This window comes from Candidatus Magnetaquicoccus inordinatus (genome assembly GCF_004217665.1).
Taxonomy (GTDB): domain Bacteria; phylum Pseudomonadota; class Magnetococcia; order Magnetococcales; family Magnetaquicoccaceae; genus Magnetaquicoccus; species Magnetaquicoccus inordinatus.
In genome coordinates this window covers 1-52,596 of sequence record NZ_RXIU01000005.1, presented here as the reverse complement: position 1 = coordinate 52,596, position 52,596 = coordinate 1, and the positions used below count along the sequence as shown (strand labels likewise).

Annotated in this window: 40 protein-coding genes and 3 tRNA genes; 27 read left to right on the top strand and 16 right to left on the bottom strand. The window is 53.6% G+C overall.

Annotation, left to right across the window (positions count from 1 at the left end; genetic code table 11):
• Window positions 1–547 precede the first annotated feature (547 nt).
• The 3 genes from EJP87_RS01055 to EJP87_RS01045 all read left to right on the top strand — a co-directional run bounded on the left by EJP87_RS01055 (window position 548) and on the right by EJP87_RS01045 (window position 3,805).
• The gene (locus EJP87_RS01055) at window positions 548–1,273 is read left to right on the top strand and encodes a sensor histidine kinase (RefSeq protein ID WP_130470010.1); all 726 of its coding nucleotides are present in this window, start codon (window positions 548–550) and stop codon (window positions 1,271–1,273) included.
• Window positions 1,273–2,550: an ATP-binding protein gene (locus EJP87_RS01050; RefSeq protein ID WP_130470009.1), complete on the top strand. Its 1,278-nt coding sequence runs from the start codon at window positions 1,273–1,275 to the stop codon at window positions 2,548–2,550. Before EJP87_RS01055 ends, EJP87_RS01050 begins: the two co-directional genes overlap by 1 nt.
• Window positions 2,551–2,716: 166 nt before the next feature.
• The gene (locus EJP87_RS01045) at window positions 2,717–3,805 is read left to right on the top strand and encodes a 2Fe-2S iron-sulfur cluster-binding protein (RefSeq protein WP_130470008.1); all 1,089 of its coding nucleotides are present in this window, start codon (window positions 2,717–2,719) and stop codon (window positions 3,803–3,805) included.
• A gap of 68 nt (window positions 3,806–3,873) precedes the next feature.
• On the opposite strand, the gene EJP87_RS01040 is transcribed toward EJP87_RS01045, so the two are convergent.
• Together EJP87_RS01040 and EJP87_RS01035 are read right to left on the bottom strand one after the other, a co-directional pair.
• Window positions 3,874–4,473, bottom strand: a complete 600-nt coding sequence (locus tag EJP87_RS01040; protein ID WP_130470007.1) for an HNH endonuclease family protein — start codon at window positions 4,471–4,473, stop codon at window positions 3,874–3,876.
• Window positions 4,470–5,789, bottom strand: coding sequence for an AAA family ATPase (locus EJP87_RS01035; protein WP_130470006.1), 1,320 nt, complete (start codon window positions 5,787–5,789; stop codon window positions 4,470–4,472). The genes EJP87_RS01040 and EJP87_RS01035 overlap by 4 nt, the downstream gene beginning before the upstream one ends.
• Window positions 5,790–6,054: 265 nt before the next feature.
• On the opposite strand from EJP87_RS01035, the gene EJP87_RS01030 reads away from it, so the two are divergent.
• Genes EJP87_RS01030 through EJP87_RS01010 form a run of 5 tightly spaced genes read left to right on the top strand, consistent with a single transcriptional unit; the run spans window position 6,055 to window position 14,302 of the window.
• Window positions 6,055–7,656, top strand: coding sequence for a DUF2138 family protein (locus tag EJP87_RS01030; RefSeq protein ID WP_130470005.1), 1,602 nt, complete (start codon window positions 6,055–6,057; stop codon window positions 7,654–7,656).
• Window positions 7,641–8,279 (top strand): DUF1175 family protein, encoded by a 639-nt coding sequence (locus EJP87_RS01025; RefSeq protein WP_130470004.1) that lies wholly within the window; start codon window positions 7,641–7,643, stop codon window positions 8,277–8,279. The genes EJP87_RS01030 and EJP87_RS01025 overlap by 16 nt, the downstream gene beginning before the upstream one ends.
• On the top strand, window positions 8,213–12,844 hold the full coding sequence (locus EJP87_RS01020) for an MG2 domain-containing protein (RefSeq protein WP_193771031.1): 4,632 nt from the start codon (window positions 8,213–8,215) through the stop codon (window positions 12,842–12,844). Before EJP87_RS01025 ends, EJP87_RS01020 begins: the two co-directional genes overlap by 67 nt.
• Before the next feature lie 4 nt (window positions 12,845–12,848).
• Entirely contained in the window at window positions 12,849–13,238 is a 390-nt protein-coding gene (locus tag EJP87_RS01015) for a DUF2300 domain-containing protein (protein WP_130470002.1), read from the top strand.
• Window positions 13,235–14,302, top strand: a complete 1,068-nt coding sequence (locus EJP87_RS01010) for a DUF2135 domain-containing protein (RefSeq protein WP_130470001.1) — start codon at window positions 13,235–13,237, stop codon at window positions 14,300–14,302. The genes EJP87_RS01015 and EJP87_RS01010 overlap by 4 nt, the downstream gene beginning before the upstream one ends.
• Window positions 14,303–14,347: 45 nt before the next feature.
• On the opposite strand, the gene EJP87_RS01005 is transcribed toward EJP87_RS01010, so the two are convergent.
• From EJP87_RS01005 to EJP87_RS00995, 3 genes are all read right to left on the bottom strand, one after another.
• Window positions 14,348–15,097, bottom strand: a complete 750-nt coding sequence (locus EJP87_RS01005) for a YaaA family protein (protein ID WP_130470000.1) — start codon at window positions 15,095–15,097, stop codon at window positions 14,348–14,350.
• 63 nt (window positions 15,098–15,160) lie between these two features.
• Window positions 15,161–15,595, bottom strand: a complete 435-nt coding sequence (gene trxC, locus EJP87_RS01000; protein ID WP_130469999.1) for a thioredoxin TrxC — start codon at window positions 15,593–15,595, stop codon at window positions 15,161–15,163.
• An 88-nt stretch (window positions 15,596–15,683) separates the two neighbouring features.
• A complete protein-coding gene (locus EJP87_RS00995; protein ID WP_130469998.1) occupies window positions 15,684–16,082 on the bottom strand; it encodes a response regulator in 399 nt (132 codons plus the stop codon).
• 419 nt (window positions 16,083–16,501) lie between these two features.
• Between EJP87_RS00995 and msrA the strand changes: the two genes are divergently transcribed.
• The 6 genes from msrA (at window position 16,502) to EJP87_RS00965 (ending at window position 23,731) form a co-directional block, all read left to right on the top strand.
• Window positions 16,502–17,050, top strand: coding sequence for a peptide-methionine (S)-S-oxide reductase MsrA (msrA, locus tag EJP87_RS00990; protein WP_130469997.1), 549 nt, complete (start codon window positions 16,502–16,504; stop codon window positions 17,048–17,050).
• 201 nt (window positions 17,051–17,251) lie between these two features.
• On the top strand, window positions 17,252–17,536 hold the full coding sequence (locus tag EJP87_RS00985; RefSeq protein ID WP_193771030.1) for a hypothetical protein: 285 nt from the start codon (window positions 17,252–17,254) through the stop codon (window positions 17,534–17,536).
• A 322-nt stretch (window positions 17,537–17,858) separates the two neighbouring features.
• Entirely contained in the window at window positions 17,859–18,338 is a 480-nt protein-coding gene (locus EJP87_RS00980) for a hypothetical protein (RefSeq protein ID WP_130469996.1), read from the top strand.
• A gap of 28 nt (window positions 18,339–18,366) precedes the next feature.
• The gene (locus EJP87_RS00975; protein ID WP_130469995.1) at window positions 18,367–19,281 is read left to right on the top strand and encodes a M48 family metallopeptidase; all 915 of its coding nucleotides are present in this window, start codon (window positions 18,367–18,369) and stop codon (window positions 19,279–19,281) included.
• Window positions 19,278–22,841, top strand: a complete 3,564-nt coding sequence (locus EJP87_RS00970; protein WP_130469994.1) for a PAS domain S-box protein — start codon at window positions 19,278–19,280, stop codon at window positions 22,839–22,841. Before EJP87_RS00975 ends, EJP87_RS00970 begins: the two co-directional genes overlap by 4 nt.
• Window positions 22,838–23,731, top strand: coding sequence for a response regulator (locus tag EJP87_RS00965; RefSeq protein ID WP_130469993.1), 894 nt, complete (start codon window positions 22,838–22,840; stop codon window positions 23,729–23,731). Before EJP87_RS00970 ends, EJP87_RS00965 begins: the two co-directional genes overlap by 4 nt.
• A 24-nt stretch (window positions 23,732–23,755) precedes the next feature.
• On the opposite strand, the gene EJP87_RS00960 is transcribed toward EJP87_RS00965, so the two are convergent.
• Genes EJP87_RS00960 through EJP87_RS00930 form a run of 7 tightly spaced genes read right to left on the bottom strand, consistent with a single transcriptional unit; the run spans window position 23,756 to window position 37,763 of the window.
• Window positions 23,756–27,727, bottom strand: coding sequence for a PAS domain S-box protein (locus EJP87_RS00960; protein WP_130469992.1), 3,972 nt, complete (start codon window positions 27,725–27,727; stop codon window positions 23,756–23,758).
• Window positions 27,724–28,647 carry a cytochrome-c peroxidase gene (locus tag EJP87_RS00955; RefSeq protein ID WP_227657391.1) on the bottom strand — a complete coding sequence of 308 codons (924 nt, stop codon included), beginning with the start codon at window positions 28,645–28,647 and terminating at the stop codon, window positions 27,724–27,726. The genes EJP87_RS00960 and EJP87_RS00955 overlap by 4 nt, the downstream gene beginning before the upstream one ends.
• Before the next feature lie 37 nt (window positions 28,648–28,684).
• Window positions 28,685–29,782 (bottom strand): response regulator, encoded by a 1,098-nt coding sequence (locus EJP87_RS00950; protein ID WP_130469990.1) that lies wholly within the window; start codon window positions 29,780–29,782, stop codon window positions 28,685–28,687.
• 17 nt (window positions 29,783–29,799) lie between these two features.
• Window positions 29,800–33,261, bottom strand: coding sequence for a PAS domain S-box protein (locus tag EJP87_RS00945; RefSeq protein ID WP_130469989.1), 3,462 nt, complete (start codon window positions 33,259–33,261; stop codon window positions 29,800–29,802).
• Window positions 33,262–33,268: 7 nt separating this feature from the next.
• Window positions 33,269–34,411, bottom strand: coding sequence for an FIST signal transduction protein (locus tag EJP87_RS00940; protein WP_130469988.1), 1,143 nt, complete (start codon window positions 34,409–34,411; stop codon window positions 33,269–33,271).
• Window positions 34,408–36,684, bottom strand: a complete 2,277-nt coding sequence (locus EJP87_RS00935) for a sensor histidine kinase (RefSeq protein ID WP_130469987.1) — start codon at window positions 36,682–36,684, stop codon at window positions 34,408–34,410. The genes EJP87_RS00940 and EJP87_RS00935 overlap by 4 nt, the downstream gene beginning before the upstream one ends.
• 5 nt (window positions 36,685–36,689) lie before the next feature.
• Window positions 36,690–37,763 carry a polyamine ABC transporter substrate-binding protein gene (locus EJP87_RS00930; RefSeq protein ID WP_130469986.1) on the bottom strand — a complete coding sequence of 358 codons (1,074 nt, stop codon included), beginning with the start codon at window positions 37,761–37,763 and terminating at the stop codon, window positions 36,690–36,692.
• A gap of 186 nt (window positions 37,764–37,949) precedes the next feature.
• Between EJP87_RS00930 and EJP87_RS00925 the strand changes: the two genes are divergently transcribed.
• Window positions 37,950–38,519, top strand: a complete 570-nt coding sequence (locus EJP87_RS00925) for a TetR/AcrR family transcriptional regulator (RefSeq protein ID WP_153188647.1) — start codon at window positions 37,950–37,952, stop codon at window positions 38,517–38,519.
• A gap of 33 nt (window positions 38,520–38,552) precedes the next feature.
• Here the strand turns inward: EJP87_RS00925 and EJP87_RS00920 are convergent, their stop codons facing one another.
• The 4 genes from EJP87_RS00920 to EJP87_RS00905 form a co-directional block, all read right to left on the bottom strand.
• Window positions 38,553–40,430, bottom strand: coding sequence for a methyl-accepting chemotaxis protein (locus tag EJP87_RS00920; protein ID WP_130469984.1), 1,878 nt, complete (start codon window positions 40,428–40,430; stop codon window positions 38,553–38,555).
• A gap of 247 nt (window positions 40,431–40,677) precedes the next feature.
• Window positions 40,678–42,228, bottom strand: a complete 1,551-nt coding sequence (locus EJP87_RS00915; RefSeq protein ID WP_130469983.1) for a methyl-accepting chemotaxis protein — start codon at window positions 42,226–42,228, stop codon at window positions 40,678–40,680.
• A gap of 175 nt (window positions 42,229–42,403) precedes the next feature.
• Window positions 42,404–43,432: a DUF2157 domain-containing protein gene (locus EJP87_RS00910; protein ID WP_130469982.1), complete on the bottom strand. Its 1,029-nt coding sequence runs from the start codon at window positions 43,430–43,432 to the stop codon at window positions 42,404–42,406.
• Window positions 43,433–43,444: 12 nt separating this feature from the next.
• Window positions 43,445–44,254, bottom strand: a complete 810-nt coding sequence (locus tag EJP87_RS00905) for a class I SAM-dependent methyltransferase (protein WP_227657390.1) — start codon at window positions 44,252–44,254, stop codon at window positions 43,445–43,447.
• Window positions 44,255–44,377: 123 nt separating this feature from the next.
• Here EJP87_RS00905 and pheA point away from each other — a divergent pair, with 123 nt between their 5' ends.
• The 12 genes from pheA to EJP87_RS00845 all read left to right on the top strand — a co-directional run.
• Window positions 44,378–45,211, top strand: a complete 834-nt coding sequence (gene pheA, locus EJP87_RS00900) for a prephenate dehydratase (protein ID WP_130469981.1) — start codon at window positions 44,378–44,380, stop codon at window positions 45,209–45,211.
• 5 nt (window positions 45,212–45,216) lie between these two features.
• Complete coding sequence (gene lgt / locus EJP87_RS00895; RefSeq protein WP_130469980.1) at window positions 45,217–45,999, top strand: prolipoprotein diacylglyceryl transferase; 783 nt, start codon at window positions 45,217–45,219, stop codon at window positions 45,997–45,999.
• Between the two features lie 3 nt (window positions 46,000–46,002).
• Window positions 46,003–47,925, top strand: a complete 1,923-nt coding sequence (gene uvrC / locus EJP87_RS00890) for an excinuclease ABC subunit UvrC (RefSeq protein WP_130469979.1) — start codon at window positions 46,003–46,005, stop codon at window positions 47,923–47,925.
• 7 nt (window positions 47,926–47,932) lie between these two features.
• Window positions 47,933–48,481, top strand: a complete 549-nt coding sequence (gene pgsA, locus EJP87_RS00885; protein ID WP_130469978.1) for a CDP-diacylglycerol--glycerol-3-phosphate 3-phosphatidyltransferase — start codon at window positions 47,933–47,935, stop codon at window positions 48,479–48,481.
• A gap of 130 nt (window positions 48,482–48,611) precedes the next feature.
• Window positions 48,612–48,686, top strand: a tRNA-Gly gene (locus EJP87_RS00880).
• 13 nt (window positions 48,687–48,699) lie between these two features.
• Window positions 48,700–48,777 (top strand) — tRNA-Cys (locus EJP87_RS00875).
• 28 nt (window positions 48,778–48,805) lie between these two features.
• Window positions 48,806–48,880: transfer RNA gene (locus EJP87_RS00870), tRNA-Gly, on the top strand.
• A 278-nt stretch (window positions 48,881–49,158) separates the two neighbouring features.
• Window positions 49,159–49,692, top strand: coding sequence for a LabA-like NYN domain-containing protein (locus tag EJP87_RS00865; RefSeq protein WP_130469977.1), 534 nt, complete (start codon window positions 49,159–49,161; stop codon window positions 49,690–49,692).
• 198 nt (window positions 49,693–49,890) lie between these two features.
• On the top strand, window positions 49,891–50,835 hold the full coding sequence (gene fabD, locus EJP87_RS00860) for an ACP S-malonyltransferase (protein ID WP_130469976.1): 945 nt from the start codon (window positions 49,891–49,893) through the stop codon (window positions 50,833–50,835).
• A gap of 25 nt (window positions 50,836–50,860) precedes the next feature.
• The gene (locus EJP87_RS00855; protein WP_130469975.1) at window positions 50,861–51,544 is read left to right on the top strand and encodes a hypothetical protein; all 684 of its coding nucleotides are present in this window, start codon (window positions 50,861–50,863) and stop codon (window positions 51,542–51,544) included.
• A gap of 94 nt (window positions 51,545–51,638) precedes the next feature.
• On the top strand, window positions 51,639–51,842 hold the full coding sequence (locus tag EJP87_RS00850) for a hypothetical protein (RefSeq protein ID WP_130469974.1): 204 nt from the start codon (window positions 51,639–51,641) through the stop codon (window positions 51,840–51,842).
• Window positions 51,843–51,977: 135 nt separating this feature from the next.
• The coding region (locus EJP87_RS00845) for a lysophospholipid acyltransferase family protein (RefSeq protein WP_193771029.1) at window positions 51,978–52,596 on the top strand (619 nt) is incomplete at its 3' end.

The following is a 52,596-nucleotide window of genomic DNA, read 5'->3' as shown; positions in this document are numbered from 1 at the left end:
TTAAAAACAAAATCCCAGGGATTCCATCCCTGGACCCGGCCAGGGAGGTGCCCTCCCTGGACCCGCAGTTGTTTTGTGTGGTGAATAGTTACGGCGTTTCACAGAAGCGAAGCTTTAAGCATTCGCGCACGCCGCACAGAGTTGTGCCCTGAAAGGGTACACTTTGGGAGGGCGGACGCCCGACATGCACAATTTCGCTTCTGGCAACAGTGGGAAAATTGGCAAATGCGATTGCCCTGGACCATTTTCCAAGCCAATTGCCCTTGCATGTCACTATGGAGCTCCCTGCGGCGGTCACCACTCCCGGTTGCTGTGGGAGCAAACCCTGTTTGCCGACAAACAAAACCGGCAGAACAGCACTAAATAGCCATTTTATGACCAAAAAATATCTCTGATGAAAAATATATTTTTATCCTTGCATTTCTCGCAATAATAGAAAACAATCTAGATATTAACTGACTGCTCGTACACCGCCTTCCGACCGTGATGGATATGGATCTGATCACTCTTTTTGTCCATACAGATCTTCTGCACGGAGTCTCGCACCATGTATGATTCCCAAATACGAAACGATCCAGCTCCCCCCTCCTCCAATCGCGATTGGCGACTTCTGAATCGCAGTCAGCAGTTAAGCCTCACCGGAGGCTGGGAATATGAACTGGCTACCGGGCAGCTCTTTTGGAGCGAAGAGATCTATCGTATCTATGAGGTTGATCTGCAATTTAATCCCAATGACTATCTGCAAACCATTCAACTCTATGGCCAAAGCGAGGCAGAGATCATCCTGCTCGCCTTTCAAAAAGCCATCTCCCTCGGTGAACCCTATGACCTGGAATTGCCCTTTACCTCGGCCAGGGGGACTCACAAATGGCTAAAAATTCAAGGTCGTGCCGAATGGCAGCAAGGACATATTCAACGTGTGTTTGGCATCGTCAGCGATATAACCGAGCGCAAAACACTCGAACAACAACTGCTCTCTGCCAAAATTCAGGCAGAAGAGGCCAATAAAGCCAAAAGCCGCTTTCTGGCCACCATGAGCCATGAAATTCGTACCCCCTTGAATACCATTCTCGGTTTGAGTGAACTGCTCAACCACTCTCCCACCCTTGCCACCCAGGATCGACAACGTCTGGAAATCGTACAACGGGCTGGAGAAACATTGCTTGCCCTGATCAACAATATCCTTGATCTCTCCAAAATTGAAGCCGGTCAATTGCACCTGGAGCCCTTGATCTTCTCCCCAGCCGAACAGGCAACGCAGAGCATGCCTTGATGAAAGAGTTGGCCGCTGGAAAACAGCTCGAACTGCACCTGCAACTGGCCGAAGATCTGCCTGCACTGGTGCGCGGCGACAACAATCGCTTACGACAAATCCTCCTCAACCTGATTGGCAATGCCGTCAAATTTACCGCCTCAGGCTCCATCAGCCTGCAGGTAAAAAAATCGGTACGCAATCAATTGCTATTTACTGTTTCTGATACCGGAATCGGCATCCCGGAAGATCGACTGCACACCATCTTCCAGCCCTTCACACAGGCAGAAAACTCCATCTCCCGTCGCTATGGCGGCAGTGGCTTGGGGCTGAACATCTGTTGTCAATTGGTGGAAAAGATGGGGGGAGAAATCTGGGTGGAGAGCATCCCCGATCAGGGCAGTACCTTTACCTTTACGCTGCACCTGCCTGCGGTCACTCTGCTCAATGAGTTTACCCCGCCCATTCAGGCTGCCAATGATTCTCCGCCACTGGCACCCTTTGCCGCGACTCTCACCCCCCCTTTGCGCATTTTGCTGGTTGATGATGTTGAGGACAATCGCATGCTCATCCAGATCTATCTGGAAACCTTGTCGCATCATATCGTCGAAGCCTGTAATGGACAGCAGGCTCTGCAACTCTTTGCCACCCAACCCTTTGATCTGGTGTTGATGGATGTCATGATGCCGGTCCTGGATGGCCTGGAAACCACCCGACGCATGCGGCAACTGGAATCACTACGCCAATGGCCTCGCGCCATTATTGTGGCCCTTACCGCCAACGCCATGAAAGAGGAGACCGAAGCCTCCCTGCTGGCCGGCTGTGATCACCACTATTGCAAACCGCTACGCAGACAGCAATTGATTGATCTTATTGAAAATATTCAACACAAATATCTTTCCGATTCCGACTCCACCACTCCACCCTCGCAGCCAAACCAGGAGCTGTCTGCTCTCAGTGAAACGGTTAATCTTATCGCTCTGCAACAGATGCGAGAAGATCTTGGCACGGGATTCAAACGTGTCCTCAACAACTTTCTGGTCAGCATTCCAGAGCGTCTTGATGCCCTCAACGCTGCCTGTCGTCATAACAATCGCATCCTCACCAAACAACTCGCCCACAAACTCAAAGGCACCGCCGCCACCTTCTGCGCCGATCGACTCTCGCAACTGTGTGCGCAACTGGAGTTTACCGCCATTCTGCCTACCCCCTCTCCCACTCAAATCAATGAACTGCTCGATGAAATTATGCGTGAAGGGGAGCGTTTTTCCCAACAGATACTCACATTGGTCAATTGATTGTTCCTTTGCTTCGCACTACCCTGTGACCGTGCCGAAGGCAAAAATAGCGGCTGAGCCGTTGCAAAGCCGCTCTCATTGTTCCAAACTACTCTATAACATTGCAATTGATCTGCCCATAGCTTCCTGATTCGCCTCTTGGTTATGGGTCACAGGAGCCTTTATCATGTCTGCTTGTTCCCTGCAAAAGGAGTTACTGCAACTCTCTGTTGTCCGTAAAGAGTTTGCCGATCCGCAACGACAGATCTGTCTGCTGACCCTCACCTCTGCTGATGCCAGCCCGCTGCCGCCCTTTGTGCCCGGTCAATATCTGCCGTTGCGCCTGACCATCAACGATCCACGGCACAACCGCGCCCAAAGCGTGCTGCGCTGTTATTCTCTGTGTAACCGTCCCGGTCTGGATTATTGGCAAATTGCCATTAAACGGTTGTCTCCCCCGGCCAATAGTCCCGCTCTGCCTTCGGGGTTGGCCTCTAGCTTTTTGCACCGTATCCGTGTCGGTGAGATCCTCACCGCCAAAATGCCCTGTGGCACCTTTACCTTGCAAGAGACGCAAAAACCGCTGCTACTGATTGCCGGTGGTATTGGTATTACCCCTATGCTCTCCATGCTCGATCAGCTTTATGCCAGCAACGATCCGCGCCCTGTTCAGCTTTTTCATGCCGTGCGCAACAGCAAGCATAGAGTGGCCAGCAGCTTTTTGGAGACTCTGCGCCAAAATCATCCGCCTTTTCGCCTGCATCTCTGTTTCAGTCAACCTCTGCGTGAGGATCGACCGGGTTATGACTTTCACAGCTCCGGCCATCTTTCTCTCGCCCATCTGCAACACTATGCCCACCTGGGCAACAGCCAGATCTATCTCTGCGGTCCCACAGCCATGATGCAAAAGCTGCTCAATGAACTGCAAAGTATCGGCTTCCCGGAACAACAGATCCATTATGAAGCCTTCTCTGCCCTCCCTTTGCAGCGCTTTTCGCCACCAGAGCTGGCAACTCACGCCGCCCAAGAGATCACCCTGGCACTGTCACAACGAAAGTTTGTGTGGCACCCCCATCATACCTCCCTCCTGGAGGCCGCTGAAGAACAAGGCATTATTCTTGACTTTGGCTGCCGGGCAGGCAATTGCGGGGTGTGCGAACTCCCCCTCCTGCAAGGAGAGGTGACACACCACCCCCTCGCCTTCAACCAGGCACAACCGGGACATTGCCTGCCCTGTATTGCCATTCCCAAATCGGCAATTGTTTTACAGGCATAGGTTGGATCAGTTGACATGACAACAGCCAATAGTTCCATCTTTTACAGCAGATTGTTTAATCCTGCATGTTATAACAAACCCTGACGCTGTGCTTCCATCCAGACAAAGGGAGATATTTTTTGCAAATATCGTTCAGTGTAGTCACCATTGATATAATCCTGATAATGTCCTCTGCGCAACGCATTGTACAACGGGTCATCCAGTCCCAAACGCTTGATACTCTTTTGCACTTGCTCTTGCTGTGTGGAAGTAAGGTGCGGGTTAGGAAAAATACGCCCCTGCAACAGTTCCAAGTGAAACCAACCAATCTCTAACGTAAAGGGATCCAATAGATCATCAAAGCTGTTTTTCCTGCTATTCATCGCCAAGCAGGCCAACCGATAGTTGCTCCATTCATAAGCCAATCCAGGCAAACTGGATTTGGCGACAAAATGATCCACCGAAGCAGCTCCTATACCTCTATCAAAATAAACAGCCAAATAAGCGCAAGTACCCTGATATGATCGGTACAAATCATCCAAAGAGCTCCGCCAATAGGATTCGATTGTTGTCCCTGGTGGTAGCGGTTTATCCAACGCCAAACCTCTCTTGTGTAAATAGGCCAAGCCTTTTTGCCGTACTGTACTATTAAACTGTGCCGGTTCGGATTGAGGAGAGACGGGAATCATGACAGTAATCCCTTTTTCTCCAGTATAAAACGCCAGCGAACCCAGAATGGATCGGTATCACCCAATACCATCCGCAACTTCTCTTCCATCCCTCTTGCTTCAGCAATCGTAACCGACTCTCTGCTCAGCAATGCAGAAGCCTCTGCCAAAGCCTCTTCGGCTTCCAGAGAACAGCCACTCTGCAAATCAAAAGCTTTGCTGGTCAGCCAGTTGCTGGCATCTCCCCTGCGAATAAATGGCTGTTCACTCAATTGCACCAGGAAAGTGCCATCTTTGTCGGCAAGAAGATCAATATCAAACCATTTATCCTGTACTGCATCAAAAAATGGTTCCATGGAGGCAAGCACAAGAGGGGTGTGTGTGGTAATGATAAATTGTACCTGTACACCAGGAAACAGGACAGCAACCTCATTTGCCATATGCAAAAGCGAACGGATAATGCTGCGCTGCCACTTTGGATGCAGATGTGCTTCTATTTCATCAATCAAAAAGACAAACCGCTTGGCCATGGGTTCGCCAAGCAGTTTGCATGCGTGGCTGTGCTCCTGCCATGCCCATACCAGAAGATAACAAAGAGAGAGTATGCGACGAATCGCCGAAGAGGCATACAAAACAGGCACCTCCTGCCCGTATGGCATCTTCAACGTAGGTATATCCCGCACATCAGTCAAACTGATGCGGCTCAAATCGCCAATGGTCATCCCTTCATCTGCAGACGGGGCCAATGTCGAAAGAATATTTGCCAACGCCTTGATTGTCGCGCCATGTTCCTTCTGCCATCCTGCCCAATCTGCAAGCAGACCATTGCACAGTCGCTTGCCAGAACTGTCATGCAAACCATTCCAAATCTCTTCAGAATTAAATACATAAGCTGGGGGACGATGATGCGGATCCCAGCCATTCCAAACCATATTTGGTCTATGTAATGATGTCCGATTTGGATCCCACAGAGCCATACTGCCATTGGCCAGTGCGTAAAATACCAATCCTGAAAAAGGAACACAGTACTTACCATTCCAGTCTTGATGTTTGTGGTCAAAATGGAATTCACCCTGGACTGGTCCACTATTAGTTGCAAAAGAGAACTCTATAACGGCTCTTTCCCACTTTTCACCATGTGGTTTGGCCATCATTCCTGAACTCAACTTGGTATTGACTTCAGCAGGCCAACTTCTGGTCAATGCCCACCAAGCCGCATCCAAAAGAAATGTTTTCCCAAGCCCATTGTCTCCAGTCAACAGATTCAAGCGATCACTAAAATGGAGCTCCATGAAAGGAGCTGGTCCCACATTTTTCAGAGTCAATTGTTTAAGCATAACTATCCACATAAATGGGGTTGCCTTACGTTAGCAGAAGCTCATGATAGAGAGTTTTGCTCTGGCATTCAAGAAACGGATAGTACGGCAAAATCTGCTGATAAACTGAGCGACCCAAGCAGCAACACAATCCACTCGCACCCACACAGAAAGATCTGTACCCATTGCAAAATATTTGAACATCCTGGTCAGCGTGTGTATCCTGAAGAGACAAAATTCGGTCACATGGATCAGATACTGATTCCTACCCAAACAAGAAACGCGCATGCGTCATAAAGCTCTCCTCTTTCTTGGCCTGTTTGGCCTGCTCCTTGCCCTGGCTTGGTGGCGCTTTACCCCTGTTGCTTCACTCGATCCGCCCTTCAGCGAACCCATCCCAGGGGATCCTCTCTTCCACCCGGATCTCTTGATCCAAAGCCGCTCCTTAAGCCAGTTGCCTCGCGATTTGTTGCGCATACCCTTTCTCAGCCAACTGCTCTCCGAAGATTTTCTCTTCTACTACCAGGAAAACGAAACCCGTCTCAGCCTCGAAGGAACCTTGCGCCGTATCGCCTATGAACACCATCTCTCCTGGGATGAAAGCCTCCTTGCCCATCTTCTCGACAGCCCGGCACAACTGGCCCTCTGGAAAAACAAGGATGGCAAACTCAAGGATTATCTATTGCTCCTGCCGCAAGGAGTCGCCGCGCGCCTGCTGCAACCACTGGCCAAAGTCGCCGCCTCCGACCGGCAACTGCAAGAACAGGGCACCCTCACCCTGCCCGATGGCCAAACCCTCACCCTCCACCGGCTACAACTGCAACGCAAAAGCAGCCTCTACTTCACAACCTGGCGTGAGCAACTGCTCATCAGCAACTCCCCCACACTGCTGGAAAGTTCCGCAGAAAACAGTCGCGCCCCCGCGCTGCAGTTGTTTCTGCACCATCTCCCACAGCACTCCCTGGGCAGTAGCCTGCAGTTGCCCCCTCTCAGCGGCAAACATGCCCTCACCATCCGTACCGAGTATCTCTCCTTCGGCTATCAACACTTTTTTCCCTCCCTGCAGGCCCTGCGCTTCCATTATGATGGCCAGCAGTGGCAGACCCAGATGCTTGCTCGCTCCCCCATCCCGGCAGCAACTGAGCTCTGGCAGCGCGTCCCTGCCCTCCCAGCCCTCTGTTTGGCCCTGCCCGTCGAGCCAGCCCGCCTGCTGGAGCTGCTGCGCCCCTGGAGCGATGATCCCCAATTACCCTCTCTGCTGACCGCCCTCAAACCTCCAGCCGCCCTCTGCTGGTATGGCGACTCCGCCCTGCATACCCCCTTGCTGGTCATGCCCCTGGAACAGGAGTCCGCTGCCTGGTTGCCACTCCTGGGTAACCTCTTCTCTCGCGCCATCGGCTCGCCTGTACCACAACGCGATAGCCAAAAAGCACCCCCTCCCCTGCAACCAGTCGTAGAGGAGAGCTGCCCACAAGGTCGGATCTGGCGCCGCATGCTTCGTTCAGCACACGGAATCTCTACCCCCAATCATCCCCAGGGCCATCTGCTCGCCACCTTGGCCCTCTGCCGACAAACCTTGATCTTTACTCCTGACCCCCTGCTCGCCGAACGGGCTCTGGCCCTGCTGGAGCAACGCTATCCCAACGTCGCCGCCCAACTGCCCGCACAATCAGCCGCTTCTCTGCTGCTGCAACCGCCGCAACTGGCTACCCTGCTGCAACGCACGCTTTTGGAAAGCCTCCCCCCGGAAAGTGAAAAGGTGTTTCGTCACAGCGTCCAACAACGGCTGCTGCCCCGCCTCTCCCTGCTCGAAAATGCAGCACCATTGGCCTTGCATACCCCGCAACAGGCTAAAACTTGGGAAAATGTTTCATGGTTCACCTACTGATTCTGCTGCTGCTCCTGCTCTCCCCTGCCTGCTTCGCCAACGAACGCAGCCCCCTCGCCACCCTCTCCCCGGCGCAATCGGAGCTTTTTCGTGCCTGGTTTGTGCGTATCGTCAGCGAACAACTGCGCCAGGGCCCCTCCCCGCGCTGGGTACAACGCGATTGTGCCGGGTTGGTGCGCTATGCCGTTCACGAATCTCTCCGTCCCCACGACTACCAGTGGCGGCACAGCACAGGACTACTGCAGGCCAAACTTCCGGCAGAACTGGCTCTTACTGCCGAGCAGGAACAACTGGGAAAACGCTGGCGAAGCGCCGAAGGGCAACAGGAGAGCTATGTCTCCGCTCTGGCTCTGATTCAGGAAAACAGCCGCTTTGTCAGCCGCAACCCTGTGCAGGCGCGTCCCGGTGACCTACTCTTTTATGATCAGGGCGATGACCAACATCTGATGATCTGGCTGGGTGATGGTGTTGCCTACCACCGGGGCAGCCACTCCCGCAATGATAATGGTATGCGCCGCATTTTATGGCCGGATCTGCTTACTTGGAAGGACAGCCGATGGCAACCTACCGAAGAAAATGCCAATTTTCTCGGCATCTATTCATTCTCATTTCTCTCGCCCTAAGCCTGCTCGGCACCCTCCCTGGCCATGCCAACAGCCTGCCAGGAATTGCCGCCAGCAACTATCAATTGGCCAAAGGGGCTACCTTTTTTCTGCTCGCCGACAGCAGCTTCACCCCCGATGAAGAGGCTACCTTACGCCTGGAAGGAGCCGCTCAGGCTCTGCAACGCTATGAGGGCATCGATATTTTGTTATACCGCATCAACGATCCTCTCGATTTTTTGCGCCGGCAAAGCAATCTGCACCGGGTGCAACAACCCGGTCGCTATGATGGCGAAGGGCTCTCCAACGCTCTTCACTATGTCTGGGATCACTGGTATAAAAAATCCCGTCTGGCCTGGCAACGCCTCTTTTCCGCCGAAGCCCGTGCGCAAGTGGTCACTCAGGTTCCTCTGCTCAGCCAAGCCCCTCCGCACAGCTATGTCACTGAATTTGCCGATCATCCGCAATATCAACCCATCAGTGGTTTACCGCTCCTGCACCGTTTTCGCTATCCCCTCTGGGAAGCAGAACCCATCCCTGCGGCTGGGGCTGGCATCGAACTCCAGGGCTCCAGCCACAACATCAGCGAAAAGCGCCCAGGCAACGTGCGCCTGCCCCTGGGCAAGCTTGCTCCGGGACTCTATCTGGTGGAAGGCTTGTTGGGAAAATTTCGTGCCACTACCCTGCTTTTTGTGGCTGACACGCTGGCCATCAGCAAAACATCCGGCCAGCAAACAGTGGTCTGGACCGCCGACAAACGCACAGGGCAGGCCATCCCTGGCGTCCGCTTGCTGCTGGGTGATGGAACTGGCATCCTGGAAGAGAGCAAGAGCGACAGCGATGGCATCGCCACCTTTAGCCGCCCCAGCCCAGAACGGGCCTATCTGTTGGGAGTGGATCAAAATGGCGGAGTAGTGGTGGCAGAAAATATCTATTTTGATAGTGAAATCCACTCTGCACATCTCTATGCCTTCACCGATCGCCCCCTCTATCGTCCCGGTGATACCGTCCGTTTCAAACTGCTGGGACGCCATTTTCAACAGGCAAACCAATCGCAACCCCTGCAGGCCGGTCCCATTCCACTCTTGGTGCTCGATGCACAAGGACACCCGGTACAAAGCACTACTTTTCATTTGGATCCACAAACCGGTGGCGATGGCCAGTTTCAACTGCCCGATCAGGCCCCCGCCGGCGGTTATACCCTGCGTTTTACCTACCAGAATGAGCCCTATACCGCCTCCTTCCGGGTGGCAAGTTTCAGCAAGCCACACTATGAATTGGAAATTCTCTTTGATCAGGAGAGCTATCAAAGCGGTCAAAGCGTGCACGGCACCATTCGTGCCTTGCAGCCGGGTGGTCAACCCATCAAAGCTCTCAACCTGGAGCTTAATCTGCGCAGCCAGGCGCAAAGCTATGCCCAAAACGAAGCCAACAGCCCAGGACGTTTTCCCATCCTGCTGCAAAACAGAGTGTTGCAAAGCGATGATAACGGTAAAGCCCGCTTCAGCCTGCCTGCCGCCAACACGCCCAGCCTCTATTATCTGCGTGTAGTCGGCAGCGATGGCTCCTCCTCCCGGGTCAGCACCCAAAAAACCATCCGTATTGAAGCGGCCACCCCGCACTATCTTGTGCACTCGGCACGACAGCTTTCACAACCAGGAGAAAGCATTGCCTTTACTGTTCAACGCCTCCCCTCTCCCGCCGGGGAAGCGGTGCGTTGGTCGGCGACCCGTCTCGAAGATCAAAGCAAACAGCAGGGCACTATCCAAGGTGAACAGTTCAGCATTCGCTTTAGCGAACCCGGCTCCTACGCCATCCAGCTTCTTGATGCCCAGGAAAGCGTGATCGGTTCCGGCAATCACTGGGTCTCCGGCAACGGCCTGCAAGCCCCCACAGGCTCTATTGTCATCCATAGCGACCGGCAACGCTATCAGGTAGGTCAAAGTGTGCAAATGCTGATCACCTTTCCTGCCCCAGTGCGCGAAGCCTTGTTGACCTTGGAACAGGAACAGGTGCATCAGGTCGCCCTGCTCAGCAAAGGAGCGGCATGGTTGCGTCGGCAGCGCATCAACGATCAACAATGGCTGGTGGAGATCCCCATCGATGCTCAGATGCAGCCGCAACGGGTTTTTTCGGTGTTGATGATCGAAAAGGGCAGCTTTCTGTTCCAAAACAAAGGCATTCGTATCGATAATGAGCCGATTGCCATTGCTCTGCACAGCGACCGCGAACGCTACCAACCCGGTGAAACGGTGCAAGTGGAGGTGACGACCCACCAGGGAGAACAACCTGTTGCTGCCCATCTTACCGTCAGTGTCGTCGATGAGGCGGTATATCTGTTGCAGACAGAGTTGGCTCCTGATATTCGCGACTTTTTTGGCCACTGGCGACGCAATCAGGTGCGCACCAGCTCCAGTCTGCAATTTTATACCTATGACCAGGCGGTCACAGCCAGCAAAACAGAGGGAGAAAGCCGCTTTCGCCGTCCCAGCAAGCTGTTGCAACGCCCGCGCCGGGAAAATATCGATACCGCCTTGTGGTTGCCACACCTGGCCACTGACAGCAGCGGCAAAGCCCATTTTCGCTTTACTCTGCCTGATGCCGTCACCCGTTGGCGCATCACCGCCCGCGCCACCACCTCCAATGGTCTGGTCGGGCAACAAACCGCCCCCCTTGTGGCCGACAAAGCTGCCTACTTAAAATGGAGCGCCCCCACCCGCTTCCGTCAGGGCGACCGGGTGCAAGGGATCTTGACCGCCTACAACAATCGCTCCACTCCCTTGCAGGTGCAGTTGCGGCTACAAACTGCTGGCGACAAGCTGCAGCGCTCCCTGACCCTGCAGCCGGGCAGCAATCCCTTGCCACTGCCGCTCACCATCGACAAAGAGAGCACAGTGCATGCGGCACTGCTGGCAGATGGGGCGATGATCGATCAACTGGAAATTCCGATCACCCTGCTGCCGCACACCGCAAGCAGCAGTGAACAACTGATCTTGCCACTCAAGGGAGAAACCACTCCTCTCACCCTGCCTGCCAATGCCCAAGAGGTGCAGGTTTTTTTGGGCAACACAGGCAGCCAACAGTGGTGGCGACTAGCCAGTGATCTGATAGACTATCCCTATGGCTGCGCCGAACAGACTGCCAGCCGTCTGCTTCCTCTCACCATGGCCTATCAGGCTTTGCGCCACAATGGCGCCCCTGCCGAGCAGTTGCAACCCTTGCGCAATCGAATCGCCAATCAACGCCTGCGTCTGGCACAGATGGCCGGTCCTGAGGCTGGTTTTGCCTGGTGGGGTGATCAGGGCAAAGGCAGCCCCTTTTTTACTGCCTATGCCTATGCTGCCGAAGCGCGGGCCCTGCAGGCACTCGCCATCACGGTACCGGCCAATCATTGGTACAAGTTGCTGGATACGATCCGCAAAGGCATGGCAGAGGAACCCCTCCTGCTCCAGGCTTTAACCCTCTGGTTTGCCCAGGATCTGGGCTTACCGATACAAAACATGGCTCAAGGGGTGGCCAAAAAGCTCCTCAAACAGACCAAGCCAACACTCTATGGCAGCGGCAAAGCTGGAATGGTGCTCGGCAATCCCGAAAGCGGTGAGGCTCTGGATGTGAGCGTGTTGTTGCTGGATCTGCTGCTCAATCAACCCTCAGCCAGCCTGCCAGAATTGCACAAGGCCGCAGAGCTTGCCCTGCCACGTATGGAAAAAGAGGGATCTGTGTTGGCACAAGCACTCCGCTTGTATCATAAAAATCGCTTTGCCAGCCAGCAGACTCCCCCCAGTGATCTCTTGGCAGATCTGCTCGCACAGGTAGCCGCAGACTCCCCCACCATCGATCGGGCAATCACTCTGTTGTTGTTGGAACGCTGGCTTGCTCCAGAACCATCCAGCACCCCGCAAATCGCTCTGCAGGCTCCTTGGCTGCGCACTGAAAAGCTGCCTGGTCACTACTCCTGGATTTGGCCGCAGAAAGCAGGCGCTCTACCCCATACCCTGCAACTGCATCAAACTCCTCCCCCCTCTTGGCAGGCGCAAGTGCGTTATCAACGACCCAGCGGTGGCAAACCAACCCTGCCCATTACCATCACCCGGCGCTTGTATCGTCTGACTCCGCTCACCGATCGTCCCACACCCGACTATTATTCTGACAACCCAATCGAAACCCTCTTTAGCGCCCAACCTGTTGCGGCGGATCAACCTTTATCCGCCCAGGATCTCTATTTGGATCAAATCATTTTGGAGAGCAAAGGGGGAACATACCGCTATGGTTTGTTGGAGGTGCCCTTACCCCCCGGTGGCGAACGAGAGCCCTTCACCTGGGGGATGGCGGTGACTGGGCTCACCAAGGATGAGCAACCGCTGATGCTGAGCGAGAGCAGAGCCGAAAACCGGGCAGAGAGCTATATCGTACCCATACCAGTCTTGGGAAGCAGTACTGCTGCTGCCGAAAAACGGATTCTGCATCATCTTATTCGGATGCCGCTCCAGGGCAGCTTGCAGGTGCCAGCGGTGCGCTATTTTTCCATGTATAATCCAGAGGCATGGGCAAGCAGTAAACAGGGGATGCGCCTGAGTGTGCGATAAAAAGATGAAACAGAGCCAAGCGTGGCCTATGCTGACTCTTCTGCTGCTGTCCCTGTCATGGACTGGAGCGGCTCTGGCTGAGGCAACCCCCTGTCGGCCTGATGCCACTCTACAGCTCTGGTTGCAAGAACAGGCAGTCCACTGGCGACGGCAACTGCACAGCTATCCCGGAATCGAAGAGCCACCAGCAGTCACCATCTGCCGCCTGGCGCAAGGGGTGCCCCACAGCCGTCATGGGCAGATTTGGCTGCCACCCCTTGACCAAGAGGAGCTCTATCTGTCGCTGGCGCACGAATATCTGCATCTGCTCTTTCGCCACCATCCCAACAGCCGTAACGAAGCGTTTATCGAACAATTGGCCCGCGCCTTGATTTTAGGAGAACCCCCACCATGAAGCGCTGGATGGTTATCGTCGGCCTGCTGTTGCTGCCCTCTCAGGGAGAGACAGCCGGTTTTTCCTGTGCCCAGGCAGCCACTGCAGTGGAGCGCTGGATCTGTCAGGATGCAGAGCTCTCTGCAGCCGATACGCTGTTGGAGGAGCGCTACAAACGGCTGCTTGCCAGTCAGATGCAACATCCCGAAGAGCAGGCGATACTTCGCAAACAGCAATTGCAATGGCTGCGTGAAAGCCGTAACCGCTGTCTGGATGTGCAGTGTCTGCAACTGGCCTATCAACAGCGCAATCTCTCGTTGCAGGAGCAGTTGCCGCAACCGCTTGTCTTGGATGGACCCAGTGGCGGTTGGCGCAATGGCGCCGGTGAGGAGCCAGTCAGCGCCATGAAGGTGAGCTATCCGGCCAGCGGGGTCAACAGCGAGGAGGAGAACGATCTTTTTGCCAGCCCAAAGGGACAAGCTGCGCTGATTCGTGGCCGTATTGCCAGCTCCTTGCTGCAAAAAGAGGAGCCCTGGCGTTTGGTAGTCAATGGTGTACCAATGCCGCTACAGATTCATCCTGATGGCAGCTTTGAGCGACCCTATCTCTTTGGTAACGGCTCCAACAGTGTGGAGATTCGCAGCCCGGATGGCAAACAACAGGTGCGGCGCCAGTTTTATGAAGCCTATGCCGAACAAATGCGGCCACGCTTGCGCATTCTGCTCTCCTGGGATACTCCTGGTACCGATCTGGATCTGCATGTCATCACCCCCCTTGGTGAGCATTGTGCCTATTTTCAACGCAGCGTGCAGAGTGGCGGCGCCCTGGATGTGGATGTCACCACTGGCTATGGGCCGGAGATCTTCTCCCATCCGGCCCCACCCCCTGGCCTCTATCTGGTCTATCTGAACTATTATGGGGGTGGCGGGGATGATCAACAACCGACCCCGCAAACAGCGATTACCGTGGCCACTGTCACCATTGTTCGTGAAGAGGGTACTGCCGATGAAAGCCAACGCAGCTTTACCATCCCGATGCGTCGTCCCGGTGAACTGCTTGAGGTGGCTCAGTTTATCTATCCCTGACTGAGCCGTGAATAGAGATTGCGTGACTGCCTCGCTGCAACAAGCCTAGCCATCACGCACAAAATACCAGCGCTCACTATTGGAAAGATCTGCCCGGTAGCAATAGCCCTCTTCCTGATACTCCTGCAGCGTCAACGGCTCTTGCAAACGCTGGCGCATGATCCAACTGGCCATTCGCCCCCGCGCCCGTTTGGCCAGCAGACCCACCACCTGCCGCTTTTGCGCACGCTGCTCTTGAAACACCGGGGTCAACATCGGCAAACCAGAGAGCGCCTTGCTATACTCTTCGGAGGCGAGATTGACCAGCAGACGCCCTGCCGCCCATTGCGTCAAAACCTGACGCAGAGACTCTCCCCAAAAGGCATAGAGATCCTTGCCGCGTGCGTTGAGCAGACGGGTAGACATCTCCAAACGATAGGGTTGAATCCGATCCAGGGGACGCAGCAGACCATACAATCCTGAAACTATGACCAAAGAGTGTTGTGCATAGAGCCAATCCTCTGTTTGCCATCGCGCCGCTTGCAGCCCTTCGTAGGTATCCCCGTGATAGAGCAAAGCGGCATATTTGCCCACACTCGCGCTGGGTGTCGGGGAAAAGTTTTGCATGCGTTGCCGATTGCGCTCGGCCAGAGCGGGACTAATTTTTAACAATGCGGCCAATGAGTCTTGATCCAGTTGGCGCAACAGAGAGACCAATTGCCAGGCTTCGGCAGCAAAATGGGCTGTACTGGAGGCTACTGGCAACTGAACTGGCGTTTCATCCAGAGTTTTGGCCGGAGAGAGGATCACCAACATGAGGAGGGCTATCCCTGATCAAAACGAAGAAAAGAGAGAACTGTGTAGAATGCAGCTTATATTCTACATACTCTTTTGCAGCCATTCCAGCAGGGCTGAAAGAGTCATCGCTCCAGAGCGCCGCCCATATTCTTGACCCTGCTTAAAAAGAATCAATGTGGGAATGCTTTGAATAGAGTATTGGGCGGCCAAAAGCTGTTCGGCATCGGTATCCACTTTGGCGATACGCAATAACGGCTCCAGTTTGCCTGCTGCCTGGTGCAGAATCGGCGCCATCATTTTGCATGGTCCACACCAGGAGGCCCAAAAATCGACCAGCAAAGGAATCTCACTGTTTTCCAAATGCCGTTCAAAACTCTCCATAGTCAGGTTGAGCGGCTCCCGCAAAAACAGCCCTCCCTTGCAGCGGCCACAACGTCCCTGCAACAGCGGTTTTTCTGCCTGCAGACGATTGACGGCGCTGCATGTGGGACATACAATTTGTCGTGGCTGAACCATTTTTCTTTTCCTTCTTGTGGCACTATCGGATACACAGCACTGGAATCGACACAACCTCTCAGCCGCAGCGAAAACCCTGCCTCCGTTTTCAAGAGAGGAGTGCCCACTCCTGGAATATGGAAACAAGAGTAGCCTTGCGTACTGGTTTGGCAAGATAGCGGGCAAAAGGATCCTTGACCAAGTCGTTTACTTCATCATGATGCAGATCCAAAGCGGTAATTAACACCACCTTGCAACACTGTTCGGCAGGGAGTGCCTGTTGCTCTTCAAAGCGACGAATCGCCCGCCAAGTCTCCCGTCCGTTGAGAACAGGCATCATCATATCCAGCAAGACAACCGAATAGGGCTGCTGCTCCTGCCAGGCAGCGCTAAACAGTTCGATTGCTTCCTGACCATCCATGGCCTGATCACACATTGCAAACGGCTTGAGGATTTGTGCCAGCAACAACCGGTTCATGGACTCATCATCAACGATCAAAGCGCGCATGACCTTATTCCCTCATTTTGCTCATCTACTGCACAGTGCAGTACAGACAAGAATCCCTTCTCCTATTCGCACACGCATATCCTGTTCCATAGTTGTCTGCTGCAAGCAAAACATTGTTAATGCGGCCTCAACAGAGGGCTGTGCAAGCAACGTCTGCTTTTGTGCTGATACATTTTGACAGGAGTTTGTGAAACAATTTGTCGCATTAAGCGGCAAACAATGAGATGTTTTGTGCCAAAAGCCATTGCAACAATTTGTCGCATTAGGCAGCAAGCGATGAGAGGTTTTGTGCCAATACAGGGACTATTCTTTGCCAACCCACGAAATAGTTCTTGCAGATGCCTTCCTCTATTTGTAAGGATGGCGCATGGAGTCTGGATGAATCCGCACAGAATAGGGTTAGCCATTTGGAGGTTTACATGTCATCAGAATCGACCACACAACTGGCCACCTTTGCCGGTGGCTGTTTCTGGTGTATGGAACACCCCTTTGATGTGCTCGAAGGGGTGCTCTCCACCACTGTCGGCTATGCGGGGGGGAGTCTGGACAATCCCAGCTACGAAGCGGTTTGCAGTGGACAAACCGGTCATGCCGAAGTGGTTCAGGTGGCTTTCAATCCGCAATTGATCTCCTATACAGCGCTGCTGCAACGCTTCTGGCTCAATATCGATCCTACCACCAAAAACCGGCAGTTTTGCGACAGTGGCAGCCAATATCGCACCGCCATTTTTTATCACTCCCCCGCACAAGAGCAGGAGGCACTGGCTTCGCTGACCTGGATGGAACACCATAAACCCTTCCCAGAGCCGATAGTCACCGAAATCATCCCCATCGGCACCTTTTGGCCCGCCGAAGAGTATCACCAGAAATATTATCAAAAAAATTCTCTGCGCTATCACAGTTATCGTCGGGCCAGCGGTCGCGAACAACGGTTGCAAAGCCTGTGGAACCGTCTCAATCTGGCATAATTCCGCTAATCTTGCAAAGTCATGCTTGGCAAAAGCCATCATTTCCGCTATAGTGAAGCTCAGAGGCCCTCTCGGATGCTGCGACCTGGATCTCCTGGCAGTTTCGGCACCCCTTCGTACTGTTGCACATCTTCCCGCAGGGCTCCTGAATACTTATTCATCGACTTGTACCAACATCACTTTCAATAGGGAGGTTATTACATGATCCGCAAAACGGTTATCGCCTTGTTCATCGCCGGCCTGTTGAGTATCGCCAATATGGCCGTTCCCAGCAGCTCAGAAGCCTGGTGGGGTTCTCCCTATGGCGGCTATCCCTATTATGGGTATGGCTATCCGGGTTGGGGTGGCTATTATCCTTATTCGGGCTATGGCTATCCGGGTTGGGGCGGTTATCCCTACTATGGCTATCCGGGTTGGGGCGGTTATCCCGGTGGTTGGGGTGGCTCCCCCTGGAATAGCGGCTGGATGCCCTGGAACTGGTGGTAAACCCCTCTTTTCCTCCGCTCTGGAGCCCGTTTTCCGCTCCAGAGCGGAGCCTTCTGCCTGCACAAAACACCTGGATTGCCGACCTGCATCTTCACTCCTCCTATTCACAGGCAACCAGTCGGCAGGCCACCTTGCTGGCTTATCTGCAGGCAGCTCAAAATTGTAGTTTCCCTGTTCGATGAGTGCCTGCAGGTCAATCTGTTCTGCCTCCTCAGCTTACGAAAAATTGCTTTTATCCGTTCCATAGGATAAATTAAAGCGGTTATCTGCAATAGAGTGCCCTAACCGAACAGCATTGAACAATCTTCGGAGTATATGCTTTATGCCTCGTCTGTTTTGCCTGCTGTTGTCTGTTTTGCTCCTCCTGAGCTCTGTTTACCCTCTGCATGCCGATCCACCTCCCTGGGCTGGCAAAGGCAAACATAATCAAGAAGATTCAGAAAATCGTCCCAGTCGGCCAACCCCGCAACAGCCTGAACCCTCCATTCGCCACTTTAACGAACAACAGGTGGAGATCGTTCGGCAATATTATAGTAGCGCCTTCCCAGGTGCTCGCCCTTGCCCACCCGGTCTGGCTAAAAAAAATAATGGCTGCCTGCCTCCCGGTCAGGCTAAAAAATGGCACAAAGGCTATCCGTTACCAGCCGATCTACCCTCCGAATCACTGCCAGCCGAGCTGCTGCAACAACTGGGTCCAGTGGCAAACGGTTATCGATTGCTGCGGGTCGTCGGCGATATCTTGAAAATAGTCTCTGGTACCCGTGTGGTGGTGGATGCCATCCCTGACCTGGGACTGCGTTGATTCTATCCAACTTTCTGGGAGTGACTCAATGACAACCACCGCGCTCTTTTCCCGCAACCGCACCAAGCATCGGCTGCGCCATACTCTCCTTGCCGCCAGTACCCTGGTGCTGCTGCTCGGCGCCTGCCAAAACGTCCCACTTACCGGTCGCAGTCAATTGGCTCTCATCCCCCCCAGCCAAATGATCGCCGATTCAGCGCGTGCCTATGATGATTTTTTGAAAACCGCTCGAGTCATTCGGGGCAGCCGTGAAGCACAAATGGTGCAACAGGTCGGCAGCCGTATCCAACATGCCGTGGAACGCTATCTGCAAGAACGCCATCAAGAACAGCTTCTGGCAGGCTATCATTGGCAGTTTACCCTGGTCGATGAGGATAAAACCCCCAATGCCTTCTGCATGCCAGGAGGCAAAATTGTCGTCTACACCGGCATCTTGCCTCTCACACGCGACGAAGAGGGGTTGGCCGCCGTCCTTGGCCATGAGGTGGCCCATGCCATCGCCCAACATGGCAGCGAACGCGCCAGTCAACAAGCACTCGCCTCAGTGGCCGGTGCTGCCGTCTCCGCCGTCGCCGCCGGGGCTATGACCAAAAACAGCTCCGCCTCTGATCAAAATAAAGCCAGATTGCTGGCAGCAGGCTTTGGCGCCGCTGCCACCTATGGGGTACTGTTGCCCTACAGCCGCCTGCATGAATCAGAAGCCGATCGCATGGGAATGTATTTTATGGCCATGGCAGGCTATAACCCACAAAAAGCGGTCGAACTGTGGGGCCGTTTCAAAGAAGAGGCTCACAAAAATAAACAAAATACCCCCGAATTTTTCTCCACCCATCCCAGCGATGATACCCGTATCGAACAAAATCAGGCGACCCTCGCAGAAGTGATGCCCCTCTACCAAAACAGCCTCGCCCAGCGTCTCGCCGAGGAGAAAAAACGACGTTGAAGCGAACCCTGTTGCCTCAAAATGGGTTGATGCCCTCTCCCCGTTTGCCATGGCTCTCCCTCCTCGCTCTGCTCCTGTCCGAGTTCGGCAGGGTGCGCACCCTCTACGCTATCGACGACCCAGAAATGGGCGCTGTTTTGAGCAGCTCCCCCTTTTCTCTCTGGCAATCACTGCTGGGTATGGGTTTGGGTATACTGGTTTTGGCTGCGGTCCTGAAGTGGAATCATCGCTTGGGGCGGGAGGTCGAAGAGCGCCGCCAGATTGAACAACGACTCAGTCTGGCCCTGGAAGGTGGCAACCTCGGTCTCTGGGATGTGGATCTGCTCTCGGAAACCATGATCGTCAATGGCACATGGGCCGAAATGCTCGGTTATACCCTGGAAGAGATCACCCCCTTGCACCGCTCCTTCTGGTTGAACACCATTCATCCCAACGATCGGGAGCGGGTTTTACAACTGGGTCAAGCCTGTCTCAACGGTCAAGAAGAGCGCTATGTGGCCGAATATCGGGCCATCACCAAAACTGGCAATATTCGTTGGCTGGTTTCACGCGGGGCCATTGTCTCCTATGCGGATGATGGCAAGGCTACCCGCATGGTGGGCACAGTCCTCGACATCACCACACGCAAACAGATGGAAGAGGCGCTCCGGGCTTCAGAGGCTCGTCATGCCTTGATTCTTGCCTCGGTTGCCGATGGCATTTTTGTTATGGATACCAATGGCATCACCACCTTTGCCAATCAGGCAGCCGCCTCCATTCTCGGCTGGAGTGTCGAAGAGTTGATCGGCATCCCCATGCACAGCACCATTCACCACACCTTTGCCAACGGCGCCCCCTATCCAGCCAGCCAATGCCCAACCCGCAAAGCCTATCAACAAGGTATTCCCAGCCATGTGGAGGATGAACTCTATTGGCGCAAAGATGGTACCGGTATCCCAATCGAATACAGCTCGGTACCAATGCGGCAAGAGGGACGACTGATTGGGGCAGCAGTGGTTTTTCGCGATGTCAGCCAACGCCGACAGGCAGAAACGCGCATCCGCATCCTCAACCAATTGGTATATGGCTCGCTGGAATCGGCCTCTGTGGGCGCATGGTGGATCGATTTTAACGAGGAGGATACCTTTCACGCCCTGGATACCACTGCTCGCCTGCTTGGCATGCCCTCCTCCACCGCCAGCGATAAATCCTACCGATTGAGCGAGCTGATGCAACTGCTGACGCACACCAAAGAGCTTTGTGCGGAACATGCCGATCATGTGGATGAAACCCTGACCGCCTTGCAGGGAACCATCTCAGGCAAAAGTGAATTTTTTAATAGCACCTTTCCCAGCCTGTTGGCGGGAGAACGTCTGCGCTGGTTGAATGTGCGCGGTTATGTTGCTCAGCGCAATCATGAAGGGAAAGCGCTCTTGATGACCGGTACCGTGATTGACATCACCGATCAAAAGGATGTGGAACTGGCCATGGAAGAGGCGAAACAGGCTGCCGAGGAGGCGGCCCGTGTCAAATCGGACTTTTTGGCCAATATGAGCCATGAGATTCGCACGCCGATGAATGGTATCATCGGCATGCTGGATCTGATGCAGCAAAGCGCACTCAACGCCTCCCAGCGACGGATGCTCTCCACCATCCAGGAGTCATCGCTTAGCCTGCTCAACATTCTCAATGATATTCTGGATTTTTCCAAAATTGAAGCCGGTAAAATGGTGGTGGAACGCACACCCATGCAGTTGCGCGAAGTGGTGGAAGGCGCGGTGCAACTGATGTTTGCCACAGCCAGCAATAAATCCCTGGATCTATCGGTTTTTGTGGATCCGCAACTGCCGCGTTGGCTGCTTGCCGATCCTACCCGCTTGCGACAGATCATTCTCAACCTGGTTGGCAACGCCGTCAAATTTACCAGCAGCACCCCCCAACAACAGGGAAGAGTGGCTGTCCGCGCCGAACTGCACAAGGATAAGCAACACCACTTTTCCCTGCACATTCGCGACAACGGAATTGGCATTGCTCAGGAAAACTTAAAAAAACTCTTCCGCCCTTTCAGTCAGGCCGATGCCAGCACCTCACGAAAATATGGTGGCACCGGCCTGGGGCTCAGCATCACCCATCGTCTGGTGGAATTAATGGGGGGCACGATCACTGTACAAAGCATACCAGGAAGCTTGACCGAGTTTACAGTCACCCTTCCTTTGGAGCCCTCTGCCCCTCCTCCCACGCACTCTGCCACCTCCGAAATCATACTCCAGGGATTGACCCTGTATATTGTTGCTGGCGATACCATCTACGCACAGATTCTCCTTGCCTACAGTCAGGCTGCAGGAGCGCAGAGTGTGCTGTTTGCCTCCCTGGAACAACTGCAACAGCATTGGCAAACAGATCCTCCGGCACAGGAGCACTCCTTGCTGTTGGTGGATGCGGAAGAACAGGAGATCCCTGCCCATTCCTTGCCTGCAGGAATACGCTTACTGCGTCTGCAGCGACAGGCACGGGCTGCCTCCTGGTCTGGCTGTGTGGCCATTCCGGCCATGCCGCTTCTCTACCAGGAGTTGATTGCCAACTTGGCGGTGGCCAGTGGCCGCATGAAGGCCAGTGCCTTGGTCGCCATGACCGAGCGTCGGCAACGCCCCCGGCAAGCAGTGCCCAGCATCGACGAAGCCATCGCCAGCGGAACATTGATTTTGCTGGCAGAGGATAATGAAATCAACCGTGAGGTGATCAGTGAACAACTGCGTCTGTTGGGTTATGCTGCCGAAGTGGCCGAAGATGGAGAGGTGGCCTTGCACATGTGGCGCAGTGGTCGCTATGCCCTGCTGTTGACCGACTGTCATATGCCCAACCGGGATGGTTTTTCTTTAACCACTGCCATTTTGCAGGAAGAGAAGCCTGGCCAACATCGACCGATCATTGCCGTGACTGCCAACGCCTTGCAGGGAGAGGCAGAACGCTGTCTGGCGCACGGCATGGATGATTATCTCTCCAAGCCATTGCGCATGGCTGAACTGGGTGCCATGCTCAACAAATGGCTGCCATTGGCTCAGAATACCGCAGCGGATAGCGCCAATGAGCACTGTCCAACGACTGCCACAACCAAGGAGATCTCCTTGACTGGCACCACAGAGAGGAGAGCATCCTCCACGGACAAAGGCGAGCCGAGCCATCCCTCCTCTGTGGCGGCCCAGCAGGAAGAGGAGAGTATGGAGTTGCCGCTATGGGATGCCTCCACCATAAGCCGGATGGTGGGAGAAAATCCCCAGATGCAGCGGCGTCTGTTGGAAAAATTTTTGCACAGCGCCCCGCAACAGATGGGTGCCATCCAGGAGGCTTTGGAAGCTGGGCAAATGGACAAGGTAGGGCAGATTGCCCATGCTTTTAAGTCGGCAGCGCGCATGGTGGGAGCGCTGCGCCTGGGCGAACTGTTGCAAACGACGGAACGTGCCGGTAAAGCGGGTGATGAAGAACAGTGCAAGCAGCTTTTATGGCCCACGCTGCAAGGATTGATGCAGGAGAGTCAACTGGCCATTGAAGCATTTTTGCAACACAAGGGGGACAGTGAATGAACGAACGGTTATTGATTGTCGATGATGATGCGTTCATGCGTTCGGTTACTGAAGAGCTGTTGCAAGAGGCCGGATATGCGGTTACCGGCTCCGAGGATGGCTTGGATGCGTGGCAACGCCTGGAAGAGTACAGTGAACCATTTGATTTAATCCTTCTCGACTGGCAGATGCCGCGCATGGATGGCATGGAACTGCTCCAGAGACTGAAAGCGGATGCACGTTTTCGCGAGCTGCCGGTGGTGATGCTGACCGGACACGATCGCCAACAGGAGATTGCTGCCGGACTGGCAGCCGGCGCCTATTATTATCTGACCAAACCTTCCCCGGAAAATGTGTTGCGCTGTGTCATACGCAATGCCCTGCAGGATGTGCGGCAAAAGAGGGAGTTGCGCCAGCAGATTGGTCAGAAGACCATGGCTTTGCATCTGTTGCGACAGGCAGAGTTTCAGTTACAAACCCTGCCGGAGGCGGAAAAGATCTCTTTGCTGTTGGCCGAGGTCAGTCAACAACCAGAGCGCACCATCGGTGGCTATTCGGAGTTGTTGATCAACGCTATCGAACATGGCAATCTCGGTATCTCCTATGCGGAAAAGAGCCAACTGGTGCTCAGTGGTATCTGGCGCCAGGAGGTGGAGACGCGCCTGCAACAACCTCCCTATCGGGAGCGCAAAGTGACGGTGCGCCTGGAAAACAGCAGCGAGATGTGCATGGTCACCATCATCGATCAGGGAGCGGGATTTAATTGGCAACCCTATCTGGAATTTAGTACCGAACGCGCCTTTGATCTGCATGGCCGCGGTGTGGCCATGTCCAAGGCGGGCAGCTTTGATGGTCTGGAATATCAAGGCAACGGCAACACCGTGGTTACTCGTGTGCTGCGCAACAGGTAAGCAGATGATCCTCTGGAGTATGCACTAACCCTGCAGAGATTTCTGCAACACCTCCAGCTCCTGCAGCGCCTCTTTCATACGATATTTGCGCAGACGCTGTTCCAGCCGTTCGATACTGGCCAACTCCTCTCCCTGCCCGGCAAAGCGGCGCATCTCGCTCAGCAGCGGAAAACAGGGTTTGGGCCGACTGGCCTGCAGATGCGGCAACATCTCCTCGATCAAGGTACGCAACTGCTCCACCTGCAGGCTGTTATTCTCCCCAGCCGTTGCTCCTGCCTGCTCTCCGCCTTGCCAGGTAGCACACCCCTTCTCCAAAATGGTGACCACCTCCTGCAACAGGAGAGAGAGTTGCAACAACGACTCCTCCTCTGGATAGCGGCCAGCCGCTACCATCTCTTCCAACTGCGCGCTGCACTCTTGCAAACGTAGCGCCCCGACACTGCCCGCCACCCCCTTCAAGGTGTGCAACAATCGCTCCGCTGCCTGCAGATCTTCCACAGCCAACGACTGGCGCAACTCTTGATCGGCTTGACGCTGCCCTTCCAGAAAACGCATCATCAATTTGCCAAAAAGCGCCGTGTTCCCTCCCAAGCGGACTAAAGCCCCCTGCCAGGCCAAACCAGGCAAGGGAGGAATCTCTCCTGGTGGATGACGGCTCTGTACCGCCTGTGCCGCACGCTGTTCTTGCAAGGCGTGCAAGCCCTGGGGATGCAGATGACGCAACAAACTTTGAAACAGCAGATCAACATCAATTGGTTTGGCCAAATGGTCATTCATGCCCAGTTCCAGGCAGTGTTCCCGCTCTCCCGCCATGACGTTGGCTGTCATCGCCAGAATGGGCAACTCTCTGCCCTCAGGAAGCGCCCGAATCTGTCTGGTCGCCTCATATCCATCCATCACTGGCATCTGCAGATCCATCAATATGGCGACAAACAACTCCCCCTTCTGCACCGCCTGCACTGCCTGCAATCCATTCTCCGCCAACTGCACTGTAAAACCTGCCAAGGTCAACAGCTCCTGTGCCACCTGCTGATTGAAGGCATTATCCTCTACCAGCAAAATCGGCCCCTGCTGACTACGCTCCCCTAACAGATCGCGATAGAGCTCCAACGAGTGCCGACCTAAACCTTCCAGTTCCTCCTCCCCCTCCTCTGCCGAGGGCAGGTCAAAACGGGCAGTAAATCGAAAAGTGCTGCCCTCTCCCGGCTGGCTCTGTACCGCAATAGTGCCTTGCATCATCTCCACCAGATGCCGACTGATCGACAAACCCAGACCAGTGCCACCATAGCGGCGGGTGGTCGAACTGTCGGCCTGGGAAAACGATTGAAAGAGCTTTTTTTGTTCGGCCTCGGTCATGCCGATGCCACTATCCTGCACCTCAAAACACAACAACACCTGCTCTGCCGATGCTTCCTCCACCGCAACCCGAATCTGCACTGCACCCCGTTCGGTAAATTTGACCGCATTTCCCGCCAAATTGAGCAACACCTGTTGCAAGCGCAGCGCATCCCCTATCAACCGGCTCGGCACATCCTCGTGCCGCTCTATGCTCAAAGAGAGCCCCTTTTCCTCGGCTGGCAGAGCCAACACTGTTGCCAAATGTTCCAAAACATCAGACAAAGGAAAAACCAGCCGTTCCATCTCCAAACGGCGGGCTTCAATCTTGGAAAAATCCAGAATATCATTCAAAATCCGTAACAACGAATGGGCAGCCCGCTCGATCTTGCGCAGATAACCCTCCTGTTTTTCCGTCAGGTTGCTGCGCAGACACAAACCGCTCATGCCGATAATGGCATTCATCGGGGTGCGAATCTCATGGCTCATGTTGGCCAAAAATTCACTCTTGGCCCGGTTGGCCTCTTCCGCCGCCTGCTTGGCGTTGCGCAACTGCTGATCCATCTCTTTGCGCAGAGTAATATCCTCCTTGACCGCCACAAAGTGGGTGATCTCGCCATTGACCCCACGCAGTGGCGAGATGGAGACCGACTCCCAAAAACAGTCGCCACTCTTTTTGCGGGTGTGAAACTCCCCATGCCACTCCCGACCCGCCATAATCGATTCCCAGAGCTGATGATACTCTTGCGGCTGGGTATGGCCCGATTTCAGAATACGGGTATGTTGGCCTATCGCCTCCTCGCGACTGTAACCGGTATTTTCGCAAAACTTGGGATTGACATATTCAATAATACCACGCAAATCGGTGATCACCACCGTTACCGGACTCTGTTCCACCGCATGATAGAGCTTTTGCAACATCTCTTCAGCCCGTTTACGCTCAATCAAACCGGCCAGGGTGGTGGTCACCAAACCAAGAAAATCACCTGCCAACTCCTCTTGTCGTGCCCCTGAACGCAAATAGAGATTTAATACCCCCAGCAACTGCTCACCCGCTTGAATCGGCAAACAGAGATGCCCATGCGGCTGCATCCCATCAAAACGAATCTCATGGCGCTCATCCACATGCGCAGCAAAAAGCAGCTCTCTTGTTTCTGCCGCCCGACCACACAAACACTGCCCGATCCGAATGTGCGCACAACGCTGTAGCAATTCTGGATGCAGATCGACCTGGGCGCTCATCTGCAAACGATTTTGACCAACCATTTTGAGAAAGACCGCCCCCCGTCTCTCTACCGGCAACCAGGGAATAGCCAAGATCCGTTGCAAAGCATGCTGCATGATCACCGGCAGCGGCTCCGACAACAAAGACAACTGCAAAATATCATTGACCACACCCTTGGCACGGTCGGCATTTTCCGCCCGCTCCTTGGCCCGCATCAGCGCCTCTTCGGTCTTTTTCAGATGGGTAATATCATGCGCCAACATGACAAAACCATCCAAACGCCCCCCTTTGGCAAAAATAGGGGTCAAACGAAACTGCTGCCAGCGCACCTCATTCTCTGCCTCTTGTGAGTCGCTACAGCAACGTATTGCCATCAAACCCTGCCAAGGGACACCACGCAAAATGGCTTGACGAATCGCCTCTTGATCGGTTGCTTCATGCAAGGTATCGGTCAAGTCATAAAAATAGCGCCCCTCCAACTCAGGCAGAGAGAGGCCACTCAAGCGCACAAAACCAGGATTGATATATTGAATCCTGCCGACAGGATCGGTCGCGGCAATGGCATCTTCCACATCCTCCACCACCTTTTGCAAGCGCAACTGCCTCGATGCTGCCACCTTCAAACGCCACAGAGCATCCCCAAACAGCCACAGCAACAAAAAGGAGGCACAGATCAATAACACCTGATAACCGGAAGAAACCTTGCGATCACGCTCCAAATGGTCGGAAGCAACCCGCATCAAGCGATGCCAGCGGTCGGCAATCGGGACATCCAGAATTTGATAGAGCAGTTGATCGGTACGCGGCTTCCACTGCAAAATCAGCATCACATGCGCCAGAAGATCGGCAAAACGGGGATGTTTGGCCAATCCGCTCACATGTCCTTCCAGTCTATGCAGCACAACATCCTCTTCCTGATTGCCGGGCAACAACACCAACTCCGCCAGCAAGGCTACCAGTGAGATCACCTCCTGATGCTGCGACTGTTGCTGCTCAACTGCGGGGGGCTGTTGTTCGGCCAGAGGTTCCATGGCCATAATCGGAAGATGGGAAAGAGAGTTTTTCAGAATGGCATGACCCGACTTAAACTGTTCGATCCAGGCCAATTTTTGCAGAACATCCTGTTGCAGAATCAACCATGCCTGACGATAATCCAGTGCATCGGCCTGCAGCCATTGCAACGGTTGTTGCGCCTGCTGCAATGCCAAAAGAACCTGCTGTTGATAGCTGACCGTATCATCATAATGGGGCAACAAACCAAAACGGATCAGTACCAACTGCTGATTGATGCGCGTCTCCATGTCGGCAGAGCGCGCCACCAACTCATCCAGCTCTTGATAGGGACGTTGTTCCACACCGATCTGGTTGGCCAACCAGATCATCAAGCCACTGATCACAATGCCGGCCACCCAGCGCAAGATCCCCCCGCGCTTCATGGACAAGCTCCTGCCAAACTCCCCTCCAAGGTCGCCAAGAAGGCCAACAGTTTGGCAACATCGGTGCGGCTCAAAGTGCGACCCAACTGCATACGTGCCATACGATGCACCGCCTCCTCCAGGGTAGGAACACTACCATCATGGAAATAGGGTGCGCTGCGCGTTACCAGACGCAACGAGGGCACTTTGAACACCTGACGATCCTCATCATTGCCGGTCACGCGAAAACGGTCTTGCGTTTCATGGCTATGCTCTGCCCACTGCCACCCTCCCTCGCGGCGACGATCCAAAAATATTCCTGATTTTTGGTATAAATTGCCACCCAGATTGACCCCCTGATGACAGGAAGCACAGCCAATCTCCTTAAAGAGCTGATAGCCTTCGCGTTCCAACTGGGAAATCGCCTCTTTTTCTCCACGCAAATAGCGATCAAAGCGGCTGTTGGCCAGCACCAAAGAGCGTACAAATTCTGCCAGCGCATTCTGAATATGCACAGCCTGCACCTTGCCATGATAGATACGGGCAAAAGCCTCGCGATAGAAAGAATCAGCAGCCAACTTCTGTTCCAGCTCCGGCCAGCTTTTGTTCATCTCGATGCGTATTGCCTCTTCCGCCTGCTCTTCCAGAGTGCGTACCCGACCATTCCAGAATTGGGCAATCTGATAGCGCACATTATAGACCGTGGGCGTGTTCAATTCTGTCAGAGAGCCATCGGCACGCTGCGACAAGGGCAGGTTGTCACTACCCCAACGCTCCAGAGGATGGCAACTCGCACACGAACGGCTGTCATTGAAAGAGAGACGCGGATCCTGAAACAAAATCCGTCCCAACTGCACCTTCGCCAGCGACAACTGGGTACAGGTCGGCAAAGGTTGGACCGGTTCCCGATCCCAACCTTCCGCCAGCAGCGCATTGCCCACGCCTATCGCAAGGCAAATAATCAGCACCCTGAGCAGGTTAACGCATGTCGGCAAACGATTCCTCATACTCCTGCTCTTTCCAACTCTCCCGTATCGCCAACACCTGTGGCAAAATTGTGACAAACAAAGGCACCAACTGCGGGTCAAAATGGCTACCCGCATTCTTGCGCAACAAGTCGGTCGCCTGTTCAATGCTCCAGGCCGGTTTGTAGGGTCTTTTGGTAGTCAAAGCATCAAAAACATCGGCAATGGCCACAATACGCCCCGCGATGGGAATCTCTTCTCCCTGCAAACCATGCGGATAACCGGAACCATCCCACTTTTCATGGTGGGTCAAGGCAACAGAACGGGCCATCTGCAACAGGTCAGAGGATTGATCGCCGATGATCCCGGCACCAATCTCTGGATGGCTGCGCATGATCTGCCACTCCTCTTCGGTTAACCGACCCGGTTTCAGCAAAATAATATCCGGGATGCCAATCTTGCCAATATCGTGCATGGGAGCAGCGTTCAACAAGGTGTCCGCCCATTTTTCCCCCATGCCTGCCGCCAGAGCCAACAGGCGGGAATAGTGACTCATGCGGATGACGTGCAATCCGGTTTCGTTGTCCTTGTATTCAGCAGCCCGACCCAAACGGCGAATAATCTCCAGGCGGGTCTGTTCCAATTCAAGATTTTTTTGATGCAACTGCTCGGTACGATGGCGCACCTTCTCTTCCAAAACCTCATTGGCCTCTGCCAACTCCCGACGCGCCTGCAGCAGTTGCAGATGGGTCCGCACCCGCGCCAAAACCACCGCTGGACTGAATGGTTTGGTGATATAGTCCACCGCGCCCAGCTCCAAACCATAGGTTTCATCCTCGGTCTCCTGCTTGGCGGTCACAAAAATTACCGGTATGTCTCGCGTTGCGGCATCCTGTTTCAGACGACGGCAAACCTCATAGCCGTCCATCTCCGGCATCATCACATCCAAAAGAATCAAATCGGGATGACGATCCGGTATATCTTCCAGTGCTGTCACCCCATCCAAGGCGACACTGACATCATAGATCTCGCCCAAAGTCTCCAATAAAATATCGATATTGGTTTCGGTATCATCCACGACAAAAATTTTTGCTGCTGGCTCGTCCGACATGAATGTTCCCTTTCTGCCTATGGGGTCTTGCTTGTGCACTGCTGCAACAGCTCCAATAACTCCACCTCCGCCTCTTTGAGGCGATATTTTTTTACCAAACGCAAAAGATTGTGCACGCGCCCCTGAATCGACAAAGGAAACGCAGCCTTTTCCAATGGCTCCACCAATCCTTGACAGACTTTTGCCTGCCTGGCCTTGAGTGGCTCACGCAGTGGTTCCAACAAGGATTGCAGCTCTGTCAGCGTCAATTCAGCGCGTTGCGGCACTTTTTCTTGCTCTTGTTCTGCAGAGAAGAGAGCTGCCAAGGCCAGCAATAGCGGATTGAGAATCGATTCTACTCTCTCCAAAAACTGCGCCACCTCAGCCGAAGCTTCCATCAACCCCTGCTCCAACTGTCGAGCCGCCTCCTGCAACGCCTCGGCGCCAATACTACCCGCCAACCCTTTCAGGGTATGCGCCAAACGAATCGCCTCCTGCTGTTCTCCCTGCCCCCAACTCTCCCGCAAACGCCGGGCCACATCCTGCTGATCAATAGCAAAACGGCGCAACAAACGCTCCAGCAAGGCCGGATTGTTGGCACAGCGACGGAGTGCTTCCGCACGATTGATTCCGGCAATCTCTCCGCCAACAGCGCCCAGCATCGACTCGCCAGTCGGCATCTCCTGCCCAAGAGACTCAATCTTCTCGTCACCGCTCTGCCCATCTTTTTGCAGCCATTTATGCAAAGTACTGAACAGATGTTGCGGATCAATCGGTTTGGCGACATGATCATTCATGCCTGCCTGTAGACTCTTTTCCCGATCTCCGACCATGGCATTGGCAGTCATGGCGATGATCGGAATGGTTACCCCCAGCTCTTGACGCAGGGCACGGGTCGCATCATAGCCATCCATCACCGGCATCTGCACATCCATCAAAACCACGTCAAACGTCAATTTGCGCAGCGCTTCCACCGCCTCCCGGCCATTGCCGGCAACCTCAACCTCCAAGCCTACCATCTCCAAAAGATCAACCGCCACCTGTTGATTGACCGGATTATCCTCGGTCAGCAACACCCGTTTGCCAGCCAAACTACGAAAACCACTCACCCATTGCGTATCACGCGAGACCGTCGCCTTGTGGCTGATCGGCATCGCCCCAAACAACTCGGCCACCGCATCAAACAGTTGGGAAGCGGTCACCGGCTTTGGCAAAGTACGCACCCGTGCCAAACTGCCACATGCCTCTTGCATCCGCACCATCTCCGGTTGCGGACACAAAATCACCGCCGGCAAATGGGATAACTCCTTCCAGGAGCGTTGCCCCAACAACCACTGCAACCCGTTACGCTCTGCCGAACAATAATCGGACAATAACAGATCCGGCTTTTCGTTCCACCCCCCCGGACGCAGCGTTGGCTCAGAGGGGTGCTCTTCACAAATCTGGAAGGTTAATGAACCCAACAACTCATGCAATATCTCCCGATTGCGTTGATTTTCCACGGATAATCCAATCTTCAACCCACGCAACTCAGGAGCCGGTTGCCACTCTTCCGCCTCATCGGCAATCAGTCCCATCAGCACCGTAAAACGAAATTGACTCCCTTCCCCTGGACGACTTGATGCGGAAATTGCTCCCCCCATCAACTCCACCAAACGACGACTGATCGCCAAACCCAAACCGGTTCCCCCATACTGACGGGTCGTAGAGCTGTCGGCCTGGGTAAAAGAGTCAAACAAGGTCTCAATCTGCTCTGCTTTGATGCCAATACCACTGTCACGTACCGAGAAGAGCAGCTCTACCTCACTGCTGCGCCGCTCTTTGACCTCCACCCGCAACTCCACCTCGCCGCGTTCAGTAAATTTAACAGCGTTGCCCAGAAGATTCAGCATCACCTGTTGTAAACGCAACGGATCCCCACGCAAATGCACAGGAACCCCGCGTGCACGGGAACAGAGCAGCTCCAAGCCCTTTTCATAGGCGCGCACAGCAACCAGGGTGATGACCGTCTCCAAAACCTCATCGAGACGAAAGAGCACGCTCTCCAGCTCCAAACGTCCGGCCTCAATTTTGGAAAAGTCTAGAATATCATTCAAGATACGCAATAAAGTTTTGGCCGAACCATGTATTTTGCTGACATAATCGCGTTGCCGAGGAGTCAGGTCGGTATGCAGCGCCAAATGGCTCATACCGATAATGGCATTCATGGGGGTACGAATTTCATGGCTCATATTGGCCAAAAAGTCACTTTTGGCGCGACTGGCAGCCTCGGCAGTATACATGGCCCGTTTAAGCTGCTCCTCCATCAACTTGCGGGCGCTGATATCCTGAAACACCGCCACCGAACCAACAATCCGCCCCTCTTCAATAATCGGTACCGCCACGACCGAGACCGGAAACATCTGCCCAGAACGATGGATAAAATGTTCATCTTCCGAACGATAAATCTCTCCCGCACGATTGGCAAGCCAGATCGGACACTCATCCCTGGTCAGTGTTGAACCATCCGCTCGCAGATAATGGACTGTCTCATGCAAATGCTGGAAGAGCAGTTCGTCACGGCTCCATCCCAACAGCCGTTCTGCCTCCCGGTTGAGGAAGGTGCAACGACCACGAATATCCAGGGCATAGACCCCTTCGCCCATCGAATCGGTCAAGCTCTGCAAAAAGTTGCGACTCTCCCGAAGCTGCTCCTCCATGATCTTTTGCGCAGTAATATCGGTACGAATGGCAATATATTGAATCGGTTTGCCCCGTTCATTGAGATAGGGCACAATGGTTGCCGCCACCCAATAGAGATCACCACTGCGACTGCGGTTGCAAATCTCTCCTTCCCACACCTCACCATTGGCTATCGTCTGCCAGAGATGACGAAAAAAGGCTTTATCATGCTGGCCGGAGCCAACCATGCGATGATCCTGCCCCAGCAACTCCTGCTTGCTATAACCACTGACCCGACAAAATTTATCATTGGCATACAAAATATGCCCAGCCGTATCGGTGATACTGACAATGGCATGCTGATCCAGAGCAAATTTTTGCCGTTCCAGTTGCGCATGCGCCTCCTGCAACCGGCTTTGTCCCAGCAGATAATCCTCCACCAAACGTGCCATCAAAACCGTCAACTGCTCCAAACTGGAGTCATCGTTGCGCAACAGATCCTGACCTGAGCTTAACAACAAACGGTTGGCGGTCTCCTGCAACGAATCGATCACCCGCTGTTGCTGCTCTGCTTGCGCGCGCAAGCGCTCATTAAAACGATTCAGCTCATCGGAACTGAGCAACAAACTGCGGTTACGCAACTCCAAATCCCGCTCTTGCTGCTCATAACTCTCGCCCACTCTCCGCGAAAACTCAAGCAAACCCGAACAGATGCGTTTAGCGGCATCGGAGGCATCACTGTCTCCCAAGCGCTGTTGCAGTTCGGCTACTCCCTGGACAAACCCCTCTTCATCCAGAGCAAATATCCGTTTGATCTGTCGTGCCAGCAGACGGTGCATACGCAGATTATTCCTCGGCAAGAAAAGTGATGGTCATCGTTTGGTTATGCAGCTTGCACTCCACTGTATCAAACAAGGGGCTGATTTCACCATACGAGTGAAAACCGGTCAGCACCGACCCTGTCGCCAAAGTATCGGCCACCACCTCAACCTCCTCATCGACATGATCACCCATGACCAGTTTGCGCCCCACACAACTGACCAACAAAGCCAAACCGGCTCCCTGATTGCCAGCCAACTGGCGCGTGCGCTGTGCAGCCAACTCGGCGCCATCCACCAGTGCATTGGTGGATGCGTGCATCAAGCGCAAATAACCATTTGGATCAATTTCGCCCGCCAGCACCAAACTCCCCTGGGCCTCATCAATCGCCAAAATGGTCCGAATCAGACCCAAACGGTCTTTATTTTCGCTCAACATCTCAAAAGGAAACAACAACCCGGAAGCAGGCAGATCCTGGGCATACTCTCCCAAATAGTCTTGATACAAATTCAGGGCCGGTTCCCCATCCAACTCAAACAACACATTACCCTCACAACGGGTAATGCGACGAATTGGACCAAAAGGCTCCCATCCACCTACCGAACCATACCCAATACGGATCCGCTGTCCATATAAACCGATGGCAACCACTCGGTCGCTGCTGACTCCCTGGTTGTCGAGCACCATGGTCTGTTGAAAACGAGCACCATCGCCAGCCAAACCGCCATTGATCGGCACCTCTTTACCCAAAACAGCCACCATGCCACGAATCAAGGCACTGCCATTGATACCCAACCCTTTGCTGAAAACCAGCACTCCGCGCAACCCCTCGCCCAGCAACTGCCTGCCCACCTCCTCGCCAACCGCCGAGGACTCTTCCATGGCACTGATAGCCGCCGAGGCCAAACGCAAACCGGTATCGGCAAAATGCACCGCCGTCAACACGCAAGCACCATCATAGCATTGCTCGCCAGCAATCTCTCCGGCTGTAGTGCAACCAGCCAGTTGCGCCTGCGGAAAGGCAGCACGCACACTCTCATAAAATCCAGCCGAAGCAAAGAGAGCGGTCGGACCAAACACCAAAAGCAATTGCGGATCGAGCGCTTGCAACTCTTGCAAATCCTCAACATGTAATAAACCGTCGGTAAATATCTTTTGCGCAATTTTCATTCATTTGACTCCTTGCCAAGTGGGGATGTCTGGAATTGTTCGCTCAGCAGAGTGTCCAACAGTTGCTCGGCCTCTTTCAAACGATAGCGTTGTACCAGACGAGAGAGTTCTTGCACAACAGGTTGTAGATTATTATCACTGAAATTTTCCTGGAGTTGTTGCAGCAATTGTTGACACTGTTTGGGCTGCCTTTTTTGTAACGGCTCGCGCATTGCCAGAAAGAGTTGTTGGGCTTCTCTGCTTAAAACAAGAGACTCTTGCCGCCCCTCCTCTGTTTCTGCCGCACTCTGCATCTGTTCCGTCTGAAGCTGCGCAGAAAATTCATTTTCCTGCGGCAACGATTTTGTTTCCAGCACACGCTCACTCTTGGCAACCAAGGGCAAGGTCACACTAAACCAAAAACAACTTCCTGCCCCCTGACTGCTTTCCACGCCAATCTGTCCACCCATCAACTCCACCAAACTGCGGCACAAAGCCAAACCCAAGCCCAATCCACCATAACGGCGACTGGCACTGCCATCACCCTGACTAAACAGATGATAGAGCCGGGTTTGTTGCTCCTCGCTCAAGCCGATCCCATTGTCCTGGACCATAAAACGCAACAACACCCTTCCCGGCTCGGCAAGCGCTGCTGGGCTGCTCGACACAACCTGCCCGGCATCCCATGCAGCGCTACTTGTTACTGAGAGAACAATCTGTCCTTTATCGGTAAATTTAATTGCGTTATCAAGAAGATGATAAAGAATCTGCCGCAAACGCACAGCATCTCCCCAATACCACTCCTGCACGGCACATTGTGGTTGCCAAACCAATAACAACCGTTTCTCCTCGGCACGCCCTTGCAACTCCCCGTAGAGATTTTGCCAGAGCTCAGTCAATTGCAAAGGGGCACTCTGCAACTGCAAGCGTTTGGTTTCCAGCCGCGCAAAATCCAAAAGATCGTTGACCAAACGCAGCAGATGGCGGGCCGATGTTTGTACCTTTTCCAGACGTTGCTGTTGCACCTCTGGCAGTGCACTCTGCAATACCAAATGGGTCATGCCCAAAATAGCGTGCATCGGGGTACAGATTTCATGGCTCATATTGGCCAAAAAGGTGCTTTTCGCCCGATTGGCACTTTCCGCATCCTCCTTGGCCTGCGCCAACTCCTGGTAAAGAGTACCCAAACGCTGGCGCATACCATCCATGGTCAGGGCCAATTGCCCCATCTCATCCCCTCTCAACCGTGGCAAAGGGGTATGAAAATCACCAGAACCGATGCGTTCACTGGCTTTATGCAGTTGACGCAGCGGATAGACAACCTGGTGCCGCAACAACCACAACAAGGCAACTCCCATCACCACAACGGCCACCACTCCCACCATTAAGGTGCTCATCAACAGCAGATGGGTCTCATGATCCAGCTCAGCGAAGGGTTGCTGGACCAGAAGACGCAGCTCGGACTCTATGGCACTCCCTGCAGCCAGGAAGGGTTGCTCCTGCAGAGTGACCGACTGCGGCATACCCACAGCAAGCGAGAGTTTTTGCCACAACGGGGAGGGCAACTGCTCGCCGAGCAACTCCTGGCGATAGGCAAAACGCAGTTTGCCATCACCATCGGCAATCAACACCCCCCCACTGCTGCCCACCCGATAGCGTTCCACCAAATCCTGCAGAAAATGGGGACGCATGGTTACCAGCAAATAGCCTAAAACAGAGCCCTTTTTTCCGCCAAAACCGGTTTGACTGCGAATCGCAGCCCCGGCCATCAGCACCCACTCTCCATTATCTGGATTAAAACCCATCACATGATAGGGGTGCTCAGGAGCGTGTTGCAAATATTGAAACACCGGATTGTGCTGCTCATTTTCGTTCTGATTGGGCAGATCATAGGAGGTGACACGGGTATCTTCTGTACCATCCGGCAATAGCAGACTGATGGTATAATAGGCGCTCACCGCCTGCTGAAACCCGGAAAACAGACGTATGACCGTAGGTTGCAACAGGGTATAGCGCTCCTGTTCATCTGCCGTTTCCAAATATCTTTCCAAAATTTCCGAACGGCTGAACACCTCCAGATGGGAATCCACTGTTTCTAAATACAGTTGAATACGGCTTTGCGCCTGCTGCAAGGCATTGCTTATTTCTGCATGGGCGATGGTCAAACGCGAAGCACGCAACTCCACATAGACCACCCCTCCCAAGGTCAGCAGGGAGACCACCAGCAACGGCAACACCAGCAGCGTCAGACGTAACTGCAGGTTGCCGTGGGAAATGGCTGACAAAAACCGCATGGAGCTCACCGCAACAACCGCCCCATAAAATCATTGATCCGTTTTTGCGTGCGCGCAGAAAACGAACGAATCGGTTCGGAGTTGATCAAAACTTCGGTCGGCGGAAAAATGGCTGGATCTTGTCGATACTCTGCAGAGCCCTTTTGTAAAGCAATCTGGTTGGGGGTGGCAAAATGGAGATTCTGGGCATTTTGCAGGGCATTTACTGGCTCAGAGAGAAAATGGATCAAACGCAATGCCATCTCCTGACGCGCAGCCGAAACTTTGCCTACTGCCAGATAGTCCACCCAAATGGCACTCCCTTCTTGTGGATGGATATAGCGAATTTCGGGATGAAACTCGCGCAACTTGACCGCATCGCCATTAAATACAATCGCCATTTTGACCTCTCCGGTCACCAGCGGTGAATTGGCGCTCAGATCCAGGTAACGATAATATTTGACAAAGGGTTTTTGTTCCTGCAACAACGCCTCGGCAGCAGTCAATTGTCCCGGATCCTCGGAATTGACCGAAAAACCCAATGCCCGCAAAGCCATACCCAACATCTCCCGGTCCGACTCCATGGCATTCAAAAAGCCACGCAGCGACTCAGCAGGTCGAAAAAAATCCATCCAACTGACCGGTGCCTTGGCCAACAGATCTGCCCGATAGGCCAAACCGATGTTGCCCCAAAAATAGGGAATCCCTAGCACATTACCGGCACTGTCCGGTTCTGCCAACCAGCGTTTGTCCAACTCGGAAAAATGGCCCAGCTTACTGGTATCAATGGTACTGACCCAACCGCGTTGGGCATACAATGGCAAATTGACGCGGTTGACCACCAGCAGATCAAAAGCTGCAGCTCCCTTGCGCAGCATTAATTGATCGCGCTCCTGATCGCTTTCAAAAGCTATTTGTCGCACCGCAATCTTCTGCTCCTCGGCAAACCTCTTTAACAAATCAGGATCGATATAGTCTGGCCAGATCAATATTGTTAACTCTCGCTCTTTCTCTGTCATAGCCCAGGAGTTACCTACTGGCATCAGCAAAGAGCCCAACAAACCCATCCCGGCTTGCACAAATTGCCGACGAGTATACATACGCTTCTCCCCTTATTGCTCACTGCTCAGTCCGACTGCCACAATGGATAATTATATATCCAATGTTGCAAAAAATGCAGGATCAATTTTTTGCATTTGCCCCAAACAGAGGCTCTATTCTCCTGACCGAACGGTCAACTAAAAAGAGATTTGACAAAAGGCGCTCGCATCTGCTACACCCAGCCCATGGGAAGAACCAGTGATGCTAAAGAGCGGCTCATTCAAAGTGGAATGGCCTTGATTCATGCCGGAGGCTATGCCCAGGCCGGTGTGCAGGAGATTTGTCTGCATGCTGGGGTACGCAAGGGCAGTTTTTATCATTTTTTTGCCTCGAAAAGTGCCCTGGCTCTGGCAGTTGTGGAACGTTTTCGTCTCTTTTCTGAGCAGTTTTTGGATCAGGCCCTGGCAAACGATCTGCCCCCTTTGGATCGCCTGACCCGTCTGTTTCACATGACAGCACTCCTGCAACAGCAGTCGCAAACAGAAAATGGCTTTGTGAAGGGGTGTCCATTCGGCAATCTGGCTCTGGAAATGAGCGGCCATGATGAGTCGTTACGTCATGCTCTTATGGAGGTATTTGCCAATCTGCAACTGAGATTGCAGCAGGTACTGCACGAGGCTGCCGTTACCCAGGCAGAAAATAAAGCCGAAGCATTGGTCAACCTCTTCGAGGGATCCATCTTGCTGGCCAAAACCCACAACGATCCACAAATCATCCATCGCATGGGGGCAATTGCCCGAAAGTTGGCTCGCTAACGAGCCAACCCTCGCGCAAACCATCACCATCTGTCAGGTCTTGAAAAAGCCCATCGAAGCCCGCAACACGCCAGCCAGATTGGCCAACTCATCGGCAGAGGCCGACATCTCCTCACTGGCTCCGGCATTTTTCTGAATCACCTTGTCCAACTGTTGAATCGCTTGATTGATCTGTGAAGTGCCCTGATTTTGCTCCCGACTGGCCACAGCAATCTCCTGCACCAGCTCGGCAGTGCGCTGAATATCAGGAACCAGGCGACTCATCACCGCTCCCGCTTTTTCTGCCACCGTCACGCTGGAGATGGAGAGTTGGGAGATCTCTCCTGCCGCATGTTGACTGCGTTCCGCCAATTTGCGCACCTCCGCAGCCACCACAGCAAACCCTTTGCCATGCTCGCCTGCCCGTGCCGCCTCAATGGCAGCATTGAGCGCCAACAGATTGGTCTGCCGGGCAATCTCTTCGATAATGGAGATCTTGGAGGCAATCTCCTTCATCGCCGACATCGCCTCACCAACCGCCTGTCCACCCTCCTGGGCGCTGGCCGAAGCCTGTACGGCAATCCGTTCCGTAGCCTGGGCATTTTCAGTATTGCGGCTGATACTCGCCGACATCTGCTCCATGGCCGAAGAGGTCTCCTCAATGGAGGCCGCCTGCTCAATAGCCCCTTGCGCCATCATCTGCGCGCTGTCGGACAACTCATGACTGCCATTGGCCACACTGTTGGCGGTGGTATTCACCTCCCCGACCACCTTCTGCAAACGCTCCACCATGGTGTTAAGAGCCTGCACCAGACGGCCCATTTCATCCTTTTGTGGAAGATTCATTTTGCAACATAAATTGCCTTGCGCCACATCTTCGGCAAAACCCAACGAAATCAAAATGGGACGGACAATGGCTCGTGGAATGATCACGCTCATCAATATCGCCACAAAAACAGCGACCAAAACGACTGAAATAAGAATCGTGCGGATCTGGGTAGCCTGGCTTAACATCTGCTCTTCGGAAAGAATATGGTCGCGGGTACTCTTTTCCAAAGAGTGAAAATGGGTTTTCAAGGTAGCCAGTTGTGGCTGCGTCTCACTGGCAAAAATGCGTTCGGCCTCTTTTTTGCCCTGCAAAGCGTTACGCGCTGTCTCCTGCATCTTCTTCAAATAACCGCGCACAGCGGCCAGTTCATTCTGCACATCTTTTTGATAAAGCGCTTTGGCCAGCTCCAGATTGCCCGCACGCAAGGCATCACGCACCTTCTCTCCAGTGGCATGCAAGCGACGATGGGCCGGCTCCATCTCCTTCATCAACTCAGCTTGTTGGGCGTCCGTATCCACCATCTTTTTGCCGCCCTCGCCATAGATAAATTTACCCATCCCGCATTGGGTCGGATCCAACTGCACCGTCAGCTCTTTCTCCCCGGCAAGAATGGTGGAGAGCATCTTCTCGGACCAGGCCAGATGATCGGTCTCTTTTTGCGCCAAAAACTCCGGCAGATTGGCATCGGCGCGCCGGAACACCTTTTGAATGTTGCGCGCCGAAGCATGCAGCAACTTGTGGGGCTCCTCCACCGCAGAGAGGGTATCTTTTAACGAGGGTACCAAATGCTCCGCATGACGACGCCCCTCACCATAAAACCACTTGCCAAAAGCACACTGCGTATGATCAAGCTGCACCCCAATCTCACCACCCGCCTTTTCATCATTGATAAAGGTGCTGACGCGATTGACCCAGTTCAGATGATCCACCTCACGCTGCAAAATTTCACTGCGCAGCTTGTTACCCTCCACCACCTCCAAACCGTTGTTCACCATGATGCCAATGCCGCGCAAAGACCAGACGCTCACTCCGATCAGCAGAATCAAAACACTGCCAAAACCGATCATAATTTTTTTGCTGACACTCAGATCTCGCCAACGCATTACCCCTCTCCTTCCCCTTGTCGGTTCATGTTTGTCGGCTCACAACGGCGAAAAAAGGTTTTCCCGCAATGTCCAAACCAGGCGAAATGTACCAGATTCCCCTATTTGAATCCAGTAAATTCACCAGCACGAACCACGCAACAAACAACAATTTTTCTCGTTTAATCAAATGATTATATATTTGAATAGAGGATGGGATAAAGCGATGAAGAAAAAATGGTTGCGGAGTTACTCTGCACACAATCAGTTATGCACACTCATCATCCTCTTGTGCATCATCCAAGCGAAAAGCACTGATGGTCTCTTCCAACTGTTCGGCAGCATCCATCAGTTGATGGGCAATTTCACTTACCTGTCCAGAGGTTTGCACACTGTTGCGTACCACATTATCCAAGCGCGTGACGGCATCGGCAATCTTCTGGGCGCTTTGATTTTGTTCTCCCGACAAACGATCGATACGACGCACCTCTTCAGCAGTACGGGTAATCTCCGGCACTAAAAGAGCCAACACATCGCCAGTCGAGCGTGCGGTCTGCATGGTGGTAGACATCAATCTGCCGATCTCCTGGGCTGCTTCTCGACTGCGTTCCGCCAATTTGCGCACCTCTCCCGCCACCACCGCAAACCCTTTGCCTGCCTCACCGGTCCGCGCCGCCTCAATGGCAGCATTGAGCGCCAACAGGTTGGTCTGGCGGGCAATCTCCTGAATCATCTCCATTTTTTGTGCCGCATTGGCCATCGAACGGATGGTCTCCTGCACCGACTCCCCACCCTTGACCGCACTCTCTGCAGCCGCCCGGGCAATCTGTTCGGTGGCCTTGGAACGATCCACACTCTCCCAAATGCCACCAATGATGATTTTCATAAAGCGCGCCACCTCTTCGGAGACCGCCGAAGTGTTGCCACTCCCCTGTTCCAGTTGCTGGCGCAAAGCGGAAAAGCTGCCGATCCCTCCGGTCAACGCCTGTGATTGCCGATGTACCGAACGGATAATGCCGGCCAGATTATCGGCCATGCGATTCAAATAGCGGCCAATCTGCGCAATCTCATCCTGTTGCTCCTCAGCATAGTGCAGACGCGGTCGCAAATCTCCTCCGGCAATGGTCTCGATCACCTCCTGCAAACGCCCCAAAGGTTGGGTCACCAAACGGCGAAAAATAGTGCGCAACAACAGAAGCAACAACGCCACTGCCAACAGCACTGTCACTGCCAATTCCAGTTGCGTCCGGGCAATTCCCTGTTCAAATTCGCGCAAAGAGAGGGTCAAATGCAGCATCCCCCGCACTTTATGATCGGCACCATGGCAGGCATGACACTCTGGCTTATTGAGCAACGGCACCCAATATTGCACCTGTGCTGTACCATCGGCACTCACCCCAAATTGATGCACTGCCTGTTCACCAGCCACCGCCTGGGCAAAAGAGCTACTGACTCGGCTGGCATCATAGCGGGTAAATCCCATAAAACCGTTGGGATCGGGCTCCACTGCTGCCCCCTCTTGAAATGCCTCACGCTCATCCAAACGCAGCACCTGAAAGCCCTGGATACCAGAGATCTCTTTCAAAGCCTTGGCATAGTGGCGGGCTGTCTCAGCCGATCCTCCCAGCATAATCGCTTCCAAGCCGCGTGTGGTGCTGGCAGTCAGTTGCTGAATGGTTCTTTCATGTTGTTCCAACAAGGCCGTGCGCATTCGGTGGACAGCCACTCCGCCCATTCCCGCTAAACTGATGGCACCAGCAACTCCCGCCACCAGCAGCAAACGAACTCCGATGGACCCTCTGCGCAGAAAGTGTGTCATGGGATTTTCCGGAATAATTTTGATATTTGACGTTTTTTGATTCTAGCAAATCCTCTTTACTCCTGTAAAGAAAGTTTATAGTAAAATATGATGATTCTCTGTTATTCCTGTACAAAAATGATATGTTAAAATTTATTAATGGAAAACTCCCATCTTGATTCATTACGATTCGCTCTCAACGCTCCCAGAGTCGCACGATCATCTGCGGCAGATGGCCACGATAACGCTCGGTCAGCGCCTGCCCCTGTCGTTGCCACCACACACCCAGATAGAGCAGCGCAAAACCGATAACGATCAACACAAATGGAAAAAGCAGGCTGTCGGAAAACCATTTATGGGAGAGATAACCGAGATAGCCCGCCATGCCCAAACCACCAAAAAGAGCAAATACCCGGCGGCGCAACAAACCTCCCAAAACAATCAGACCAATATTAATACAAAAATAGAAAAATTTTGCCCACTCCGCATCACTGGAACGAAACGACAAACCTCCCCAAAAGGTGAGCATGCCAAACTGATACAACCAAAAAGCATAATCCAGCCCTCCCTTCTGGCGCACATCGATTGCAAAAGCTAGCAACAACATACCCAGTCCAAAAAGAATGGATATATTCTGGGCAGTCACCCCCTGCCAACCAGGAGTGCCCAGCAGCAACGGCAGCAGATCCATGCTCATATACCACAAAGTGACGGCTACCGGCATCACCGCAAAAGGCATGGGCATCCGCCACAACAGCAGTGCTGCCACCAACAAGGTGCCCCACTCCATGACCAACCAACGCCCATCGATTTTGGTGTGATAGGCTTGATAAGGCAGCACATCCTCCCAATATCCCAAGCCCATCTGCAGCCCATAAATGGCCAACGGCACCAATACCACACTCAAAGTCAACATGATCCCGGCTGGAATCAGGAGCTGTTTACGCTGCAGAAACCAATGGCTGAGCCAAGTGGTTAACAGACCAAAAAGCAGCGCCAATGCCGCCAATCCCCATCCCCCCAACAACACCCAGCCTTGCGTCATGAACAGGCTCAAGGCACCAATCGCCAACAGGCCACCCAGATAATATAAAATATGGCTGCCCTGGAAAGTGGGACGATCCGGCGGCTCGCTCTGCAAAAAATGCCACAGCGCCTCTGCACTCTCAGCCGTCAAAATCCCCTCGGTAACCGCTTTCTGCAGATCCGTGCGCTGCAACTCCATGTGGCCTCCTCCTTAACCCAAACGATAGATATCATAACGGGTCTGTTCACTCTCTATCACCATCGTCGGCAACAAAGCAGCCAAATGGGCTGCATGACGTGGTCTTTTTACCACCACCCGACTCTGCGCCACCTGCATGGCCAAGGGCAACAACTCTTCGGCATCGTTATCATCCCCCACCAAACGACGCAGACGCCGCATCTCCTTTTTGACCAAAGCACTCCCCTGGCGATGCGGATACATCGGATCCAGATAGATCACATCCGGCCTCTCTCCCCTGTTGTCTGCCAGAAACGAGGCCAACCAGCACCGCGAATCGGCCCTTTCCAAGGTTAACAAAACTTGCGGAAGAGCATGAATCTGGCTATGCGCCCGCAAACGACGCAAACCATCTTCCAGCAGTACCGCCAAGACAGGGGAACGTTCAACCATCTTCACCTCCGCTCCCAATGCTGCCAAAACAAAAGCATCCTGCCCCAAACCTGGTGTGGCATCAACTATCCGCAACGGCTTGTGCGCACGCAAGCCCAGCGCACGCACTAAAGGTTGTCGCCATCCCCCACCATGACGTCGGCGATAACCGGCCTTGCCGGCGACAAAATCCACCACAATGGCTCCGCCCTCCTCGGCCACAGTGCCCTGCAGCTCTATATGTTCGGCCTGCAAAACCACTATCAACTCTGCCTCTGTGTGCCCACCCTTTTTTTGCTCCGCCAACAGGGGCAAACACAAGCGTTCGGCCAGGGCAGATGCCTCCTCATGACGCTGGCCCGTGGCATCAAACACGGCAACACGAGAAAAAATCTGTTCATTATTCAACACTGTTCCCATCCAAGGGCAAAAAAATGTTGGCCACGGGTTTTGTCCGAGCGCGAAAAGGTTCATAATGGTAAACCGTATGCAGCACAGCAAGCAATCATCGTCCCAGCAACCAAGAGTCGTAACATGCAAAAAACCATTGCCTTTCAAGGGATGCGTGGCGCCTACAGCGAACAAGCCTGTCGGGAAAAGATGCCCGGCCATCTCTACGTTCCCTGCAAAACCTTTGAAGAGCTGTTTCAACAAGTGGAATCCGGTGCCGTCGATCTGGGCATGCTGCCGGTAGAAAACAGTGTTGCCGGCACGGTCAGCGACAGCTATGACCTGCTGGCTCGCCATCGCCTGTTTATCATCGGAGAGCACTATCAACGGGTGCGCCACTGTCTGCTCGGCCTGCCCGGCTCCCATCTGCCAGAGATTCGTGCCGTCTATTCCCATCCGCAAGCCTTGGCACAATGCCATAATTTTATCAAAAAGCATGGCTGGGAAAAATATGCGGTCTATGATACCGCCGGGGCCGCCGCTGACCTGCTGCAACGCAACAATCCCCACGAAGCGGCACTTGCCTCGGCCCTCTGCGCCGAGCTTTATCAATTGACCATCCTCGGCAAGGATATTCAAGATAGCCCCTTCAATACCACGCGCTTTTTATTGATTGCTCGTGAAAGCGACCATCCGTCGCCCGAAACCTCCTGCAAAACCAGTCTGCTGTTCGAGGTACGCAACATTCCGGCAGCTCTCTATAAATGCCTCGGCGGTTTTGCCACCAATGGCATCAACCTGACCCGCCTGGAATCCAGACCACTGCCAGGACGCCATTGGAGTTATCAGTTTTATCTTGATTTTGAAGGACACCCAGAGGATGCAGCCTGTGAATTAGCCATGGAAGAGATCTCCTTTTTTACCGACTCCCTGAAAATATTGGGCTGCTATCCGCAAGCTCCGCAACATATGGACTAAACCGCATGCTCACCTACCCCAATCTGGATCCCATCCTGTTGCAAATCGGTCCACTGGCTATTCGCTGGTATGGCCTGATGTATACCTTGGCCTTTTTGATCGGTTGGCCCCTGCTGTTGGCCCGCGCCAAACGTTTTATGCCGCAACTGCATCGTGACTCGGTCAGTGATCTGTTGTTTTGGATTTTGCTGGGGGTGCTTCTCGGCGGACGCCTGGGCTATATCCTCTTTTACCAGTTTGACTATTATCTGGCCAATCCGCTGGCTGTGTTTCGTATTTGGGAGGGAGGCATGGCCTTTCATGGCGGCCTGTTGGGCGTCTTGACCGTCTGCATCCTCTTCTCGCGCAAACATCAACTCAACTGCTTGAGTCTGGCCGACCTGGTGGCACCCATTGCCCCGCTGGGCTTTTTTTTGGGCCGCATCGGCAACTTTATCAACGGCGAATTATGGGGACGCACTACCGATCTGCCCTGGGGCATGCTCTTTCCTGGGGCCGGTCCCCTGCCTCGCCATCCCAGTCAACTCTATCAATCGGCCTTGGAGGGGTTGGCACTCTTTCTGTTATTGCAATGGCTGGGACGCCGTGAACGTCCCTCTGGATACCTTCTTGGCTGGTTTTTGGCCGGCTATGGCTTCTCGCGTTTTGTGGTAGAGTTTGTCCGCGAACCCGATCCACAATTGGGACTATTGGCCCTCGATCTGACCATGGGACAATGGCTAAGCCTGCCGATGATTGTGGCCGGACTGGCTCTCTGGCGCTATTCTCTGCGCAAATCTGGTGCCTGAGCAATGAGCAATTATTCTGCTTCCCTGCTGGAAGCGGTCGCTGCTCTCCCCTTGCGTCCAGGAGTCTATCGCTTTCTGGGCGACAAGGAGCGGGTGCTCTATGTCGGCAAAGCCAAAGCACTAAAAAAACGGGTCAGCTCCTATTTCCAGGCCGGACGCAATCAACCTTTGCGCATCCAGGCCATGCTGGCTCTGGCGCGCAATCTGGAAGTAACCTTGACCCATACCGAAAATGAGGCGTTGATCCTGGAAGCCAACCTGATTAAACGCTTTCGTCCTCCGTATAATGTGCTGCTCAAGGATGATAAATCGCACCCCTATCTGCATCTCTCCACCCAACACCCCTTTCCCCGTCTTTCCGTGGTGCGCACCCCACCACGACCACAATCGGCAGAAAAACTTCCCCCTTCCGCTATCGAGGGCAATCCGGGGCAATGGTTTGGCCCCTTTCCCACCGTAACCGCCTTGCGGGAAACCGTCAAATGGTTGCAGGGTATGTTTCCCATCCGCCATTGTGAAGACAGCCAGTTTAATCAACGGCAACGCCCCTGCCTGAACTATCAAATCAAACGCTGCAGCGGCCCCTGCTGTGGTCGCATCTCGGCTGAGGAGTATGGGCGAATGGTGCATGATGTCTGCCTGTTTTTGGAGGGTAAATCCACTGTGCTCCTGGAGCGCTTGAATCAAGCCATGTGGGAGGCTGCCGAACAACGCGCCTATGAAAAGGCAGCACGTCTGCGCGATCAGATCAAGGCCATTCAACTGATTCAGGATCAAAGACGGGTCAACCTGACGGGCAGCGCCCATCTCGATGTGGTCAGCATTGCCCAGGATGACAGCGGTTGCGCCATTCAGATTTTTTGTGTCCGACATGGGATCAACTGGGGCAATAGCTGCTTTTTTCCCGAAAACAGCAACGAAAGCTCTCCAGAAGAGATTCTTGAGGCCTTTCTTGGCCAATATTATACCCCGCGCAGCGGCGAACAGAGTACTGTTCCTGCGGAGGTGGTTGTCAATCTGGTTCTGCCGCATCGGCAATGGTTAAGCGCCGCTTTGAGCAGCCTGAACGGGGGTACAGTACGTTTGCACCGCCCCAGCAGCGGCGAAAAAGCTCGCTTGCTGCAGATGGCTACCTTGAATGCCCAGGAGGCACTGTTGCGTCGGCAACAAAACCGTACCACCTTTGCCAAACTGCTGCAGGATTTGGCAGAGCTTTTATCCTTGCCACAACCTCTGCAACGTATCGAAGCCTATGATGTCTCCCATCTGCAAGATACCCACCCGGTTGGCTCCCTGATTGTCTGTACCCCCTCTGGCTGGCAAAAAAGCAGTTATCGCCATTTCAACCTTGCTGATCCACAACTGCCTGACGATACAGCACGCATGGCGCGCATGCTGCACCGACGCCTGACCCGCCTCTCCCCACTGCACAATGAACAAAAAAGCCATGCAGAGAGTGACGAAATACCCCCGCGTCCCGATTTGCTTCTGCTCGATGGTGGGCGCGGACAGCTCAATGCGGTGTTGCAAGTAATGCAAGAGTTGGCTGTGCAGGATATTCCTCTCTGCGCCATAGCCAAAGGAGAAGAGCGTAACGCCGGAAAAGAACGTCTGTTTTTGCCTCATTCACCAGAACCCATTGTCTTGCCGACTCATTCTCCGGTACTATTCCTTTTGCAACGTATCCGGGATGAGGCGCACCGCTTTGCGCTCGGCAGCCATCAATCCCAACGGGGACGTGCGCAACTGCAATCTGGTCTGGATCAGATTCCCGGAATCGGACCGCAGCGCAAAAAACTGTTATTGCGTCATTTTGGCTCTACCAAGGCCATTCGAGAAGCCGGAATGGATGCCTTGCGCGAGGTGGCTGGTGTGCCGGAACATGTGGCACAACGTATCGTAGACTTTTTCCAGGAAGGCTCTTGAGTGCATCATGGTTTGGAATCTGCCCAATACCCTGACAGCAACACGGATTCTCTTAATCCCATTTTTTGTGGGCTTTTCCTATCTGCCCGGACGCTGGGGATTTCTGCTTTCGGCCATCTTTTTCAGCCTGGCAGCCATTACCGATTGGGCCGATGGCTATATCGCCCGAAAGCAAAAACTCCTGACCCAGTTTGGACGCTTCTTTGATCCGGTCGCCGATAAATTGTTGGTCATCTCTGCCCTGGTGCTGTTGGTTGCCAGTCAGCGCGCTCCCTTTTTGCCAGTGTTGATCATCCTGGCCCGCGAGGTCACCGTGATGGCCCTGCGCGAACGCTTGGCTGGCCTGGGTCAGCGACTGCCCGTCTCCACCACCGGCAAGTGGAAAACCGGTTTTCAAATGACCGCCATCATCATGTTGCTGGTGCAGGAGGGGCTGTGGGATATACCCTTCCAGTGGCCTGGCTTGCTCTGCCTCTATATTTCTGCTGCTTTGACCATCGTTTCCGGCTATCGCTATTTTCGTGACTCCTGGCCAAAACTGCAAACCGGAAATTAAGAAGAGTGGGCACGGAAAAATTTTTGCAAGAACGGTTGACTTGTAGCCGCTTTTTTCTTAGCATGTCCTGCGTGTCCTTGAGATGGCCTGCCATCGCGCAACTGTGCAAGGATGCCGAGCAGCAATGTGTGCGGGAGTAACTCAGTGGTAGAGTGCAACCTTGCCAAGGTTGACGTCGAGGGTTCGAACCCCTTCTCCCGCTCCACTTTGTCCTGTCTGGCCGGGTGGCGAAGTGGCCTAACGCGGAGGTCTGCAAAACCTTTATTTCGTGGGTTCAAATCCCACCCCGGCCTCCAGCCCCAACACCCCGTTTGCGGCTTTTTCGCGGGAGTAACTCAGTGGTAGAGTGCAACCTTGCCAAGGTTGACGTCGAGGGTTCGAACCCCTTCTCCCGCTCCACTTTTTTTTGCTTTTCCCTGAATTTTTTTTGCACATTATGGTCTAATCGAAAAACCGGATCTCTCCTATCCGGTTTTTCTTGTTATTGGGATGCTGTTTAGGATATTGTGGACCCATTGTTGTAACCCAGAAGAGCGGTATACCTCCCTATCGCCCCTTCGTGAAAATTGTTTAAGATATTGTTGTAATTAAAAATAGTGGTGTGCACAGGAACCTACCCCATCGGGGCTATTATTCGGGAACCTGTTTCATTTTTGAAAAATTTTAAGGAAAAGCTCATGTTCTACCAAGATGAACGTGTTGTCATCTTCATTGATGGCTCCAACCTGTATGCCGCCATCCGCTCGCTTGGCTTTGATTTCGACTATAAAAAACTGTTAAATTATTTTCAAAGTCGCAGCCGACTGGTACGCGCCTATTATTATACCGCCTTGGGTGACGAGCAGGAATATTCGCCCATCCGACCTCTGGTCGACTGGTTGGCCTATAACGGCTATACGGTCGTCACCAAACCAATCAAAGAGTATGTCGATCCTGCAACCGGAATCAAACGCACCAAAGGCAATATGGATATCGAAATTGCCATTGGCATGTTGCGCATGGCCCCTTATTATGATCATGCTGTACTCTTTTCTGGCGATGGTGATTTTCGCAGCGTAGTCGAAGCGGTACAAGATCTGGGCAAGCATGTCACGGTGATCAGCTCCTTGATGACCCAACCGCCGATGATTGCCGATGAGCTGCGCCGTCAAGCCGATGATTTTATTGAATTGGATTCCATCAAAAAAGAGCTGATTCGCAGCACCCCCTGAGAGCTTGCGAATATATCGTAGCGAGCAAGCGCATGGGCAAGACGCAGGCGAATGAGCGACGAGACATATCAAGCAGATAGGCGAGGAGCGAATGAGCCTGCAACGCTGCCCATGGGCGGCACAGTGGATTTATTCACAAGCTCTGAGGAGTATCCGCTCGGGTCAGCAACGGTTGGCAGCATAAAGGTGAGAAAGATCATGCGTAAAATTGCTTTTTTGTTTCCCGGTCAGGGGGCCCAGTCGGTGGGAATGGGCCAAGCTTTTGCTGCCTGCAGCAGTGAATTGGCCGATCTGTTTGCCTTGGCGGATCGGGTTACCGGAGTTGCTCTCAGTCAAATCATGTTTCAGGGCCCTGAAGAGCAACTGACTCTGACCGAAAACACCCAACCAGCCATGCTGGTAACCTCTCTGGCCGCAGCGCAGTTGTTCATGCAGCGCACAGCCATTCGTGCCGATTATGTGGCCGGTCACTCCCTGGGTGAATATAGCGCCATCGCGGTTGCGGGTGGTTTCAGTGCAGAAGAGGCGATTCGCTTGGTCCGCTTGCGGGGACAGGCGATGCAACAGGCAGTCCCTCCCGGTCAGGGAGCGATGGCAGCCATGTTGAACATGCCCGCCGAACAGGTGCAAGAGGTGTGTCAAGCAGCCGCTCTGGAAACCTCTGGCATTTGCGTGCCGGCCAATTTTAATACAGCCCAACAAATTGTCATCTCCGGGCATCAATTTGCCGTCGCTCGCGCCGTCGCCCTGGCCAAAGAGCGCGGAGCCAAACGCTGCATGATGCTGGCTGTATCCGCTCCTTTCCATTGTCCCCTGATGCAGCCGGCTGCTGACATCATGGCTCAGGCACTGCAACAAACAGCCATCGCCGACCTCTCCATCCCGTTGGTTGCCAATGTCACCGCCAAAGAGGTCAGAGAGGGCGAACTTATCCGCCGTTTATTGGTCGAACAGGTGACCGGCGCTGTGCAATGGGAAGCCTTTATTCGCCGCTTGCAGGAGTTGGGCGTCGGAACCTATATTGAGCTGGGCAATGGCAAGGTGCTGGCGGGCATGATCAAACGGATCGATGAAACAGCCCGCGTCTTTACCATCAACACCCCGGAGGATGTTGACAAGGCAGCCGATCAGCTCAACTCTTAATTCATAATCCATTGTGGAGGCAATAATGAGCCATCCCCCAAAAGAGGCTTTTTCTATTTTAACCATACCCGCCGCTCAGGAAAAAGAGGGGTGTCCCCCACCTGAGGCAGAGGAGAGTAGTGCGCGGCATCGCCCCTCTAGCGAAGAGGAGTGGCGACTCAATAAAGCGGCTATCGCCCGCCTCAGCCGTAACGGCCAATGGTCGGAGGTGCTGGAAATTTTGACCGCCCTCTCCAAAAAACAAAAAACCCATGAGATTTACAAAGCTCTGGCACAACGGGTCTGGGTGGCACTCAAAAGCGATGTGCCGGTAACAGATGTGGTATTGGCGCTGTTTCATCTGCTCAACACCTTGGGACCACGCCATGAAATCGCCGGCCCGATTGTCGCTCTGGCCCATCTGATGGCCAAACATCGCACACCGGAACACCCCGATGCCGCTTTGGCCCAAGCACAGTCGCAGCAAATGTTTTCTCTGGTTCTGGATGCGGTCGGCATCGTCGGCGATGAAGCCTTCGCCAAATGGGTCGAACATCATCATCTGGATGATCCCAATCACTATATCCCCATTGTCTTGCGCTCCTTGGAGATCATGGTTGGCGATGATTGGTGGTTTGATCGCGATGATTTGCAGCAAGATGGCAACCTGAAATCTGCCAAACGCAAGGGGTTTGCTCTCCAGCATCCTGGTGAAAAAACCTTACAATAATTCAATAGATGGCTCGGATTGGCGCAACAAGTATGGCATGTTCCATGCTAGTCAGCAGACAGGATACTATTTGAGCACAATGAAGGAGTCTGCAATGGAACCATTACAAATTGTTGCCAACCGGGAAGAATATAAAATATTCGACCGCGACCAAGGCAAAACCGTGGTGACGGGAATCAACAGCTTTCGGGGAGCCTGGGCCATCTATGAGCGCTTGATCAGTCTCAAAGATGCCATTACCCGTTATGCCAAGCAAGCCGCCCCACACCGTCCGTCAATAGATCATGGTACGGTCTGACGAAGAGATGACACTTTCGTTATGATTGCAATCCGATCGGGCCTATTTTTTGTGTTATTTGTCCTGGGCATTTTACTCTATGCCACGGTTATCGTAACACTTTGGCCAATCACTTCCCTGGCCCAGCGACGCAGAATGGCCTGCTCCTGGGCCGAGTATAATCGCCGAATCCTGGCTCTTTGTTGCGGTCTGCGTGACCGCATCATCGGTCAGGAGCGGCTTCCCCCTCCCCCATTCGTCATTTTGTGCAAACATCAATCGGCCTGGGAGACGGTCACCCTGCACGCGCAGTTTCCCACCTTTGTTCTGGTGTTGAAAAAAAGTCTTCTCTCCATCCCCTTTTTTGGCTGGGCTTTGAAAGCCACCGGTCAGGTGGTGATCAATCGGCAGCGCGAAATCGAAGCGTTACGCATCTTGCAGGAGGAGAGCAGACGTTTGTGCAGTGAAGGAACTTCGATCTTGATTTTTCCCGAAGGAACCCGTGTCGCCGCCGGAGAGGTAGGCCATTATCACTCCGGCGGCGTCATCATGGCCATGGCTGCCGGGGTACCCATCGTCCCGGTTGCCCATAATGCTGGAGAGTTTTGGCCTCGCCGCTCTTTTCTCAAACATCCCGGCGAAATTCAAATTCGTATCGGCGAGCCGATCCCCACACAAGGGTTGGATAAAGCCGCCCGCAAACAGTTGCTCCAACAGGTTCAATCAGTCATCGAGGGCATGATGGCAGAGATCTCTCCCTCGACATACTCCGCCC

Bases quoted from the DNA above. Each gene is read 5' to 3' on its own strand.
- EJP87_RS01055 (WP_130470010.1), top strand. From the start codon at position 548: ATGTATGATTCCCAAATACGAAACGATCCAGCTCCCCCCTCCTCCAAT.
- EJP87_RS01050 (WP_130470009.1), top strand. From the start codon at position 1,273: ATGAAAGAGTTGGCCGCTGGAAAACAGCTCGAACTGCACCTGCAACTG.
- EJP87_RS01045 (WP_130470008.1), top strand. From the start codon at position 2,717: ATGTCTGCTTGTTCCCTGCAAAAGGAGTTACTGCAACTCTCTGTTGTC.
- EJP87_RS01040 (WP_130470007.1), bottom strand. From the start codon at position 4,473: ATGATTCCCGTCTCTCCTCAATCCGAACCGGCACAGTTTAATAGTACA.
- EJP87_RS01035 (WP_130470006.1), bottom strand. From the start codon at position 5,789: ATGCTTAAACAATTGACTCTGAAAAATGTGGGACCAGCTCCTTTCATG.
- EJP87_RS01030 (WP_130470005.1), top strand. From the start codon at position 6,055: ATGCGTCATAAAGCTCTCCTCTTTCTTGGCCTGTTTGGCCTGCTCCTT.
- EJP87_RS01025 (WP_130470004.1), top strand. From the start codon at position 7,641: ATGGTTCACCTACTGATTCTGCTGCTGCTCCTGCTCTCCCCTGCCTGC.
- EJP87_RS01020 (WP_193771031.1), top strand. From the start codon at position 8,213: ATGGCAACCTACCGAAGAAAATGCCAATTTTCTCGGCATCTATTCATT.
- EJP87_RS01015 (WP_130470002.1), top strand. From the start codon at position 12,849: ATGAAACAGAGCCAAGCGTGGCCTATGCTGACTCTTCTGCTGCTGTCC.
- EJP87_RS01010 (WP_130470001.1), top strand. From the start codon at position 13,235: ATGAAGCGCTGGATGGTTATCGTCGGCCTGCTGTTGCTGCCCTCTCAG.
- EJP87_RS01005 (WP_130470000.1), bottom strand. From the start codon at position 15,097: ATGTTGGTGATCCTCTCTCCGGCCAAAACTCTGGATGAAACGCCAGTT.
- trxC (WP_130469999.1), bottom strand. From the start codon at position 15,595: ATGGTTCAGCCACGACAAATTGTATGTCCCACATGCAGCGCCGTCAAT.
- EJP87_RS00995 (WP_130469998.1), bottom strand. From the start codon at position 16,082: ATGCGCGCTTTGATCGTTGATGATGAGTCCATGAACCGGTTGTTGCTG.
- msrA (WP_130469997.1), top strand. From the start codon at position 16,502: ATGTCATCAGAATCGACCACACAACTGGCCACCTTTGCCGGTGGCTGT.
- EJP87_RS00985 (WP_193771030.1), top strand. From the start codon at position 17,252: ATGATCCGCAAAACGGTTATCGCCTTGTTCATCGCCGGCCTGTTGAGT.
- EJP87_RS00980 (WP_130469996.1), top strand. From the start codon at position 17,859: ATGCCTCGTCTGTTTTGCCTGCTGTTGTCTGTTTTGCTCCTCCTGAGC.
- EJP87_RS00975 (WP_130469995.1), top strand. From the start codon at position 18,367: ATGACAACCACCGCGCTCTTTTCCCGCAACCGCACCAAGCATCGGCTG.
- EJP87_RS00965 (WP_130469993.1), top strand. From the start codon at position 22,838: ATGAACGAACGGTTATTGATTGTCGATGATGATGCGTTCATGCGTTCG.
- EJP87_RS00960 (WP_130469992.1), bottom strand. From the start codon at position 27,727: ATGAAGCGCGGGGGGATCTTGCGCTGGGTGGCCGGCATTGTGATCAGT.
- EJP87_RS00950 (WP_130469990.1), bottom strand. From the start codon at position 29,782: ATGTCGGACGAGCCAGCAGCAAAAATTTTTGTCGTGGATGATACCGAA.
- EJP87_RS00945 (WP_130469989.1), bottom strand. From the start codon at position 33,261: ATGCACCGTCTGCTGGCACGACAGATCAAACGGATATTTGCTCTGGAT.
- EJP87_RS00940 (WP_130469988.1), bottom strand. From the start codon at position 34,411: ATGAAAATTGCGCAAAAGATATTTACCGACGGTTTATTACATGTTGAG.
- EJP87_RS00935 (WP_130469987.1), bottom strand. From the start codon at position 36,684: ATGCGGTTTTTGTCAGCCATTTCCCACGGCAACCTGCAGTTACGTCTG.
- EJP87_RS00930 (WP_130469986.1), bottom strand. From the start codon at position 37,763: ATGTATACTCGTCGGCAATTTGTGCAAGCCGGGATGGGTTTGTTGGGC.
- EJP87_RS00925 (WP_153188647.1), top strand. From the start codon at position 37,950: ATGGGAAGAACCAGTGATGCTAAAGAGCGGCTCATTCAAAGTGGAATG.
- EJP87_RS00920 (WP_130469984.1), bottom strand. From the start codon at position 40,430: ATGCGTTGGCGAGATCTGAGTGTCAGCAAAAAAATTATGATCGGTTTT.
- EJP87_RS00915 (WP_130469983.1), bottom strand. From the start codon at position 42,228: ATGACACACTTTCTGCGCAGAGGGTCCATCGGAGTTCGTTTGCTGCTG.
- EJP87_RS00910 (WP_130469982.1), bottom strand. From the start codon at position 43,432: ATGGAGTTGCAGCGCACGGATCTGCAGAAAGCGGTTACCGAGGGGATT.
- pheA (WP_130469981.1), top strand. From the start codon at position 44,378: ATGCAAAAAACCATTGCCTTTCAAGGGATGCGTGGCGCCTACAGCGAA.
- lgt (WP_130469980.1), top strand. From the start codon at position 45,217: ATGCTCACCTACCCCAATCTGGATCCCATCCTGTTGCAAATCGGTCCA.
- uvrC (WP_130469979.1), top strand. From the start codon at position 46,003: ATGAGCAATTATTCTGCTTCCCTGCTGGAAGCGGTCGCTGCTCTCCCC.
- pgsA (WP_130469978.1), top strand. From the start codon at position 47,933: ATGGTTTGGAATCTGCCCAATACCCTGACAGCAACACGGATTCTCTTA.
- EJP87_RS00865 (WP_130469977.1), top strand. From the start codon at position 49,159: ATGTTCTACCAAGATGAACGTGTTGTCATCTTCATTGATGGCTCCAAC.
- fabD (WP_130469976.1), top strand. From the start codon at position 49,891: ATGCGTAAAATTGCTTTTTTGTTTCCCGGTCAGGGGGCCCAGTCGGTG.
- EJP87_RS00855 (WP_130469975.1), top strand. From the start codon at position 50,861: ATGAGCCATCCCCCAAAAGAGGCTTTTTCTATTTTAACCATACCCGCC.
- EJP87_RS00850 (WP_130469974.1), top strand. From the start codon at position 51,639: ATGGAACCATTACAAATTGTTGCCAACCGGGAAGAATATAAAATATTC.